The organism is Frisingicoccus caecimuris (assembly GCF_004340975.1).
Classification (GTDB): Bacteria; Bacillota; Clostridia; order Lachnospirales; family Lachnospiraceae; genus Frisingicoccus; species Frisingicoccus caecimuris.
The window spans coordinates 1-57,671 of record NZ_SLXA01000010.1; the positions used below are offsets into that span (position 1 = coordinate 1).

Genomic DNA, 57,671 nt, shown 5'->3' on the forward strand with positions numbered 1-57,671 from the left:
GATATACCGGACCAATCATGACAATTCTTTTTAACTTTTTCATACGCTTCCTTCTCCACTTTTGTAACTTTCCTTAAGGAAGTAACTTAAGGATTTATTAGAGGGTAAATCGACCTCTGTAAATACATCATTTATTATCAATCCGTGCACTTTCCGCTCTCAGCCTCTCTTTTTTGCGCTTCATGCCCTGGACCATAATCCATTTTTCTTAACTGATATTGAATCTCCTGAATCAATTTTCTATTTCCGGAAATAACATCCGCAAGGAGGCCAACAACTCCGGACAAGGTGCCTATGATGATCAGCATACTGGATAAAATCAACGACTGAACATGTCCGGACCCTTCACCTTTTTTCATATAGTATAAATAACGTGTCCCCAGAACAATGCCAGAGCCAAAGAAGGTACTTGCAATAGCCGCAAAAACCGCCAGCGGACGATACATCATATAGGTTCTCACAATCGTCAGCATAGATTTTTTCACATATCCAAACATGCTGTGAAACAATCTCGACTCCCTTAATTCCGGATTAGTGCGGATTGGCACAGATTTCACAGCCATCTTATTCCTTCCAGCCTGAACAATCGTCTCCAGAGTATATGTGTACTCATTGATCACATTTAATCGCATTGCTGTGCTACGGCTGTAAGCCCGGAAACCACTCGGCGCATCCGGCACGTCTGTCTTTGAAGCCTTACGAACAACCCAGCTTCCAAAATGTTGTAATTTCTTTTTTAATGGCGAAAAATGCTCGGTTTCGTCAATTGGTCGTTCACCGATCACCATTCCGGCTTCTTTTCTCAGAATTGGCTGAATCAGTTTTTCAATATCATCTGCATTGTACTGATTGTCTGCATCTGTATTCACGATAATATCGGCCCCATTTCGAAGACAGGCATCAATTCCTGCCATGAATCCGCGAGCCAATCCTTTGTTGTTTCTGAAATTTACAATGTAATTTACGCCCCAATTCCGGGCAACTTCTACCGTATTATCTTTACTTCCATCATTAATAATCAAATATTCGATAACATCAATTCCATCAATATGTTTTGGCAAAGCGTTTAACGCAATCTCCAGTGTTTCCGCTTCATTGTAACATGGTATTTGAATAATTAATTTCATAAAACTTATCTCCCCTGTTAAAAATAAATCTTTATTTATAACAAATAAAGACACGTTTAGTATACCTCTTTATGTCAAGTGCTGTCAACTTTTTCAGATCTTTTAAATATTGTAAACAAAGTTAGTAAATTCCATTTAATAATCTCTTTCACACTACCAACCGATTGTTTCCCTGCCTATAGAATCATAAATAATACCCGAATTAGCAAAAGCATCCAATTTGTAGCAATTCCTTCCATCCAGAATAATAGGATGTCGCATCAGTGCTTTGTAAACCATCACATCTAACTGTTTTACCTCTGGCCACTCTGTAAAAATAAAACAGATATCTGCATTTTCCAGCGTCTCTTGAATTGAATCACAATATTCAATCTCCTCTGGATAAATCTTTTTATAATTTTGAACTCCAACTGGATCCCATGCTTTTACTCTGGCGCCATCTTCGAGCATAATTGGAATATTTACAAGCGACGGCGCTTCACGAAGATCATCCGTACCTGGCTTAAATGTAAGTCCTAAAACCGCTACTGTTAATCCCGAAAAATCTTCATAATATTTTCTGGCTTTTTTAATCAATTTAAACTTCTGATTTTCATTTACTTCAATAGCTGCCTTAATTGTCTTAATTTCGTTATCATTAAAACTCGCAAGCCAACTTAACGCCTTTGTGTCTTTCGGAAAACAGGAACCTCCATAACCGATACCAGAATTTAAAAACTTATCTCCAATTCGAGCGTCAAATCCCATTCCCCTTGTTACATCTTCAATGTCTGCTCCAACAATTTCACATAAATTAGCAATCTCATTCACATAGGAAATCTTCAATGCCAAAAAGTCATTTGATGCATATTTGATCATTTCAGCGCTCCGTCGGTTTGTAATAACCTTTGGCGCTTCAAAATTTTCATATACTTTTTCTAACACAGTTTTTGCATAATCACTTTCTGCACCAATGACGATTCGTGATGCATGTAATGTATCGTGAACTGCTGTTCCCTGCGCCAAAAATTCCGGATTAGATGCAATATGTACCCGAACATTATTCTTCAAATGTTCTATCATATATGTTTCAATTTTATCATTTGTTCCAATCGGAACCGTAGACTTAACAACTACAACACATTCGCGCTCTACAGACTCTGCAATCTGTTCAACCACTTTATAAACATAGCTCAGGTTTGCTGATCCATCTTTTTTCTCTGGTGTACCGACGCCGATAAAAATAACCTGTGCATCTTTATATGCCGACTCATAATCAACGGTAAATGTAAGCCGTAACATATTTTGTTGCATAAGTTCATCTAAACCTGGTTCATAAATTGGAGAAATTCCTTGTCGCATTATTTCAACTTTTTTTTCATCTACATCCACACAGGTTACCTGATGCCCTTTACTTGCTAAGCATACTCCTGTGACCAGTCCCACATATCCTGTTCCTGCAACTGCAATTTTCACTTCAATTCCCTCCCATAATACAAATTCTACATATTTTTTATCAATTTTATATTTTTAAATTGAGCATTGCATCCCGCATATCCGTATATACGAAATTCTATATTATTAGTATCTTCATCAAGGTTAAACGCTAAAGAAATTTTTTCACCATTACGTGTCAATTCAATTTCTTTCTGTACTAAAATCTCTCCAGCATAAACATCCATAACAATATTTGATGGCACGCTTGAATCCAGCAGTATCGCTTCAACTTCTACTTCATATTCTCCTTTTCTTAATGGAATATACGGCCCATAAAGAATATATCCTTCTTGTCCCGTACTCTCCCATGAATATTCACTTGTACTTACAGTCGACTGTCCTTTGACCATTTGCTTTTCAGAAAGCAATATCTCTTTTTCATCCTTTAGCACATATTCTTCTAAAATATCAGAAGATTCCAAAAGAATCATTCCATTTTGCCAATACAATATCTGATATGTTGGTACTAATTCAAACAAATCAAAACAATTTTCATCAATTACAATAATTCCATCTTTAAAATCATCTATATCTCTGATTTCCTCTTTATCTATATACCGAATGGGTGTTTCTGGAATAAAATACTGTAAAACTTCTACATATCTTGATTCAAAATCCTTTCGATCCGTTAAATAGTATACTTCGCTATTTTTATTTCCGATATGATTTCTTATGTTCTCTGCAACTAACGCAATCGACGCATTGTTTTGGTTTGCACCAGATACTATGGTCAATGCATTATTATTCACATAGGTCCAATAGCATATCGGAATTACAAGCATTATTATCAATCGACTTATATGTTTCTTAATATACCTTCCAGTCAAATACATAATAATCCCCACAGAAATCGCCGCCACCATAGCATATAATGGAGCCATCCCTGCAGCTTGACCATCTTTAAATATCTTGCTTAAACCTACGGCACATACAAGATTATATACTGTAAAACCCGTATTGCGTAATTTAATATATACCAAAACCGACGCTACAACGAATCCTATATTTGTTAAAGCAAATACTTTTTTTGAAACTTTATGCTCCCACAAAAAAAGAAGCCCAATAAGCAAAACAGGTCCAATAACATATTCTGTATAACGTCCATAAATCAATGTATCTTGTCGATTTCCATGTAGCATAAAAATTGCACTAATTCCAATGGCTCCGCAAAGACATAAAATAATATAAATATAAATACCTAAATCTTTAGACTTCTTTTCTTTAATTAATTGTCCAAGTCCCGACAAATGACCATTGACTATCATCAGGCTGGCTGCGAATATATAATATACTTTCCCAGAAAAGCTCAGCAGAAAAGCCTTCATTCCTTCCCAGGATGTTATAATCTCAATTACCTTTGATAATTGTCCCCCATAGTCATTTACATCTTTGCTTAATATCTCCATCCCCCATAGATTGTTTTGTACATCACTCTTCAATAGATATGAAATAGACAAACATACAAGCAAAATACCATTAAAAAATATTATGCTTTTAAATTCTTTTTTTATAATCCCCCATCCTACTACTATCATAAAAGATGCAATAATAATCGCCAACGTCCTCTGATGTACCATATACATATACACATTGCAAACTGCAAGCCCTATAAAATACTTTAACTTGGATGATTCAAAAGCTTTCAAAAGTAACCAACAGCTCACCCAAAAAAGAAAATATAATAAAGTTTCGGTCCATAAAATATTTGTCTGAACCAATGTATTCGAATAAAAACTTATTCCGAACGCCGCCAGTATAACAATATACTCCGGTACACTGTCAAATAACTTTTTTCCAATTTCACAAGCAATAATAAAGCTGATTACCAGCAGTAAGATATTCATACCAATACAAAGTCTATAATACAATATCATATTGCCATTTGAAATTCGCATAATAACTGCTAAGAGCAATCCCAAGCCATATGAATAATAAGCACTGTGTTCTGCCACAGACGACCAATCATAACCGTTATAATATGCTGCTGTTGCCGTATAGCCAAATTCATCATAAAGCACATGTATCGTAGATAAATCAAATATTTTATATCCTGCAGCAATCATCAGAATCACACAGCACACTATTTTTAATACTCTATTTAATTGTTTGCTGCTATCACTGATGTTCGCCATATATTTGTCCTTAATATACCTTTTGAATTCTTCCCCGATAAAAAATTATCAATGTATCCCTAAAAACCGTAATAATATCTTTAATCCCGATTCTTCCCATACCTTTTCCACGCCTGAAAACCAGTTCTACCGGCATTTCCATAATCCGGTACCCTCTGCAGTTCAACGCCACCAATATCTCGATATCATATGCAAATCCTTGTGTTTTAATCAAAGGTATGATTGATTTTAAAGCTTCTGCTTTAAAAACTTTCAATCCAGTCTGCGTATCTTTAACTTTTAAGTGAAAAAGCACACGCAACATACAGTAATATCCAAAACTAATCACTTTCCGTACTACCGGATATTCGATTTTTGAATCTTTATGCATCTTGGAGGCAATCACCACATCTGCCTTATCCTGAATCAGTGCAATCACATATTCCTTCAATTGCTCTGCCGGCAAATCCAAATCTGAATCTAAAAACGCGATATAATCTCCGGAAGTCTTTTCCACTCCACATTTAATGGCATTCCCTTTTCCTCGGTTTTTCTTATAACTCACCAAACGAATATGTGCATCCGATTTAGCACAGCGAAAAATCTCAGCTCTCGTATTATCCGTGCTGCCATCATTAACTGCCACTATTTCATAATCCTTTATAAAACCAGATAAAATCTCAGAAACTATATGCAAGTTTTCATATATATGTTCACCTTCGTTGTATGCCGGCATAACAACCGACAACTTCTTTTCTGTTTCTAACATAGCACTCCCTCTTTAGTTTTCTGCAATTCCGATATAATAACCATCCACATAATATACATCTAAGCCAAGATTTCTGCCTTTTTCTTCTGTATCCAAAATATACATTGTTTCATCTCTGGATACCCCATCAACAGCACCGGCCATATATTCAGCATCATTCAATGCAATTTGCTCCAAATCTGTTCTTGCCAATGGAAAATAGTTAATGGTCATTCCATGATCCACCGCAAAATCCCCCATTTCGTAAGCTGCCGATATGCCCTGATTCTGCCAAACAGTACTAAATGGCAAAATCACCAAATGATCTTTTCCTTTCGCTAATTTTTCCCACTCCGCCGATTGGATTGTCTGTAAGCTCTTTTCCTGACAAACATTATTCTTTTTAATCAATATCATATTTTGCATATCAGCGATTTGTACAAGTAAAGCGCCAAACATGCATATCATAGCAACCGCTCTTTTCCCATAATAGCACACCGCCATCATGCAAAAAGTCATTATCAAATATCCCACGCACCAGATAAATCTTCCAGAAGCACGAAATGTCGACAGGATTTTTAAAATGAACTCCGGATAATGAATCCTCATTACTGTTTTAGTGCCAAATACAATTTCCGGACTCCATGCTAAAATAAGAAAAATAAAAAGTACTACGACCATACTGCATCCAAATGCCATCTGCGTTCTTCTAATTTCTTTTGCGAAGTTTTGTTCAATACCCTTTCTGCACCGAACTTTATATACAATGTAAATCCCCAAAGCACATCCTAAAAGAAATATTATTCCCAAACCCAGATATCCAAAGCCTTCATCCTGACCAGGTCTGATGGGAAGTGTTTTTAAATACTTGGCATAGTTGTTTGGATTAAATAAACTATTCAAGTTGGCGCTATACACTCCCAATCCGCTATCGCTATAGCCACCCGATTTTGAAAATGCTCCCACAGCATACAATACAATCAGATCTACAGCTACTGTCACCGGGGCAAAAACCAGGTCTTCCTTCCATCCTCTTTTCTCAAACAAATCCTGAAGGCAAAAACCGAACATAAAAACCATAATCATGGGAATAAAATAAATATGTACAAGCGAGCCAAGAATAAGCAATCCGGTCCACGCAGCTAGTTTCCTTCGAAAAGTTGAGAAAAACGGCTTATATATCCATATTCCTATGGCTAATAAAATAACCCAGTGACCAGCCAGTGCAGTATGTCCATACATTCTCTGAAACACATATGGAGAAAGACAGAAAAACCCCGAACCAATCCAACACAGCCAACAGCTTTCCGTACTTTTCCGAACAATAACTGCTGAAATTCCCCCAACTAAAAGATAGGTTGCTATCCCCCAAATTCCAAAATACTGAAAAGTTTCCGGTAATATAGGCGATAAAATTTTGAAAAAAATAGCAAATAATGGTATTGAATCCGAAAAAATAATACATGACGTCTCCGGATAAATAATTCCATCAATTTGTCCAATTGGAAAATGCCATGCTGATGCTCGGTAAAACTTCCAGCCAATATAATGCTGAGATATATCCTGTCCAGTAAGCAACCATGAATCATTTGTCACATCAAGAATTTTCCATCCGTAACATGCCAAAAATACAATACTTCCAATCAAACTCCCCACACAAAATATTTTAATTAATTCTTTTTTTGTTATACTTTTATAAATGCTGTCTTCTAGATTATTCATCATAAAGTCCTTCAAAAAAATCAATATATTTTTTTGTTACAATATCCCAGTCAAAATTCTCCAAAACAAATTTGCGTCCATTATTGCCCATCTGATCCGCTGTTTCTGGATGATCGATCAAATAATTGACTTGGTCCTGAAACTCAAAATAATTGTCAAAATAGAATCCGCCCTGAGATGCTACAGCAAAATGTTTTGTCACATCACAGCCAGCATGTACCAATACCGGCCGCCGGCACAGCCAACTCTCCATAATAACGAAAGAAAAACTTTCGTGCTTTGACGGCTGGCACAATGTCAATGCAGCGCCATAAGCATCATATTTATCCTGAATAGATATGAACCCAAGATCGTACACCTCTCCTTTAAGAGCTCTCGGAATATTCACTTTTCCGCCGCCAATAAGAACCAGTTTAAGATTGTTTTTATTTCGCTTCTTGTATTCTTGAAAATACCGGATCAATGTGTAAATATTTTTTCCCACATCTTTTCGCCCGGCATAAAGAATAAACGGATCTTGTATATCGAACTTTGCTCGAAATCTTTCAACATCATATCTCAAAGAAATATCCAGCCCCAACCCCGGCGCACTTAATTTTTGTGTAGAAATATCATATACTCTTTCAGCCAACTTTTTCTCAGGCTCCGCATTAAAAAGCATACCCCGGATATTAGAAAATGCTTTCTTAAACACATCCATATAAATATAGGCTTCCTCATGAAAACATGGAATCATGACGGATTTTTCCGGAAAATATTTACACATATGATAGACCGGTCCAAACATATACGGAATGCCGACAAAGCAATGATATTCATCCTGATGCCGCTTCATATACTTATACATATCCGGGCTATTGATCATCTCTTTACAGAAAATCTCTTCTTCTTCCGGTGTCAGACGTTCATCATTCATTAACTTAATATTCACCTGATTAAATGCATCTACATTGCGCTTGCGCACTTTAAACCGTCGGACAGGAATGTAATTCTCAATCGTCAATCCGGATTTATGAAAATTTGTATTCCAATCCGACATGAAATCTTTTACACAAGTCGTCAATATCTCAACGTCAACACCAGCTTTATTCAGATGTTCTGTCACTCCGCGAAGGGCCATTTCCGCACCACCAGGGATATTCTGTCCATGCCATGGTACAACAAATCCTATCTTTTTCATTTCTTATCCCCTGCTAAAAATTTCTTCATAATCTCTAAAAAATCCTTTTTAATTTTATCATGGTCAAAATCTTTCAGCCGTTCTTTTTCTCCCTTAACTAATTGATTTCTCAACTCTTTACTTTCTGTCACAAGATGAATCGCTTCACCAACAACCGCCGGTGATTTATCTTGAAGCAGTAGCCCGCTGCCACCCAACGTATCCCCGATTGCCGTACTGTCATAGGCAATAATTGGAACACCAAAATACATCGCCTCAACTAATGGCACACAAAACCCTTCATGCTCGCTCAAACAAACAAATACATCCGCAATATGATAGTAAGCAAGAATTTCATCAAATTTCACATGACCGGTAAAATAAACATCTTCCAGTGCTAACTGTTTGACATAAGCATCCAGTTGAGCTTTATAAGCCGGCACCCCATCATATCTTCCCACCAAAAACAGTCGTGATTTCGGTTGTATATTTTTTTTATAATAGTAGAATGCCGCTATAATATCTTCCGGACATTTATTTGGAACTACCCGGCCGGTAAAAACAATATTTACCCAGTCATCATCGTATGCTTTAATAACTTTTTTGTCCGGTTCCTTCTTGTAATCATCAAATGCAATTAATATCGGCAGCACTTCCATCGGACAGTCATAACCCATCGCCAGCAAATCCGTCTTATTAAAAGCTGAATCTACAATACATAAATCCGTCTTTTTGGCCAGATACCTGACTGCTCTCAGTCCATCTGCACAGGCCTTTTCCGCCTCCGGATTAAACCCCTTAAAAAATTGAGGCGGCGTCACATTATGATACATAATAATTCTTCGAGCAGGATACTCCGTAATTTTATAATTCAAATCTGATCCGGTTGAGAGATGATAAAAAATAACGTCCCCTTCTTTATATCTATAATCTTCCACCTGCTTTGCAGCATCTTTTCCAAGTTTTGCGTCAATAACATCCGCATAAATTTCTGTCTCATACCCGGCATCCCGCAGCGTATCCTGTAATGCCAGGGTGTCATTGCCAATGGCGTCTCCATAAGCGAATGTTGGCAACATCTGTATAATCCTCATATTTATTTCCCCTCAATCCGGTTGCTCTTCACCACATCTTCAATCAGGCCCCGCAATTTGCGGATTACTACATCCCACTGATAGTATCGATTCACATATTTCTGACCGTTTTTCCCCATAGCGATGCATACGTCCTGGTGATGAATCATATAATCGACTGTCGCACAAAACTCTTTTGTATCCTTATAATATAAACCGCCGTTACTGCGCTGACAGTGGCTTTTCAGCACTTCACAGGCGCCGTTGACCACTACCGGCACGCCCAGGGAAAAAGCCTCCAGCACGACAATTGACAAACTTTCAAATATTGATGGCAATATCAAAAATTTTGCACCGGAAATGCCATCGAACTTATCCTGATCATCCACAAATCCAAGTGAAATGATATCCGGATGTTTCGGAATCTCAATAATATTCTTTCCCATCAAAACCAATTTTAAACTGCCCGGATACGCTTCTTTATAAGCAATAAAATCCCTGAACATCTGGTCACAGTTCTTTCCTGTATCAATCCGTCCTACATAGATGATATAGTTTTCTAATCCATATTTATCTCTAAAGCGCTGGCTTGAAATATCCTCTGGCAAGTCAACGCCGGCCCCTCCGATTCGACATCGAACTTTCCAGTTTTGAAATTTCTTTCGCACTAATATCCGTTCATCATTCGTGTTGAAAAACATTGCCTTCGGCTGTTTAAACAGCTTTTTAAATATTTCCATCCGAAGAAAGGGTTCGTCGTGAGCATCCGGCACAAGAATCGCTTTTTCTTTAACTCCCGGAACACCATTAACCGTTTGATAATACAGATAGGTGAAAAAGATAAAAACCTCATAATCTCTTTTATGGGCTGTTATATATTCGATTAATTGCGGCACATAAGGTCCCTGTGCATCCATCCAGTCTTTTTCCTCTACAGCAGGCAGTTGTCCCAACATAAATCGGTTATTTATCTCATTAAATTTATCCATGTCTCGTTCAGCTGCCACAGAAAAGCGCCGCACTTTTACACTGTTCAGGATTTCTTCATCCTTAGAGTATTCATCCTTCCAAGTCACATAATCAATAGCTTTTGTTGTTAATACTTCTACATCATAAAAATGAGTCAGCCTTTCTGATATCTGGCGACAATGCAGTTCCGCACCACCATTAACTTCCAATCCATAACGTTGAACGATACAACAGATCTTCTTACTCATAAATAGTCCTCTTACTTATTCTCTAAAACTTCAATTCTTGTCTGAAGTTCTTCGATAATCTCTTCTTTTTGAATCAGCGCATCTTCCAGTTCTGCCATATGTACCGCTATCTGGCGTATGCACTGTATCGAATTATAATTAAAATGATTTTGACGATCTCTAAGCGGCTGCATTTGGAATGCCATCAGTTTCCGCATGACCCGCTTAACAAACACCTTTAGTTTACCTCCCTGTATCGGTTCATAATAAGGAATATTGTGTGCAGCTCTGGCATATTGAATATATTGATTTAAGTCGTTTTCATCATAAATCATCTCGTCCACTGGAATTCCATTGCGAATCTCTGTACTCGAATCCACTTCATTAAATCCCAGAACTTCTTCTGATACACCACGCGCTTCTATATTCTTCCGAATCTCTTCCATGATTTTTTCAACATCTACTGTTTGAATTTTATCACTCATTCTTCGTAATCCTTTCTGCTATCTTCTTCCAATAATCGCATAATCCTGACTTCCAAATAGGGTTTCGCTGACCTCTTTCATGCTTTTGTTAAAAGCATCCAGATTTTCTACTCCACCCACTTTAAGTTCAGGTATCTCCACTGGATATCTGCTGGATTCTGTAAATAAAATTTTAACATCCTTAAATCCAACTTTATGCATAAAATATTCCATCGTCAACGGGTGTACTGGCTTGTTGTGCGACGGGTCCATGTAAAATGCATGGGTATAAATCGCTAATGACATCGGATTCGGAGTCTCCATAATAATATATGCGCCCTCCTCCAGTTTCTGATATGCCAGTTCGCACAGTTCTACAATCTGATTAAATTTCAAATGCTCAATTAGCTGTCCGGCAAAAATACCGCCGACTTTGTCCTGATTTCTCAAATAGACCAGCGCGTCATCCTCTGCCACGTTCAGTCCTTTCATTTTACAATATTCCGCAAATTCTGTATAGCATTCAACACCAATTGCATTTATCTGGCATTCTTTAAGAAGTTCCAAGAATTCTCCGCGGCCGCATCCCAGGTCAAGCACATTCGTTCTTCCTTTAAAATATGGAATATATTGTTTCTGAACTGATTTAATAGCTTCTCTGGAACCCCGAAAATGATTTTCAAAATCAAAATAATCCACACAGTCATATTCATTGTCGACAGGCATCATCTGCGGCGTCATAGCTTTTTCTCTTGTCAACGGCGCCTCCTCTTCCGTCGCTCTGCTCAGTTTTTTGAATTTCACTTCCTGCATATCCAAACGGCCAGCCAGGTTCTCAAACATTTCATCAAAACGATTAATGCGAATATTATTGTTCCGAATATTCTCCTCCAGAGACGGATTGGTTTCTTTTCGTACTTTCATGTACTCATATGCTTCTGCCAAAGCAATCTGTGCGCCACGGAGCGCTGCTTTTTCCTGATTCAACTCCGACGTCAATTGCTCAATCGTTCTCTTCAAACCTTCTGTTTCATTTTTCAGCTCATCATATCGAGCGTTCTGTCCCAATATATATTTGCGCCCGGCTTTTTCAAATATACGCTCAATACAGCTCAGCTTTTCCCCCATCACTATACCTCCCATTGGTGTTCCATTCGAAAAACACCGACATCTGTCAATGATGAATAAACTTCAAAACTATATGCCTGCCGGAAATAATCCACCGGTGTCGCCATATCTGATTCAATAGCCACATCTAATGTATATTTTCCAGGAAGCAGCGACAACTTTTCAATATTAACAACAACTTCTCCGTCTTTATCCAGATCGAATCGCTTAAACTGCTCAATCCGTGTATTTGTGCCATAGCATTGTACGCCGTCATCTCGAAAAATCCCAATTCCAAAGACAGCGTCTTGAACCTTCTGTTTCACTTTGTAATTCATGCGAATTTTCACAGATTCTTCTGTCGCAAAAACCCTTTGCCTGTCACTTTGTTTTCCGCTCATACACACTTCGCGGAATCTGGCTCTGCCATTTCCCCAACGCTTTTTCTCTTCTGCCTCTGCCCTGGTCTCTATTTCTTCCGCCACCATTGTTTTCGCTTCATCCTTTTTCTGAGACTGTTCGGCAATCTCCTGCCGTTTCTGCCCCATAAAGTCCAAATAATCCTTATCAATTTCTCTTGGATTGCCCTCGGCCTTTATTTTCCCCTCATGAATCCAAATGCTGCGGTCACAAATCTGTTCAATCTGCCCCATAGAGTGAGACACAATGACAATTGTCGTTCCCTGCGCTTTTATCTCACGAAGTTTATTGAAACACTTTGCCTGAAAATTGACATCCCCAACTGCAAGGATTTCATCAATCAGGAGAATATCCGCATTCACATTGATTGCAACAGAAAAGGCCAGACGCATATACATTCCAGACGAATAAGTGCGCACCGGATTATCCAAAAATGGCTCCATTTCAGAAAATTCAATAATATCATCCAGTCGTTCGTCAATTTCTTTTTTGGTCAGTCCAAAAATAGACGCATTTGTATAAATATTTTCTCTTCCGCTCATATCCGGATGGAAGCCCGCCCCCAATTCAATCAGGCTGGAAACTCTGCCTTTAAGTTCAATACTCCCTGAATCCGGATACATAATTCTCGTAAGCAATTTTAAAGTCGTACTTTTACCGCATCCATTATGTCCAATGAGTCCAATGGCTTCCCCCTGCTTTACCTCAAAACTGACGTCATCCAAAACCCATCGTTCTTCATAACGATTTCTGTTTCGGAATAATATCCGCTCTTTGAGCTGACTTCCTTTATCAAAATATACCTTAAATTTCTTTTTTACATTTTTAACTTCTATTGCATTTCCCGGCTTCATTTATAATTCCTCCGCGAATCCTCTCTGTAATTTCTGGAACACAACACACCCGACAATAAGTACAATACATCCTAAAACAAATCCACTGGTCAACGTACGGATATGCGGCACCTGTTTACTATAGAGAACATCCCTGTATGCCACAATGACAGGGGTCATTGGATTCAAATTCATAAAAGGTCTTAAATTTTCCGGCACCATATCAATTGAATAAACAACCGGCGTAAAATACATCCATGCCATCGTCACGATTCCCAGAATATACTCCAAATCTCTGAAATATACTGTCAATGCCGAAGTCAGCATCGCTCCGCCAAGACACATGATATACTCCACAACCATGATGACAGGCAGATAACATATCGCTATCGGATTTATACCACCCCCGGTCACAATAACCACCGCAAAAATAACGATAAAGCAGAGAAGCATATTCACAAAATTACTTGTCACATAAGCAATGGGCATAACTTCCCTCGGGAAATATATTTTCTTTACCATATCTTTCTGATTAATGATGCTTGCCGCCCCACCCGTCAAAGAGCCGCTGAAGAACAGCCATGGAATTAATCCAACAAACAGGTACAAGTAGAACTTGTCTATATTATTCGGCATAACGATAGAAAACACAAATGTATAAACACATAACTGCAATAAGGGATTAATAAAAGTCCACAAAAATCCCAATGCTGAGCCCTTATACCTTCCCCGCAGTTCTTTCCGCACTAAACTGAAAATCATCTGGCGATAATCATATATTTCTCTCAAATGCTTCATAAATCTCTCCTACCCGTTTCTCTAATGCGCTAACTGCATTTTCCATACTTAGCTTTTTTATTATATATTCATGGGCTTTTTTCTTTAAATATTCATAATATGCTGGTTCCTTATACAATTTCCGCATATAACGCGCTGCCTGTTCCACATTCGGATCTGCCCAAACGCTTCCCTTTTTATATGGCGGACTGTCCTTCTCCAGGGTTATAAATTTACAATCAACCATGCATGCCACATCTGAATTCATAAATTCAGTATTTGAAGACCAATTAGTCGCAATGACAGGGGTTCCGACAATCATTGCTTCCGCCATAACCAAACCAAACCCTTCTGCCCGATGAAGCGACACAAAAACATTCACCAGTTTAATTAGAGAATTCACTTCAACTTTCGATAATGTTTCTGTGATAAAATAAACATTGGTACATCCCTTAAGCATATGATTCAGCCGCTCTATATCCCGTGTTTTTGCATTGTTAATCTTAATAACTATTCCCACATCCGCATTGTTTTTAAAGGCTTTTCTAAACGCACGAATAGCTCCCGTCGGATTTTTTCTCTCTATAGTGCTATTCGAATCATACATTACCAAAAAAAGAAATTTATCCTCCGGAAGCTCAAAATATTTCCGGCTCAGCGCCTCGTCTACCGGCGCCTCCACGCAATAAGGCATCGTATAAACCGGTAAATCGGTAATTCTTCTTAAATTATTACTGATAAATTCAGACGGCGTCCAAATCTCATCAAGCATAGGAAAAAATTTCTTCCAATGCTCCGGAATCTCTTCCAGCTCCCATAACCAGAACGCAATATTATAACGACCATTCCAACGTTCTGCCTCCATCCGGGTATACATAAGCATCATCTCATCCGGATTAATATGAATTAAATTAATATTATACGGAAACGCTTCAGAAATCATATCATCCATCGAATGATCTTCTGCCTTCAAAAGCTTACTGCCAAGTTGAAAATCATAAAGAGAATAGGGTATATTTCCCGCCTTCAGTTCATTAGCCAAAAGACGGCAACTCTGCCCCAAACCCATTTCCGCGCGCACTAACCCAATTAAATTAATACCGTCAGAAAACTTATGTCTGTCAAACGGTTCTCGTCCGCTGTTTACCATCTGATTATAATTTCTTTCCACAAAAATTTGTTTTATCTTCTGCAATAATTTCTTCGGAAATATCTTCTTCAATATGGGTTTCAATGTTTCTGACACCCTTAATATTCCTTGATTAACATTCATCTACATCATCCCCAGATTACCTGCATTATTTTTCGGCTCACACCTTTTTTCCAGAGACCATGTCGAAAAAAGCAAAGAATCCGAATTATTTTATTTTCTTCATATAAATGCGCATACTTATTTAATAATTTTATCACTTTCTTATTCTTTATACAAGATACATATAGTTGGACAAAATAACCAGCCTGATTACATGAATCTCTCATATCCTGACGAAATTTGTTTTTACCTCGTAAAAGCCGATGCCACATATAGGAAATGCTACGTGCATTCTGGGCCCCTACAGAATTATTGCCATGCTGTCGGTAATCAATCGTTGCTTTATTTAAATAACTCATTTTCCCAAAAACAAGAGCGATTAATGCCAGCCAATGATCATGCATAACAATCAATTCCACATCCGTAACTTGAGCCACATACTCCTTTAATGCCTTATTAATCATAACTGTGCATCCTGTTACCTGATTTTGTATAAGTTCTCTATTCAATTTGCCGCCTGTCTCTAAATTCATATATTTATGAAATCCCGGATTCAGCTCGGATAGCTGTTCGTCAACAACACGTAAATCCGTATGCACCAACAAAGGAATTTCATTTCCATATCTTTTCTCCATCTGTCGCATGCGATAAAATGTTCTGGCCACTTTATCCTGATGCCATACATCATCCTGATCACAACACATCATATAATCTCCTGTGCTTGCTTGTATAAGACCAATAAAATTTGCCTTTGCGCTGCCGCTCGCCGGATTATTCTTTTTAATAATCACCTTTTCTTTTCCAAGTCTCTTCTGAAAATTCTCTAAAATTTCCCGGCTCCCGTCCGAAGAAGCATCGTCATGAACGATCAAACGCCAATCCGTCCACGTCTGACTTTCAATAGATGCCAGCTGTTCCTTCAGATAATGTTCTCCATTATAAGTTGCCATCAATATATCTATCATCAATTTACACTCATTTCCATTTCCAAAAGTATTTAAGCATAGATATCAAAAATATCTTTATTCCTCTAAAACTACGGGTATTATCTCGTTTCCATGCGTGATATACAAATGCGTTTGGATAGAAAACGATAGCACTCTTTTTCCGCACTCTCCGTGATAAATCCGCGTCTTCAAAATACATAAAAAATTGCTCGTCAAATCCATTTACTTTTCTGAACATATCTGTCCGTATCATAAAAAAACAACCAGTGCTGGACAGGATGCGAGTCGGTTTGTTAAAAACTTCATCCGCCCGGGTATATTCATCTCTGAAAAAATAAAATGGACGAAATTTGCTTAAAATAACATAAGAAAATTTAGGATCTCTCTTGGGAAGAAATTGTTCACTTCCGTCGGCATTCCTTATTTTCGGAGTAACAATTCCAACTTCCGGATAGCGACACATAAATGCTGTTAATTTAGAGACAACTTCCGGAGTGAACTGAATATCCGGGTTGACCACCATATGAAACTCAGAAGATATTCTTTTTAATATTTCATTATGCCCACGCCCAAACCCCAGATTTTCCGAGCTTTCAATCAGATGAACTCGCGGAAAATATTTTCGAATAACAGACACCGTATTATCACTAGAATGATTATCCAGCACATATATTTCTACATTCATCCCTTTTGTCGTTTCAATAAGAGAATTCAGGCAGGAAATAATTTCCGACACATTATTGTAGGTCACAATGCCTGCACTCACTTGCCCTTTTATCATATCCTATTCCTCTCTTTGCCCCCAGTTTGCCTCCAGGAAATCAGAAAACTTTTCCAAATGCTCATAACGTTCGCTATCAAATGCCTCTGTGCTATCCGGTTTAAAAAATACAATCAACGTTTGTAAAATTAATTTTATGTCCTTCAAAATACTATAATTTTCAATGTACATTAAATCCAAAATTAGTTTGTATTTTGGCGTCGTATTGTACTTTCCTGCGATTTGTGCATATCCTGTAAGCCCCGCCTTTACACGAAGTCTGTAAGCGAACTCTGGATACTCTTCCGTATATAAATATACATTTTCCAACATTTCCGGCCTTGGTCCAACAAGACTCATGTCCCCAAAAAGAATGTTAAGAAACTGAGGAAATTCATCTAAACGATATCTTCTTAATATTTTCCCAACCGCCGTCACTCGATCATCGTCAGCAATTGCTGAATAATTCGTAACATTTTCTTTCATCGTGCGGAATTTATATACCTCAAAGACTTTACCGTTTTTTGTAGCACGTTTTTGTTTAAAAAAAACTTTACCTCCATCATTTAACTTAATGGCTATCCCACAAATCAGCCATACAGGTGATGTAATAACGATAGCTGTCAAAGAAAAAACAATATCCACACACCGCTTCATAAAACGCTGTTCTATAGATAATTCCTTTACCGGAAGATTAATTAATGAAATATCATCCAAAATAGTGTGTTTTGAATTTATCTCCACAATATCTGCAATCTCAGGACTGAAATAGATATTCCTCATATTTCGGTAACAATATTCAACTAATTCCGTACGTTCTTTTACCGGAACATCATATAGAAATATGGTTTCACACCGCAGCACAGCATCATATAAATCATTTGCCCGGTAATCCTTCACCTCGCATATTTTATACTGTTTTCGGAAGACGTCAATGGCATGGCTAATCTGCATAAAAGATTCGGCAGATGATGTCACAACACAACACTTTTCAGGTTCATAAATGGAAAAATACAACCCGTTTCCACCATAAGTAAAAACCACTATGGATACCATCTGAACTAAAACGACAATGCAAAACAGCCCTATGCTCTCAAATTCAAATTTTGTGTTATTGGCAACATTCGTATTCATAATCGACAATTCCACATAGGTGACGATATCTGTAATGATAGTAGCCAAACCAATAGATGAAACAATCGGTTTGCTCTTCCTCTTTCCAATGTCATAACGCCCATACGCCGCCGTCATTCCCAAACCAGAAACAACAAACGTCAGCATAGTAATTGCGGCAGTTCGCGACGGACGAAGTAATTGAGGATTGTCAATACCTAAAATTCCAAAAAAGCTTAAAAAAAGTGTAACATACAGACAAGTTTTCAATGCAAACACCATTGTCCGCTCCAATTTTCGAATAAGCTTTTTCATCACTTCATCCCCCGTTAGTTTTTATAATCCGAAACTATTCACCAATTTGTGGAATTCGTCTGAATTTGTAAAGCCCCAAAAAACCTCCTGTCTACTCTTTCCTGAATTCAGCCAATTTATCCAGTCATGCAAACCTACATCATCAGCTTCTCTGTCAAAAAGTCCCTTGTATAATATTTTTACAAATTCTTCATCGTCTAAATTTTTATCGTTCAACTCTTTAGAGAATACAAAACCTTTTGTTATCTCATCCGGTTTTTCACCTCTCGCAATAAAAGCATCAATCCATTGCCGTAATCCCTGAGTATCTGGTTCACGATTCAAAAAAACACGATAGCACCGATACAAATACTGTGTGATTTCTGGATATAAATCTTCTTTTTCCACCAAAGTTATATTTCCCCGAATAATATCATACTCACTGCAAATGTCCGTAAATTCTTCTGACTCTGCAAAACCTTTTAACACGTATGTTCTGCTCAAGCCCTTTTCCAAACACGAAATCCATGCCCCTTTCCCCTCTTTATCAGAATTCCTTCCAAGACATACATTATACAGCAGCTCCACAAATGCATCATTTGTAAGATTTTTTGCTTTAAGCTCATCGCTGTTTATGAATCCTTGAAGCACATCAGCCCCAGTCTCTACTTGATTCAACAACTGACTTTTCCAGCCTTCTAATCCCGCCTTATCCGGTTTACGCCCCAAAACCAGTTCGTAAAGACGTGTGACAAAATTCTCCACCATTTTTTCCGGTGTATTTATTTCTTCTTCCTCCGGTGTAATATCCATTGTAAAATTCAAGTCTACAAATCCATCAATTCCATCAACAGTCCCCATAGATGTACATTGCCACATCGTATATGCTTTTTTATAAGTACACTCTGTATTATACTGAGCTACCCACCGCGTCCACTGTCCAAATCGTCCGTCGGTAAGTCTGTTTCTAAACCAGTCTAAATTTGCATAAATTCCTACTTCATACCCCGCAGACTGTATCGTTTCACAAAAGACCTCTGCAATATCTGCAATTTCTTTATTCGATAAACTTCCTGTATACCGTTCATCTTCCAAATCCAGATAAATGGGATAAGACAAATCATATCCCTCTATTAACCGAAGAACATGTTCTGCCTCGCTGAGAGCTTCATCTGTATTTAAGGCGTATGAATAAATATATACTCCAAAAGGAATTTCCAGCCGTGTACACTCATCCGCATTATATTTCCACCACTTGTCATCCTGGCTGACTTCATCGTTTCCATAGCCGCATCGAATGATTGCATAACTGATATCCGTAGCCGCCACCTTTTTCCAATCAATCTTGCCTTGGGCAAAGGAAACATCAATTCCTTTCTCTATAGCCCCTTTAATCGGCTCCCCTAAAGAATTGATCCAATTTCCATTTTCAAAACTCCAGGGTGTAAATCCTGATGCAAACATAGCTATTTCATTATGAATCCATTCACCATTTTCATACCGGAAACTGTTTTCTACCAGTTCTGTTTTCTCTATCTCAAGTTCTGTTTCCGTTTCCAATTCTGACTCCGATTCTATCCCTGCCTGAATTTTTGTCTCTGTTTCTACTATAGTTTTAGTCTCTGCTGTATGTTCCGTCTCTGATTCGTCTATTGTTTCATCAGTCATTTCAACTGTTATGTCTGTACTTATTTCTTCAGCATATCCATAAGTTGTTCCAGCTATTCCCATGCCTAGCAGGATTGTTGATAAAACCGCTGCTTTTGCACGGACCCAAAATGATTTCTTCATATTTCGTCCTTTCTTTACTGCTTTATCATTTCTACATATTTTTCCATATTTTCATATTATACAACATTTCCCGCGCTTCTGTCTATCCCTTATACCTCATTCAACCACACGGCCAGCCCGCTATACCGCTTCTGTTCTCTCTGGTTATGTATCATCTGGGCAACAGTCTGTTCGCTGCCCACGATCGCCACGCACTTTTTTGCCCGGGTGACGGCCGTGTAAAGAATGTTGCGGTTAAAAAGCATCCGTGGTCCGGTAAGTAAGGGCATGACCACTGCCGGGTATTCGCTTCCCTGGGATTTATGTACGGTAATGGCATAGGCAAGTTCTAATTCGTCCAGTTGGGCAAAGGGATAAACGATTTTCCGGCCTTCGTCAAACTCTACTGTCATCTGTTCGGCAAAAAAATTGATTTCCTGTACCCGCCCCATGTCTCCGTTAAAAACGCCCACACCCTTTTCCACCGGAATACCATAGCGGTCCGTGATCTCCCATTCGAGTTGATAATTGTTTTTAATCTGCATGACCTTATCGCCCTCCCGGAAAAGGCGGTCTCCCTGTTCTTTTTCCCGTTTCGTTTCATCTTTTGGATTCAAGTATTCCTGAAGCAGTTTATTCAGCCGCTCCACACCAAGCTCGCCTTTCCGCATCGGGGTGAGAACCTGAATATCATTGACCGACGCTCCCACATTGTTCGGAAGCTTATCCCGGACAAGGGCGATAATGACGCCCTGGATATCCGCGGCCTGATAGCGTTTCAGGCAAAAGAAATCCGGCGTCTTTACCTCCAGATCTATATCTTCCCCATCATTGATTTTATGAGCGTTTTTGATAATAGCGCTCTCCATCGCCTGACGGAAAATCTTTGTCAGCATGACCACATTGAAGCAATGGGACTGGATAATATCTTTCAATACGTTTCCTGGTCCGACAGATGGGAGCTGATTCACATCCCCCACCATGATCAGGCGTGTCCCCGGCATAACAGCCTTTAAAAGGGCATTCATCAGATGGATATCCACCATGGACATTTCATCAATGATGATCACATCACTTTCCAGAGGATTCTGTTCGTTCCGCTCAAAATGGCTGCCCGCTTGCTCTTCCGGGCCTCCGGACAGCTCCAGCATCCGATGAATGGTCTGGGCCTCGTAACCGGTGGCCTCTGTCATCCGTTTGGCCGCCCGGCCTGTCGGCGCCGCCAGCCGTATTTCCAGTCCTTCATTTTCAAAAAATCGAATCATAGCGTTAATCGTCGTTGTCTTTCCCGTACCCGGGCCGCCGGTGATGACCAGCACGCCGTTTCTGGCCGCTTCCACGACGGCCGTCTTCTGCATTTCGTCAAGGCTGATTTTTTCTTCCGCCTCAATACGGCGAATCTGCTGTTCTGCTTCTCGAAGACTTACTTCATACTTAACATTTAAGTTTTTCAGCATACGGGCCGTACTGAGTTCCAGATAATAATAGGTTGAAGCGTACACCACCGACTGTTCTTCTATCTTTTTTATAATAATCTTTTTATCAATGGAAAGGTTCATGAGCTGCCGTTCCACCGCTTCTTCCGATATTTCGAGAATTTCCGCCGACTGCCGCTTTAATTCCTCCACCGGAAGATAGACATGGCCGTTCATACTTGCCTGCAGAAGCACATAAATCACGCCGCTTCGAATGCGATAGTCAGAATCCATACCGATTCCGGCCCGCCGCGCAATATCATCCGCCAGCCGGAAACCGATTCCCGATACATCCTCCGCCAGTTGGTAAGGATTCTCCCGGATAATATCATAAAGCCGACTGCCATATTCATTATAGATTTTCACCGCATAGGCCGTGCTGATACCATATTTTGATAAAAACATCATGGCCTGACGCATATCCTGTTTATCATGGAACTGCTGATAGATTTCCTGGGCCTTCCGCTCGCTGATGCCTTTCACTTCCGCCAGCCGCTCCGGTTCGTTTTCAATAATCCGAAAACTGTCCTCTTTAAATTTTTTTACAATTCGTCCGGCCAGAGACGGCCCTACGCCTTTGATTGCCCCGGAGCCAAGATAGCGCTCAATAGAAAATAAATCTTCCGGAGCTTCAATGGAAAAAGAGGCAATGCGGAACTGACGTCCGTAAGTCGCATGTTCCACATAATCCCCTTCAGCCTTAATATATTCGCCTTCATTGACCATCGCCATCGTCCCGGTACACATGACTTCGTCGCCCTGACACATCAGGGCCAGCACCGTATAGCCATTATTCTCATTATGATAAACGATATGTTCAACCAGACCGTGAAGTGTCTCCATACCCACCCTCCCAAAACAGATGTTGTGTTTTTACCATGTAAAAAGGCTGAAAACATTTTGCATTTTCAGCCTTCTCGATTTAGCGTGCATTTTTTTTAGCTTCTATAAACTCCGTATATCTACCGGTACCAATGGCCACAACAGAAATCGGATCATCCGCCAGAGTCGTACGAATACCCGTTATCTGCTCGATTAGCCGATCCATACCGTACAGCAGGCTTCCTCCGCCTGTAAGCAAGATGCCACGAGTAGCAATATCTGCCGATAATTCCGGCGGTGTTTCTTCTAAGACCTTGTGAATCCCGGTAATGATCTGAGTCAGACAGCTCTCCAACGCTTCCTGGGTTTCCACCGAACTCATCACAATCGTCTTTGGCAGTCCGGTCAGAACATTCCGTCCGCAGACTTCCATCGTCTCTTCCTCATCTCTCGGATACGCCGTACCAATCTGCTTTTTTATATCTTCAGCAGTCCGCTCTCCCACAAGGATTTCATATTTTTTGCGCAGATAACGGACAATGGCATCGTCAAAATCATTGCCTGCCACCTTCAGTGACTGGCTGACCACCGTATCCCCATAGGAAATGACGGCTACATCCGTGGTTCCGCCGCCGATATCTACAACAATATTTCCAAAGGGTTTTGAAATATCAATTCCGGCGCCCAAAGCTGCCGCGATCGGTTCCTGGACGATAATGACGTCTCTGGCTCCGGCTTCCATCGTGGCATCGATGACCGCCCGTTTCTCGACCTCCGTCACACCGCTTGGCACGCACACCGTAATTCTCGGGCGCCAAAAGGTTTTTCGTCCAACCGCTTTATGGATAAAGTATTTCAGCATTTTTTCCGTAATCGTATAATCCGAAATCACCCCCTGCCGCAGCGGGCGGACGGCGGCAATATTCCCCGGTGTACGTCCGATCATCTCCCGGGCCTCTTCGCCAATGCTTTTGATTTCATTTGTATCCCGGTCATAAGCGACCACTGAAGGCTCATGCAGTACAATGCCTGTCCCTCTTATATACACAAGAACACTATCTGTTCCCAAATCGATTCCAATATCAGATGCTGACATATGTGTCCCCTTTCGTCCATTTTTCTTCATTCATTCTTTTATTATAACTGATTTCGCAAAAATTACCACTAGAAAAATAAAATACAAAATTAATAGTTTAAAAACAGACAAAATAATGTTAAACTAAAGGCATACAAAAAAATAAGAAAGGCTTAATTTCGATGAAAACGCACATTTTTTTTCTTATTATCTCATTGCTTTGCGGCAGCTATTTTGTTGAATACATGCGCATACCTCATAACGGTTTTATCTGGTTCGCCGTATGTATCGTCATTTATCTCTTGTTTATCAGACAAAAGAAATCTCAAACTCTATTGGAAAAGTACGGATTTTTTGCTTTTTCCTTCATATTCAGCGTATTCCTTGTTTTAGGATATCATATTAAAACGAATTTTGAATTATATGAAGGTCTCATGGATTCGAATTACCGGACACCCTATTCTATTAACGATCTTTTTGCACTGTTTTTTTTAACAATTTTATGGGTTTTAATATTTAAATCTGTATTTTACTATATTAAAAAAATTTCAGCAAATATTTCGTTAACAAAAAATACCGGTATATCCAATTACAAACACTGGTTAATCGGCGCTCTTTGCCTGTCTGCCGCATGGATTCCCTATTTCCTTATTTATTATCCCGGATTCATATTCGGAGATTCTCTGGCGTCCATTTTTCAGGCATTGGAATTCTGGGGATTATCCAATCATCATCCCATTTTATATACCTTTTTCATCAAAGGCTGTCTAACAATCGGTATGGGCCTCAAGGACATTAATTTAGGATGCGCCATATATACAATTTTGCAGATGCTGTATATTTCTTTTATTCTAAGTTACCTTGTCTGCTGGATACGAAACAAGGGCATCTCCCCCAGAATATGCGTCGGTTTAATGGTATTTTTCGCATTTGTACCTTTTATTCCATTAAACAGTATCGCCATGTGGAAAGACCCGATATTTTCTGCTTCGCTGACCCTGTGGACACTACTGCTTTTCGATTTTGTTTTATCAAATGGATCTATTATTAAAGAAAAGCCTCGATTTATTCCAATATACATCATCACATTGCTGATACTTTGCTTTTCAAGAAATAATGGTTTTTATATTGTACTTTTCAGTATTGTTGCCTTTATTTTTATCATAGCCATAAACCGCAGAAAAAAAATATTATATCATACAAAAAAGTTATTACTGAGTACGATTTCCGTTGCTGTTTTTGTCGGTTTTATCACCGGTCCCGTATATACCCATTTTGATCTCCAGGGTGAACCTGTAGAGAGTCTTGGTATTTTTTTAAACCAGATGGCGCGCGTCGCCGCCCTGGACGGAAATATGAGCGCCTCTGACGCGGCGTACATGGACGCTTTACTTCCGCTGGAAGAGTATCCTTCAACTTACCGGCCATGTGTTGTCGATCTTTTAAAATGGGACGAGAATTTTGATCAGGATTATTTAAATAATCACCTCAGTGATTTTATTAAAACTTATTTTTCCCTGTTTATCAAAAACCCGGTCTGCTACATTGACGCGTGGGAATTAAATACTTTCGGATATTGGGCGGTAAATATCTGGGAATTGAATTTTGATACCGGCAACATCCGCAAAGGGAACCTGAATGAACTTGATAAGTATAAAGAATGGGGGATTACCCAAACCAATTTACTGGACAATGGGTATATCGATCTTACTCAGATATTTAGTATTGACAGTTCCATTTTAAGTTTGGCAATCATTAACTGGTTTATATTTTTTATCATTCTTTTAATGATAATAATGAAAAAAACAAAATGGGGAATTGCCATTGCCCCCTCTTTCGGGCTCATTATCACACTGTTTATTGCCACCCCTTACGCTTATTGGCAACGATATGGTCTGGCCGAATACTATCTTCTTCCATTCTATATCCTTCTGACACTGTTTGTTCTTAAATATAATTATCCAGAATCATAGGAGGTCTTAATTATGGATAAGATTGCTGTTTTGATTCCATGCTACAATGAAAGCAAAACTGTCAAAAAAGTCATCAACGACTATCAAGCCATATTACCGGAAGCAACGATTTATGTCTATGATAATAATTCTACGGATGATACGGCTGCTATCGCCGAAGCAGAAGGCGCCATTGTGCGCCATGAATATCATCAGGGTAAGGGAAATGTTATCCGCAGAATGTTTCGCGAGATTGACGCTGAAGCCTATATCATGGTGGATGGTGACGATACCTATCCGGCAGAATTCGCCCGGGAAATGGTGGATAAAGTTTTAGAGTGCCATGTGGACATGGTCGTTGGAGACCGCCTGTCATCCACATATTTTACCGAAAACAAACGTCCTTTCCACAATTTTGGAAATTCTCTGGTACGTCAGAGCATCAACACTCTGTTTAAAAGCGATATTAAAGACATTATGACTGGATACAGAGCATTTTCCTATCAATTTGTTAAATCCTTTCCCGTATTGTCCAAGGGATTTGAAATCGAGACAGAAATGAGCATTCATGCTGTCCATAAAAATTTACTTGTTGAAAATGTAATTGTAACTTACCGCGATCGTCCGGAAGGCAGTGAATCTAAATTAAATACTTACAGCGATGGATTCAAAGTTATCAAGACCATCATTAAGCTTTACAAAAACTACAAACCTTTTGGTTTTTTCAGCATCCTCGCTGCTATCTTAATGCTTTTGAGCCTTGGTTTTTTCATCCCTGTATTCGGAGAATATCTGGCAACGGGCCTTGTACTGAAATTTCCAACATTGATCGTCTGCGGTTTTGTTGCGCTGGCTGCTTTGATTTCATTCTTTTCAGGAGTCATTCTATCAACAATCAATCAGAAGAATCGCCAGGACTTCGAAATGGAGCTTCATGCTATCCAAAGAGAATATAATCGAATTCATACAGAAGAATAAGAAAAAAAGCTCTTTATCAAATCCCATACGTTTGGCAAAGAGCTTTTTCAATTCATTTCAACTCTGAAATTATTCAATTCCAACCACATCAAAACCAGCTTCATCAATAGCTGCTTTAAGCGCTGCTTCATCGTAAGCACCATTAAAAGTTGCACATTTATCTTCCAGGCTGACGTTAATGTCTTTTACGCCCAGTCCTTCAAGTGCTTCTGTCACATGCATAACACATTTCTGGCATCCCATACCGTCAATCATTACTTTTGTCATTTTAAAATCGCTCCTTCTACTATTTGTTTTATAATAATACTATTTTCATGCTTATTCAAGAGATTTTGCTCCGATATATTCATAACCTGCTTTTTCAATCGCCTGCTTAATCTCCTCTTCCGGCACTTCTCCGCTCATAGAAACGACTGCCGTTCCGGCTTCATGGCTCACGACCGCCTCTGAAATCTGCGGGAACTTTTCGAGGCACCGTTTGACCATCTTTTCGCAGTGGCCGCACATCATGCCTTCAATCTCCAACGTTTTTGTTATGGAGCCTTCGGCTGGTGATTTCACAGCTGTTTCCCCAATCTCACAAGTCTGCGCCTGAACTTCCGGTTCGTTTTGAATGACTGCTGCGGCCACATCCGACACGTCCACGCTTTGAATTTTTTTGTCCTTCGAAGCGTTATGCATGTTAAAGAAATTCAAACGCAGAGCATTCGTCACAACACAAAAACTGGATAAGCTCATGGCAGCCGCACCAAACATCGGGTTCAGCTTCAGGCCAAAGATTGGAATCCAGATACCTGCGGCCAGCGGAATGCCGATAACATTATAGAAAAATGCCCAAAACAGGTTTTCATGAATATTCTTTAATGTAGCCCGGCTCAGTCGGATAGCCGCCGGTACGTCGCTCAGCCGGCTCTTCATCAGCACCACGTCGGCCGCATCAATGGCAATATCGGTTCCGGCGCCAATGGCAATACCTATATCTGCCCGTGTGAGGGCCGGTGCATCATTGATGCCGTCGCCAACCATAGCCACCTTGCCTTTTTCCTTTAAGGCTCGAATCACACTTTCTTTACCCTCCGGAAGCACTCCGGCAATAACTTCGTCCACGCCGGCCTGCTGACCAATGGCCTTAGCTGTCCGCTCATTATCTCCGGTCAGCATAACAACCCGAATACCCATATTTTGTAATTCCCGGACCGCCTGCGGGCTGTCCTCTTTAATCACATCGGCAACCGCGATCATACCGATAAACTTTCCGTTCCGCCCGAAAAAGAGCGGTGTTTTTCCGGCTTCCGCCAGTGTTTCTGCCTTTTGTTTCATCTCATCCGAAATATTCATCAGCCCGCTGACAAACTTTAAGTTTCCGCCAACCAGCGCGTCTCCATCCATCCTGGCTTTTAATCCGTTGCCCGGCAATACCTGAAAGTCCGTCACGTCGACTGCCGTCATCTGTTTTTCTTCCGCCTTCTGCAAAATCGCTTTTGCCAGCGGATGCTCGCTTTTACTTTCCAGAGCGTAGACGAGATGTAAAAGTTCATCTTCCAGAATATCGTCTGCCGGAATTATATCCGTTACCCTGGGTTCACCGCTGGTGATTGTTCCTGTCTTATCCAAAGCTACGATCTGTACCTTTCCGGCTTCCTCCAGGGATACGGCCGTTTTGAAAAGGATTCCATGCCTGGCACCCATACCATTGCCCACCATGATCGCCACTGGTGTTGCCAATCCCAATGCACACGGACAACTGATTACAAGCACGGAGATAGCTCTTGCCAACGCAAATCCAAAGGTCTGACCCGCGATCAACCAGACGATGATCGTAACGGCAGCAATCGCAATGACCGCCGGAACAAATATACCGGACACCTTATCTGCCACCTTGGCAATCGGCGCTTTTGTGGCCGCTGCATCACTGACCATACGGATGATCTGTGATAACGTCGTATCCTCGCCAACACGGGTTGCCTCACAACGAATAAATCCCGATTGGTTTACCGTAGCCGCAGATACAACATCTCCTTCGGCCTTATCTACCGGGATGCTCTCACCAGTCAATGCGGATTCATTAATCGCACTGCTGCCTTCCAGAATCCTGCCGTCCACTGGTATATTTTCCCCCGGACGGACAACAAAAACATCCCCTTTTCTTACCTGCTCAACCGGCACCACCGCTTCTGCGCCATCTTTCAAAATCGTTGCTGTCTTCGGAGCCATCCTCATCAGACTCTTAAGTGCATCGGTTGTCTTTCCCTTCGAACGAGCTTCCAGCATCTTTCCTACGGTAATTAATGTCAGAATCATCGCCGCCGACTCGAAATAAAACTCATGCATATAAGCCATGACCCCGCTCATGTCTCCCTGAACCTGAGCGTCGGTCATCGCAAAAAGTGCATAGGTACTGTAAACAAAAGACGCGCCCGAACCAAGAGCTACCAGTGTATCCATATTCGGAGCCCGGTGGAACAGGCTCTTAAATCCACTGATAAAAAACTTCTGATTAATGACCATAACGATCCCTGTCAGCAAAAGCTGAAGCAAGCCCATAGCCACATGATTATTTTCAAAAAATGCCGGAACCGGCCATCCCCACATCATATGTCCCATCGAAAAATACATAAGGACGATAAGAAATCCCAGAGACGCCCAAAGCCGCCTTTTCAAAACCGGCGTTTCTCTGTCCTTTAGCATATCTTCCGCCTCTTCAGCAGATACGGTCCGGTCCTGGTTCGCTGTGCCTTTTTTTGACGCTCCGTACCCGGCTGCTTGAACCGCCGAAATAATATCCTGGGCGGATGCGCTGCCTTCCACGCCCATCGAGTTCGTCAGCAGACTGACCGAACAGGATGTAACTCCAGGCACCTTTGACACTGCCTTTTCAACCCGGCTGCTGCACGCCGCACAGGACATCCCGGTTACTGTATATTGCTCCATAATTACGCCTCCCTTTCAAACCTTATTTCATAAGCTTCGGTAAAAGAGCTACCAGTTCATCAATCGTTTCATCTTTCCCCTGCCGGATATCCTCGGCTACACAGGTCCGGATATGGTTGGCCAGCAGTTCTCTTGAAAACCCATTCAATGCCGCGTTGGCCGCTGCTACCTGAACTAAAATATCGGTACAATAGACATCCTTTTCCACCATTCCCTTAATTCCCCGAATCTGGCCCTCAATCCGGTTCAAGCGATGAATAAGGCTCTTATATTCTTCCTCCGAACGCTGTTTTGTCTTATAACAACAACATTCTTTCCCTTTTTCCATTAGTAAATACCTCCTTACCTCCGAAAGAAACAGTATTTCTTTAATATACCCCCTAAGGGTATAATTATTATATACCCCATAAGGGTATAATGTCAACCCTTTCAAATACCCACTTTCCACAAAAAAAGGAAGCGAACCTTCTCGGATTCGCTCCCAAACCAGCTAATTAAATTTATATATTTTCTGAGCCAGATGATAACCCTTTCGCATAATCGAACTGGAAATCATTCCCGGAGGATTGCTGACAATGCCGCGTAATCCTACGCGCAGACGATAATACATCCCTGGATCGTTCTCCTTAAAATAACGCCACATTTCCTTCCGTTTCTGCCTATGCTCCTCTGTTCCGGAAATCGTCAGCATAATAGATGTTACCAGACAGATCATCGCCAGATAACTCATCATATACCGTGCCAAACGCTTATTGAAAACATCATCCGGAAGGCTATAGGCATCAAACATCATTTTATTTACACGGATCTGCTGATCGATACGGCTGATCATCACCGTTTCATTCACGGACTGATCGCTCCGGCCAATATAATAACGATATAAATCCACATTCATGTAATACAGACTCCGTACGTATGGCAGCGGGACATAGGCAAACAGGTTATCCACATAAAATGTATGTTTTGGCAATTCCAGCCCCGCATCCTTTAAAACCCGTGTCCGGTAAATCATGGAATGCATCAGCAGGTTCTGGTCCACCCTGAAACGTCTCACCTTATTCCATCCGAATACTTCACCCTCAGGCAGTACATTTGCATAACGAATTGCCTTAGAGGTCTGATCCTCCACATGTTCATACACATAATTGCAGATCATTAAATCTACACGTTTTTTATTCTGTGCAAATCTTTTCAGCACCTCAATAACTTTTTTCAGGCTTTCTTCATCCAGCCAGTCATCTGAGTCCACGACCTTATAATATAAACCAGAGGCATTTTTAAGTCCTGTATTTACAGCTTCTCCATGACCGCCATTTTCCTGATGAACCGCTTTAACAATATCCGGATAGGCTGCTGCATATTCATCAGCAATGGCTGCCGTACCATCCTTTGAACCATCATCTACGATAATAATTTCAATATCATCGCCTCCCACAAGCAGGGAATCGATACATTTTTTCATATATGTTTCCGAATTGTAGCAAGGCACGCCAAATGAAAGTATCTTCATTCTTCCTAATTCCATCCTTTCTGAGCATTACCACCTTCTGACAGACAGATGTCCTGCCCGGCCCTCAGCATTTAGTATACATGAATTTTTTACATTTAACAAGACGCTGAAATCTGTCAATTCTTACAACTCTCTTTCATCCGGTACAAAGCGAAAAATAATAAATGCGCATCCTACGCTTTTTTGTATTCATAAAACACCTTATTGTCTGCTATGACATCAAATTGACTGTCCCGACAGTCTACGATCGTCACACCACAATTTCTCTGCAAAGAGCCTTCCCATAAATCTTTAATTTCATTTTTCCGGATATAATGCATCATGGCCTTATTGACTGCCCCATGGGCCACGATCATGATCCGCTCATCGTTTTTATGCTTTTCGATGATTTCCTTCAGAAAATCTTCCGCCCGGTCGCATACTTCCTGAATACTTTCTCCGCCCTCCGGCGCCTCGTAAACCTCCGGCGCATCAAAAAAAGCGGTGAATTTGCTTGTTTTATCTCCCCGGATTTTTGTAAAGTCCGCGCCTTCCAGCACGCCAAAACCAATCTCTTTAATACGCTCATCCACAACAACCGGAAGTTCCCGGGCACCTTTTAAAATACATGCTGTCTCATAGGCCCGTTTCAATGGGCTGGAATAAATTCCATCAAAATGAATATCTTTCATGCCCTCTGCCGAATCAAAGGCCACCTGACGTCCCGACTCAGTCAGCTCAATATCTGCCCATCCCTGAATTCTTTTTTCATCATTCCAATAAGTTTTTCCATGTCGTACAATATATAATTCCATTTCTCTTTATCCTTCCTGCTTTAAATTCTTCAGCCATTGTTTCATTTTTGCCTCGTATCCCAGATTACCACTGTGATAAAACTGATGCCCTTCCACTGCATCCGGAAGATACTGCTGCTTTACCCAATGATTTTCATAATCATGGGCATATTGATAACCGATGCCATGGCCGAAATTTTTCGCGCCGCGGTAACTGGCATCCTGTAAATAGGGCGGTATAGGTTCGCTCTTATGACCGGCCACCCAGTCCATCGCCTCATTGATCGCCATATAGGCCGCATTGCTTTTTGGCGCACAGGCCACATAAATAGCTGCCTGAGCCAGGGGAATCCGTGCTTCCGGCATGCCAAGCCGCTCCACAGCCTGGGCAGCGCTCACCGCAACCGTCAGGGCCTGTGGATCCGCATTACCCACATCCTCCGCTGCACATATCATAATTCGCCGGGCAACAAAGGCCACATCTTCCCCCGCATAGAGCATCCGGGCCAGATAGTAAACAGCCGCATCCGGGTCTGAACCCCGCATGCTCTTTATAAACGCCGAAATCGTGTCATAATGATTATCTCCATTTTTATCATATAAAGTCACCCGTCTTTGAATACATTCGGCGGCTACTTCCAATGTAATATAAATCTTTCCATCTTCTGATGGCTCCGTTGTGAGAATTCCCAATTCCACTGCATTTAAAGCGGTCCGGGCATCACCATTGCTCATCTCGGCCAGAAAGGCCAGCGCATCCTCGCTGATTTCCGCATGATAGGCTCCCATACCTTTTTCCACATCATAAACTGCCCGTCGGAGCAGCTTCATAATATCCTCATTATCCAATGGCTCCAATCGGAAAATGACCGACCTTGAAATCAATGCACTATTCACCTCAAAATAAGGATTCTCCGTCGTCGCTCCGATCAAGACCAGGGTTCCGTCTTCCACAAATGGAAGCAGATAATCCTGCTGGCTCTTATTAAAACGGTGAATTTCATCGACAAACAAAATTGTCTTCTGACCGTACATTCCGCGTCGGTCCTTTGCCTCTGCCACAACCTGCTCCATATCCTTCTTCCCGGCTACAGTCGCATTCATTTGAGTAAAAACCGCCTTTGTCGTATTGGCAATCACCCTGGCAATGGTCGTTTTTCCCGTCCCCGGCGGCCCATACAAAATGATTGAACTCAGCTTGTCCGCCTTAATTGCCCGATAGAGCATCTTATCTTTTCCGAGAATATGCTGCTGGCCGACAATCTCCTCCAACGATGACGGACGCAGCCTTGATGCCAGCGGCGACTCTTTCTCCATTGTGTTATTTCTCATATAATCAAATAAATCCATTCGCTTCACCCGCCTCTTACTGAACCATTATGCCTCCGATTTCGCTGATCATAACAGATTTGCCATTGGCATCAAACAGATAAACCTGAACTTTATAATTTCCTGTCTGATACCCATAATCCCAGGCATAGATCTCCGCCATATAGGAGCCGTCTCCAAGGGAATAGACGTCATACCACTGCTGATTGTCCTCGTCCTCCTCCGGGAACGCAAGGCAGCGCACAGCCTGATAATCCATATCTGTTTTAATGTCCGAAATGGTCACTTCAAACTGACCGGTCGTATTATCATAAGATGTGGCTGTTACTGCCGCCGAACCGGCTCCTTCTTTCAGTTTCAGACTTTCATCCACAATATCTGCTGTCAGTTCTTCCATCAACCTGGATTTCTTTGACAATTCCGCAGATATCATCTCATTGCCAAAACGTTCCGTCAATGTCGGAATATGAGAGAACAAATTTGTTCCAAGCCCAAGACGGTTTCCTTCAATCTGAACACCAAGACCGGCCAACGTGGTCGGAAACTGATCAAAGGTGGAGAATTCACGCCAGAACGGTTCTTCCGGACTTGTTGGCGCGTTAATATAGGCTGTATAAACTTTTCTCTCATATTCTTCATCCACATCTTCACAAAAATCACCGTCCATCGTCGGATGATCGCCGGAAATGACAATGGTTGTATTCTCATAAAAATCCTGCTGCTGAATCCACTCGATAAACTCACTGACCTTCTGACTGGAACACGCCATAACATTTGCGTATCTGTCTTCTCCATAAGTATCCGGGCAATCCTCACAGATATAACCATCTTCAAAATGGGTATCTACCGTCAGCATAGTCAGATTAAATGGTTCATCTTCCTGACTCATCTCCATCAATTTATCTTTTGCGAAATCAAAAAGATAATCATCCTCATAGCCCCACCATACGCGATAGCCCTCCGGAAGACTTCCATTCTGAGAATAATAATTATAATCCCACATACGATAATTTCCATGGGTCGTAAAATACAACTCTCTTCCGCCGAAAACAGCCTCTGAACCAATCAAAAGTCCCTGATTATATCCGGCTGCCTCAAGAATATCCCCCAGGGAGGTGATTCCCGGGAAAAAGCTTTCCTGAGTATTCATCTCATTATCTCCAATAGATATTTTAAGTGGGAGGCCGGATGTCTGAGCAAACATAGCGGCAATCGTCCAGCCTGTCCCCGGCAGGGATGTTCCGCCATTTAATACGTTTCTGTCACCAGAAAAATTCTCATTCTCCAAAGATAACTCCGTCAGTTCGGGAATAACATTTTCTTTAAATGCGCCACCGCTCTGCTCATCAGCATAGGTTATTTCCATAGACTCAAGAAAAATATAAATAAGGTTCCTCTTTTTCTCGGGGAAAGTCAGAGCCACATCTGTCGGAGCCACATAATTATCATCAATAAATGTCGAAAAGGTTCCTCGATTATCATTATAGGAAGAGACATCCAGCGTCTTCCATGCATAGGATAACGTATAACCTATCGTCACAGCTGAAACCACCCATACAATCCCTCCTGCTGCATAAAAAACCCATCTTCGTTTACAAAAATACAATACTATCATCAATACACACAAAACAATCGCCGTAACAATTGTAATGATTCCGCAAGAGTAGACAAAATCGTTGATCATTCCCTGATTCGTCCCCTCTAATGGAGAATTCAGATGAAAAACAAGTTCATCCATGGTCAGATGATTCCAGGTTTTAAACATCCAGAAAATCCCTTTAAAAACAAGCATCGCGAATGTACCCAATAAAACCGTAAAAATACTTAATATAACTTTGATAATCTTTTGTAGCACGTTTATAACCCCTTTTTACAATAATCGTTATGATTATAACACATCCCATAAAAAATTAATAATAGTTTTATAATTGTTCATTGGAATTTCATTGCTAATCCGTTATAATTTGTTAAAATAGATGTATACTGTAACAAAGGAGATTTTGTATATGCCGGGACTAATTACAAATTATCTGTTCGGTGAACGGTCCTACCAGTTGCTTTCTCCGAACTATTTAAAAGAAATCATCCGAAAAAATCCAAATGCATATCACATGGGACTCCAGGGTCCCGATATCTTCTTCTATTATCTGAACCCTTATATGAGGAAACGAAAGAATAATATATGTAATATTCTTCACGAAAAAAGTACCGGTACTTTTTTGGACAATTTACTGGAATACACCATCGTTCTTGAGACAGAAGACCGGGAGATCTGTCTGGCTTATATTGCCGGCTTTTTCTGCCATTATGCATTGGATACCCATACACACCCTTATCTTTATGCCCGCATGCAGCAGGATTTAAACGACTACCCGGAGCGCAGATATGAGGCTTTTTATTATCGGCGTATTGAAACGCTTATGGATACCCTTTTATTAAAACGTTTGAATCATATGGAACCGTCCCAGTTGAATCTGGAAGCTCTGGTTTCCTTAACAAAAAAAGAACGCCGGATTATCTCTGACTGTCTTTTATATGCCATTCGAACGACCTATCATTACCGGCTGTCCCGCAAAACATTGCTCAAGGTCATTACAACTGTGCGCAGGACCTGCATTTTCCTGCAGACAAATCCGCAGATACGCCAGCGTCTCGTCCGGTTCATGGAGAACCATTTAAAGCTTTCTTCGTCAAAGACCTGCTTTATCTATCCGGAATATCAGGGTGATCCGGAAGATTATCTGAACGAAGGCCGACGCACCTGGTATACCGGTGAACAACGGATTCCCCACAATGAAACCTTTTTTGAATTGCTCAATGAAGCCAATATTTTCAGTAACCAGATTTTGGAAAGTTTTGACGACTATCTGGCATGGCACGGAAGCCGTGAGCATTTGATCCAGACAATCGGCTCTTTGTCCTATTATACTGGTGAATCCTGTTAACTACTATAACTATTCAATGTGGTTTTAAAACGAAATGCTGCTGTAAGATTCAAAATCCTACTGCAGCATTATGATTAATACACAGACATCAAACGACTGATCAGGAACTGGTATTCATCAATGGTCTTCTCCATAGCCAATCCTTCGTCAATATCAAAATCCACATATTTTCCATCTTTATAGCAAATGACCCGATTTGTTTCACCCCGGTGAAGCAGATCAATGGCATAGCCGCCCATGGTCGCCGCCATCACCCGGTCTCGGGCTGTCGGTGAACCACCGCGCTGAATATGGCCGAGAACTGTCGCACGGGTTTCGATTCCCGTTGCCGCCTCAATGCGCCGTGCCAGCCGATTCGTATGACCTACACCTTCTGCATTGATGATCACATGATGGGTCTTGCCTTTTGAACGGTTATGCATGATCGCATCAATTAAGTCCTGCTCGTTAAAGGCATCCCGTTCCGGTATGAGGATACCATCCGCACCATTCGCCATCTGACACCAGAGAGCAATATAACCGGCATTCCGGCCCATAACTTCGATGATACTACACCGCTCATGGGATGTAGAAGTATCTTTAATCTTGTCAATGGCGCTCATCGCCGTATTCACCGCCGTATCGAATCCAATCGTATAATCCGTACAGTTAATATCCAGGTCAATGGTTCCAGGAATACCAATGGTATTAATTCCTAACTCGGAAAGTTTCTGAGCTCCCCGGAACGAACCATCTCCACCGATGACAATAAGACCGTCGATTCCATTATCCTTTAGAATCTGCGCACCTTTTTGCTGACCTTCTCTGGTTTCGAATTCTTTACATCTGGCCGTAAATAAAATCGTACCGCCCAGACGCGCTATCTCAGATACCATCCGGGAATCCATATCTATAATTTCATTATTCAATAAACCGGCATAGCCTCTTTTAATTCCTTTAACTTTCATACCGCTGGCCCGGGCCGTCCGTACAACCGCCCGAATAGCCGCATTCATTCCAGGCGCATCACCGCCGCTGGTCAGGATACCTACGGTCTCTACTTCTCGCATCAATGTACCTCCTGTCTTTATTTATACGCTAACTGTTCACAGTACACCGTGTCAACTAAGTTCACCGTTCACCTTCAGCTCCGATTCACTAAGTTTCCAGGTATGCGTTCTCAGTAAGCTCGAAAACACCTCGCTAACTGTTCACAGTATATCATGTTTTTGCATTATTTTAAAGGGATGTATGTCTCTATTTTGCCTTCCTGAAAACTCGGAAGTTTCTCATAGAGATAAAAAGCCTGGTCAAGCATCGGAAATAAGAGCACGGCGCCGCTGCCTTCCCCCAGGTGAAAGTTTCCGTAAATCACCGGCTTTAATCCAAGCATTTCCAGAGCAAGCACTGCCCCCGGTTCCTTTGAACAATGAGAAGCAATCATACCGTCGGACGCCGCCGGGACAAGCTGCTTCGCCAATAAAGCCGCCACGGATGCAATAAATCCATCAATGACTACAGGAACCCCTGCCGCTGCCGCTCCCAGGAACACACCGGTCAACCCCGCAATATCCAATCCGCCGACCTTTGCCAATATATCAATCCCATCTTTCGGATTCGGCCGGTGAAGTCCGATCGCTTTCTCGATCGTCTGTATCTTTCGTTCAAGTCCCTCGCTGGAAAGTCCTGCGCCCCGGCCGGTCACACAGGCAGCCGGTCTGCCGGATAGAACCGCCAGCACCGCACTACTGCTTGTTGTATTACCGATTCCCATTTCACCCGTGGATAAGAGACCGTATCCTTCTGCCGCCTTTTTTATCGCCAGATCAGCCCCGGCTTCAATAGCCGCTATGGCCGTTTTCCGACTCATAGCCGGACCTTTGGCCATATTATACGTGCCCCGCATCTGTGATATATCCACAACACCTTCAACTTTTTCTTTCATCCCGATATCCGCCACAAGGAAATCGCTTCCCGCCCTTTCCGACATAAGCGCGATTGTCGCTCTCTGATGCAGCATATTTTCCACGACCTGAGTCGTCACATGATAGTCCGACTGACTGACCCCCTCGGCAATGACTCCATTATCCGCCGCCATGACAATGGTAAGTTTCCTGTCAATACGCGGAGTCGCCGTCCGCTGCACCCCGGCAATGCGTACAAATGTTTCCTGAAGCCAGTCCAGACTTCGAAGTGGAATACATTTATTATCCCATATTTTCCAAACCTGATGCATCATCTCCGCATCGGCGGGCTGAATTCTTTCGCAGATTTCTTCTAAACTTAACATGTCACATTTAATCCTTTCAATACCGGAAAATTATCGACAATTTCAAATTCCGTATAGACATCCTGACGAATTTCCAGATGCCATATATTCGATACATCCATTCCAAGAAAATGGCACATCAGGCACTGCATCGGACCGCTGTGACCAACAAAAAGGACATTTTCCGCCTTTTTAAATGTCTCTTTGGAAGAAAGCGCTTTCCATCCCGCCCATACACGTCGGCTAAAATCCGTAAAGCGCTCTCCCTCACTTGGTCCGCAATGCTGCCAATCCCCGGCCATAGCTCTATAATCCTCCGGGTAACGCTCACGGACCTCCGTATAATGAAGCCCCTCCCAGGCGCCAAAATTCATCTCATTGAAGGCCGGAATGGAACATATTTTCCCCGGTTCCGTCTCCAGCCGTGAAAGAATGGCTTCCGCTGTCTGCCTTGTCCGGCAAAGCCCGGAGACAATGACTTGATCAAAAGCCACGTTTCTCAACATATCGCCCACGGCTTCTGCCTGTTGTCGGCCCTTTTCGGTAATCGGCACATCCAGACTGCCATAATAAACCCGTTGAACATTACACTCGGTTTCGCCGTGCCGGACCATATATAATTTCATATCACAACACTCCTTCCAGCGCCACCATAAGCAGCATAGAAAAAATCTCTATAATTTCCGAAGCCGCTCCCAAAGTATCTCCTGTCATTCCGCCAATGACTTTTTCCATATGCCGACGGAACAACCAGGCCAACAGAAAACATACAATCACAAAAAGCAAAAGCACAGGAAAACCTATCGCTGTCCTACAGCCTATACCTGTCCAGACAATGCCGGCTATCAGACTGCCAATAACCCAGACGGCGCCAAAAACCGATGAGACAACGGCAATACTTAATGGTATCCGTCCAATATAGCTTTTTCCCAAGCCACTTTCCCTTGGATAATTGGCTTTATACATACACAGTCCCTGAACCATCTTCCCCGCCGTCGGCGCTGCAAGCAGTATAAATATTGGCATGCCGGAGGCAGTGAGCAACAGATATTTAAATGCCAGATCGGCAATTGCCGCAACAACACCAAAGGTTCCGATATGGCTGTCCTTCATAATTTCCAGCATTCGTTCCCGGGATCTTGAAGAAAAAAGTGCATCCGCTGTATCACACAGACCGTCTAGATGAAATCCCCTCGTCATCCACAGTTCACCGAGAAGCGCCAGCGCCGCCGCTATAGAAACCGGCAAAATATGCACCGCCGCCCAGAAAATCAGCGCATCGAAAACACCAATGATGATTCCCGCTGCAGGCCAGAGGGCCACCCCCCGAATCAGACGTTCGTCGCTCACTTCCACTCTTTTATTAATTGGAAGACTTGTAAATAATTGTAAAATCAAAATCAATGTATCCATAAATCACTCCGCCTTAATCCGCATCGGAATTCCACTGACCACAAAATAGACCTCCGCCGCCTCAGAGGCCAGGTATTGATTCACCCGTCCAAGAATGTCCCGGAAGCCCCTCCCAAGCGGCGTCTCAGGAACAACTCCCAGACCGATTTCATCTGTCACCATTACATAAGGTAAATTTTTCTTCCGCACATCCGCTCCCAGGCTCTGAAACTTATCCATAATATAGGCTTCAGCCGCACTGTAATCCACTTTCGAGAAATCTTCACCATCCTTCTGTTCTGCCATAAAGTCAAACAGCAGATTGGTCACCATCGATGTCACACTATCCAGCAAAATGCCATCAAAACCCGTATAATCTAACGTCTCTAAATCCGTATAGCCTTCATGAGTTATCCACAATTCTCCCCGGCGTTCCTTATGTTTGTCCACACGCCGGGCCATTTCTTCATCGAAAATCCTGGCCGTTGCCACATACAGGCGCCGACGGCCCATAGCTTCGACCAGCTTTTCACCAAATTCACTTTTTCCGCTGCGGCATCCGCCTGTCACTAAAATCATATGCTCTCTCGTCCTACTCATTATTTAACGAAAATCGGCTGTCAAGGATATCTCTATCCCCTGACAGCCAGTTTTAATATCCTTTTATTTTTCAGCAAAACGTTTTGCCTGTTCTGCAATCAACTGGGCATCTTCAAAATAATTGATTTTCATTGCCCGTTTCACTTCTTCCAATGTTTGAGCTGCAACCTTAGCTGCTTCCATACTGCCCTTACGCAGAATCTCATAAATTTCCGGAATATGTTGTTCCAGTTCCTTTCTGCGGCCGCGAATCGGTTCCAGTTCTTCCTGCATAATATTATTCAGGAAACGTTTTACTTTCACATCACCAAGACCGCCCCGGCGATAATGGTCCTTTAACGCATCCAAATTGGCATATTCCGGCCAGAACTTTTCAAAATGGTCGTCCCGACAGAATGCATCGAGATACGTGAATACCGCATTACCTTCCACACATCCCGGATCAGAAACCTTCAAATGATTCGGGTCAGTAAACATTCCCATAATCTTTTTCTGAACCTCTTCCGCAGTATCTGAAAGATAAATACAATTATTTAAGGACTTACTCATCTTTGCCTTTCCGTCTGTTCCCGGAAGACGGCAGCAGACTTCACTCTCCGGAATAAGGGCTTCCGGCTCCACCAGGACCTCATCGTAAACCGAATTAAATTTGCGGACGATTTCCCGGGTCTGTTCAATCATCGGGAGCTGATCTTCACCAACCGGCACAGTGGTCGCCTTAAACGCAGTAATATCCGAGGCCTGACTGATCGGATAAGTAAAAAAGCCTACCGGAATACTGGTTTCAAAATTACGCATCTGGATTTCCGCCTTTACTGTTGGATTTCTCTGCAGACGTGAAACGGTTACCAGATTCATATAATAGAAGCTCAGCTCTGTCAGGGCCGGAACCTGGGATTGGATAAAGAGTACGGATTTCTCCGGATCCAGGCCACAAGAGAGATAATCCAACGCCACTTCGATAATGTTCTGACGCACTTTTTCCGGATTATCCGCATTATCCGTTAATGCCTGCGCATCTGCGATCATAATATAGATTTTGTCATATTCGCCTGAATTCTGAAGTTCTACCCGCCGCTTCAGGGAACCGACATAATGTCCTACATGAAGCCGTCCTGTCGGACGGTCTCCGGTTAAAATAATCTTTTCCATTGTAAATTCTCCTTGATTCTTTATTCTTCCATTACATGGTCAAACGCCACTTTAAACATTTCCTGTATATGCTCATCCGCCAGGGAATAGTAACGCACCTTGCCGTCCCGGCGTGTTTTTACCAGTCTGGCCTGCTTTAACAGCCGAAGCTGATGCGATACAGCCGACTGATTCATCTCGAGAAGCAGCGCCAGATCTCCCACACACAGCTCGGACTGACTCAATGCGCATATGATCTTTGCCCGGGTCGCATCCCCAAAAGCTTTAAATAATTCTGCCACCTCAAATAGATCATCCTCTGGCGGCATAGCATTTCTCACCTGTTCAACCAGACTGTCTCCCATGTTCTCTACTTCCCTTCAACCGCATGGCCCTTGGCCTTTAATACATCAACTACCTGATAAACATACTTATGGCAGATTTCATCTGTTTCTGCTTCCACCATGACACGCAGCAATGGTTCTGTTCCGCTTTCCCGCACAAGAATACGTCCCGTATTACCAAGAGCTTCCTCCACAGCCTTTACAGCCGCCTGAACATCTTCATCCTGTTCTGCTGCTGTTTTATCCTGAACTTTAACGTTGACAAGAAGCTGCGGATAAATGGTCACTGGCTTGATCAGCTCGGAAAGACTGGTCTTTTTCTCCAGCATCACTTCCATAATTTTAAGAGACGTAAGGATACCGTCGCCGGTTGTCGCCAACTGGCTGAAAATAATATGCCCGGACTGTTCACCACCGATAGAGTGGCCATTCTTCATCATATTTTCATAGACATATTTATCCCCGACAGCCGTCTTTTCATAGCGAATACCGGCTTTATCAAGGGCCAGATACAGACCAAAGTTCGACATAACTGTCGTAACAACCGTATCATTATTTAATTTACCATTTTCATGCATATATTTTCCGCAGACATACATAATCAGATCGCCGTCCACAATATGCCCTTCATCATCTATCGCAATACACCGATCCGCATCGCCATCATAGGCAAACCCCACGTCAAGACCCTTTTCTATAACGAATTTCTGAAGCACTTCGATATGCGTAGAACCACAGTTCATATTAATATTTGTGCCGTCCGGTTCCGCATTGATCACATAAGTTTTCGCTCCCAACGCATCAAAAACACTTTTTGCAATGGAAGATGCCGAACCATTAGAGCAATCCAGGCCAACCTTTTTATCTTTAAAGGAACGGGTAGCTGTGGAAATCAAATGACCGATATAACGGTTTCTTCCCATCGCATAATCCACCGTACGCCCGATATTCTCCCGGGTAGCCAGCGGAAGTTCCTCTGTTTTTCCATCAATATACGCTTCAATGAGCTGCTCTACATCGGCGCTCATCTTATGTCCCATGGCATTGATGATTTTAATTCCATTATCATAAAATGGATTGTGGCTGGCCGAAATCATAATTCCGCAGTCAAACTCTTCCGTCCGCACCACATAAGAAACACTTGGCGTCGTCGTCACATGCAGCAGGTAAGCATCGGCTCCGCTGGCCGTAAGTCCGGCCGCCAGCGCATATTCAAACATATAACTGGAACGCCGTGTGTCTTTTCCAATAACAATCCTTGCTTTGTGTTCTTTCCCAAAATAATATCCTAAAAATCGACCGACTTTAAATGCATGTTCCACTGTGAGCTTTACATTAGCCTCGCCGCGGAAGCCATCCGTCCCAAAATATTTTCCCATAATACTTATTCACTCCCAAGAAAATTTTATTCATGATTACTATATCATAGTTTTATAGATTTTTCACTGTTTTTATTTTTTTACGCTTGACATGTATTTTATTTGTGATAGTATCATATTATAGATTATATAGTTTTAATTACTATGTGTTGTCGTTTGATACTTCATAGTTCGTATAAATTTCAGACAGGAAGGTGATATTATGAAATTTAAACCAAAAGATCCAGGCAGTGCAATCACCCATTTTATCGGCTGGCTCATGGCTTTGCTCGCCGCCGTCCCATTAATCCTCCGTGCTTGTACGGCTCCGGATGCCATTCATGTGATTTCTTTAAGCATATTTATCGTCAGCATGCTTTTACTATATGCAGCAAGTACCCTGTATCATTCATTAGATATTAATGAAAAGGTAAACAAACGATTAAAAAAATTTGACCATATGATGATATCCATACTCATTGCCGGAACCTATACACCGGTTTGCCTCATTGCAATCCGAGGCGCTCTGGGTTATACCCTTCTGGCCATTGTGTGGGGCATCGCTATATTTGGAATCATTCTGAAAGCTTTTTGGGTAAACTGCCCGAAATGGATTTCCTCCGTGCTCTATATCGGAATGGGATGGACCTGCATTCTGGCATTTACCCAGATTTTGAACAGTCTGTCCAGAGAAGCTTTTATGTGGCTCCTTACCGGCGGCATCATCTATACCATCGGCGGTGTGATCTACGCATTGAAACTTCCGATTTTTAACAGCAGGCATGAGAACTTCGGTTCCCACGAAATCTTCCATCTTTTCGTGATGGGCGGCAGCTTCTGCCACTTTGTATTAATGTATAAATTCCTGGCGGTTATGCCGATCTACTAAAATAGGATCTATACCAAAACGGGGCGCCAAGGTGATTCGCAATTCCTCTTTGGAAAACTACGAATCCCTCTGGCGCCCTGCTCCTGTTTCATTTATATTCTATTTCCCCGTTATCCGATAGGCGTGATTCAAAGGCCCGCTGCCCTTGCCCAAATCCAGTCCGTCTTTAAGGGCTCCGGTAATATATTCTTTGGCGTTCTTCACGCTTGTTTTCATGTCATAACCCAGAGCCAGATTGCTGGCGATCGCCGATGAAAGGGTACAGCCGGTGCCATGGGTATTCGGATTATCCACCCGTTCGCCCCGGTACCAGATACATTCACCATTGACATAAAGCAGATCGTCGGCCGTTTCCGTAAGATGACCGCCTTTAATAAGTACGCCCCCTTTAAGGTTTTCGCCGATCATACGGGCAGCCCGTACCATATCTTCTGTAGATTTGATCTCAAAGCCGCAGAGACACTCGGCCTCCGGGATATTTGGCGTAATAATATCTGCCAGAGGAAGAAGTTTTGTCACCAGAGTCTCCTGGGCATCCGGACTCATCAGGGCACAGCCGCTGGTAGAAACCATGACCGGATCCACAACAATATTTTCTGCCTGATGTTCTTTTAATTTCTCTGCAATCTTTTCGATAATTCCGATATTGGACACCATACCGATCTTCACCGCATCCGGACGAATATCGTTAAATATACAGTCAATCTGTTCACCGACAAATTCCGGCGTAGCCTCCAGCACGTCATAAACACCCGTCGTATTCTGGGCTGTCAATGCGGTGATCGCGCTCATGGCAAAAACTCCATGAGCCATCATCGTTTTAATATCTGCCTGGATTCCTGCCCCGCCGCTGGAATCAGAGCCTGCGATCGTCACTACTTTTTTCATGTTGTATTCAACTCCTATATTATAATAATGGTGAGAAAACTCTCAATACTCCCTGCACACATTTCTGCCATATCGGCCGCTGCTTCCAGGCATCCAGACTGACCCGCTCACTTCTTCGCATCGTTTCCAGAAAGTCTTCCTTCATCTCCATGACTGCCGGAACTTCCGTCATCAGCACGCCGCACTCATAATGCAGATAAAAACTCCGGTAATCCATATTAATGGTCCCGCAGACACCGCATTCGTCATCCGAAATCACGTTTTTAGCATGAATAAATCCCGGAACATACTCGTAGATTTTAATGCCATTTTCCATAAGCCGCCCGTAATTTGATATATTTACCATATAAACATACCATTTATCATAGTGACGCGGCGTAATGATACGTACATCTACACCGCTCCGGGCCGCCCGGCACAGATCGTCTATCATCCGATTATCCAACACCAGATAAGGTGTTGTGAAATAAATATAATCTCTGGCCTTATTGATCAGATGGGTATACATCTCTTCAATCGGATTATCCGGATTATTGGCCGGACCATCGGCCACCGGCTGAACATATCCCGGCGCGTCTACCGAAATGGTCGGACGATATTTATTATAGTCCAACTGCTCTTTTTCCTTGGAGAGCTCCCACATCTCCATAAAAATCTCTGTCAGTCCCCAGACGCCGTCCCCCTCCAGACGAATGGCCGTATCCTTCCAGTGACCGAACCGATTGATCATATTTGCATATTCATCGGCCAGATTGACACCGCCGGTATAACCAATATTTCCATCAATAATGGCTATTTTCTGATGATTCCGATAATTGAAAGTCAGACGGGAAACATCCTTTACGATCGGTGCAAATATGCTGACCCGGATACCCAGCTTGGACAATTCATGACGAATCTCGTCTCCATCCATAAAAAGACACCCGAAATCATCCAGAAGCAGACGAATTTCAACTTTTTGCGCCGCTTTGCGCGCCAGAACCTCTTTCAATCGGTTCCATATCTCGCCGTTGGAAACAATAAAATATTCCAGGAAAATAAACTTTTCTGCCTTTTCCAAATCTTCAAAAAGCGCATCGAATTTTTTCTCGCCAACTTCAAAATACCGGACCGAAGTATGTTTGTAGAGGGCAAACCCTTCATGCACCAAATAGCGGCCCACTTGAGCCTTATTGGGATGCATTTCAGACAATTCGGCCAATATGGCCGGATCCTGCTGCTTATAGTCCCTGCCCTTCTCGGATATCTTTTTATATTTCTTATAAAAGGCGCTATTTGTATGTTTGCGTCCCCACATAAAGTAAAGACAATAGCCGAACACCGGCAGTGCCAGAATGATCACAATCCAGAAGGAATTAAAGGAGGATGAATTATCCACCAGCACAAATACGACGGCAATACTGGCAATTTCAATCAGCAGATAGGCCCAGGAGGCATACTCCTGAAGCAGCCGGACCAGTAAAAACATGGTCAAGACCTGCAAAATGACTGAAATTAATACAATGGCGGCCCGTACAAGAACCGAGGTCCGTTTTTTTAAAATGTTGTTCATAGGTTGTCTCTCCTCCGCTGTGCGATCAACTGCAGCTTCTGCTGACGGTTTAATTGCTTAATCGCATATTCCCGACGCATCGCTTCTTCCTTTGTTTCTATACATTCATAATAAACCAGTTTGACAGGCCGGCGACTGCGTGTATATTTTGCACCCCGCCCCGCATTATGCGCCTGAATCCGAGCTTCCAGATCATTCGTCCAACCAGTATATAATGAACCGTCACTGCACTGTAAAATGTATGTATAATTCATAATACCCTTTCCAGTAAATGTAAAAATGGTTTACAGAACTTATTATATCTGATTGACACTTTAATTTCAACAGAAAAAGGGCATTGCCGTGATGACAATGCCCCGCTATATAAAGCAGCCGATGAAAATACAGTATTTATTCAAAGGTCTGGCCCGGGCCGGTAATACCAGAAGAATTGTAATATAATCGGCAGCATATTTTCCAATATGTATGGCCGATTCATCATCGCCTGCTTTATATCTTATGTGATTTTTTCAATTTGGTGACTGGAAAACCGGCGCCTTATTTTTCCAGGTAATCCTGAGGATTCACCGGCGTCTCATCTTTTGTGAGTCCAAAATAAAGATGACTTCCCTCTTCCGTATAATATTTTGTCGGCTGAGCCACATTTCCAATGGCCTGACCTTTCACAACAGCTTCACCCTCTTTTACATTGATATCTTTCATCTGACCATAAATGGCTTTATAACCATTGCCCATGTCCACAGTAAGCACCATACCGTTCACACTATCTTCTGTAATTGACTCAACAGTGCCTCCAAAGGCTGCAACAACTTCCTGATTCACATCGGCTTTAATAAGAATCACCGGATTACATTTATACTGATCCAATGTTTCAAAATAAATGGTTTTATCCGATGAGAATTCTTTCAGGATTTCTCCCTCTACCGGCCATACCATCTTAGCATCATCCCCGAAGGTTTCCGCAACCGTGGCATTAGCTGCTTCTGCTGCCGCAATGGATTCGGCTACCGCATTCTCAATGTCTGAAGTGTTTCCTGCTGCTACTGCTGGTGTTTCATCCAAAACCTCCGGTGCATTTTCCGCCTGACTGAATTCGGCGGCATTTTCTGCAGCCGCTTTATCTTTCATCCCGGAACGATATCCGGCCACGCCGGAAATTCCGAGAACAACGACCAATGCCCCTGTCAGTACCATGTAAAATCCATTCTTTTTCCAATAATTTTTGAAATTCTCTTTCACCTGTTATCACCTCGTAGCTATAGTTTGACCAGTAAATCAAACTTTATACACTTGTTCCCGGAAAATACCACGAAATAATTTCCTCCCAACTTTTTCCTTCCTCAGCCATGGCATTGGCGCCAAAAAGGCTTAGCCCCACACCGTGACCGCGGCCATAACAGGTAAATTCAATACCATCATTTTTAACAGTATAATCAAAGCAGGCCGACGGCAAGCCCAAACGACGGCGCAGATCTTCCCCCGAGTACGTCTGACCGCCAATTTCTATCTGAAGTATATAACCGGAATCATCCTTATCCACAATCTGCACCATACTTTCTGATAGTTGTCCCCAGGCGTTTTTCGTCCCGTCCGTCTCTGCCAGCATCCGGATGATTTTTTTCCGGCTCAGCCAGATTTTTTCCATATAATCGGGGGAACTTTTATCCCAAAGACTGTCCACAGTGGTCAAATAAGCATACTCTCCACCCCATACATCGGAAAAGCAGCGGGTTTTCCCGTTAGACAGAGCGCAATATAAAGGCAGTATCGGTTCCCCGTTGTAGAGTATTTTTCTGCCTTCCGTTTCCGATACCGCCTTCTTTAGTTTCTCTTCATCCATGCCTTTGGCAATCCGCTCCCGGGCCGACAACCAGGGCTGGCCCAGCCACTGGCTATCCGGCTGCCTGCCGTCGGCCGAAGTGTAAGCTATGTAAGTTCGCAGGATGACTGCCATTGCTTTCATTGTTTCCTCATTGGTATCTGGTTCCAGTACGGCAGCCAGTACGCCGATCGCATACTCGTCAAAACTCACAACCCTGTCCATTCCGAATTCCTTCATATGAACAGTAAGGCCCTCAGCGGACTGTTCCCAATCTGCTGAAGGCCTGTAATTCTGATAAATCTGCGTTCCCATGCAGGGAATCACCAATAAACATCCTATAAAGAGCCAGCTAAGCCGTCTCCGCATTTTGGGCCTCCGACCTTTCTATGGTCTCCCTATAGAATATTCATCTCCATGTCAAATGTGCATGGACTTATTTTGTTAAAGCAACGGTATCTCTTGCAATCATCAATTCTTCGTTTGTAGGAACAACGAATACCTTTACTTTAGAGTCTGCTGTAGTGATTTCGATTTCTTCCCCGCGTTTTCCGTTTGCTTCCGCATCAATCGTAATTCCGAGATATCCGAGATAATCACAAACACCCTGACGTGTTGTTGCACTGTTCTCACCAACACCGGCTGTAAATACGATCACATCAACGCCATTCATAGCTGCTGCATATCCGCCGATGAATTTAGCCACCTGATATTTGAAAGCATCCAATGCATATTTGCAGCGTTCGTTACCCGCATCTGCTGCTTCTTCAACATCACGGAAATCGCTGCTTACGCCGCTGATGCCGAGAACACCGGATTTTTTATTCAAGATATCTGTTACCTGATAAACATCAAGATTATGTTTCTGAGCATAGAACTCAAGGATGGATGGATCAATATCGCCGCAGCGTGTTCCCATAAGCAGACCGGCCAGCGGTGTAAGCCCCATCGTTGTGTCTACACATTTGCCCTGATTTACAGCACAGATACTGGAGCCGTTACCCAGATGGCAAACGATCGTTTTCAGATCTTCCGGTTTCTTTCCAAGCATTTCGGCCACACGTTTGGAAACGTAGCTGTGGGATGTTCCGTGGAAACCGTAACGACGAATCTTGTCCTCTGTATATGCTTCATATGGCAGGCCATAGAGATATGCCTTTGGCGGCATTGTCTGATGGAAAGCCGTATCAAATACAGCTACCTGTGGTACCCCTGGCATTAATTCTTTGCATACGCTGATTCCCAAAAGGTTTGCCGGATTGTGAAGCGGTGCAAGGTTACTGCACTCTTCAATGGCTTTCATAACTTCATCATTGACAACAACAGAAGAAGCAAACTTCTCGCCGCCGTGTACAACACGGTGACCTACGGCATGAATCTCGGAAAGAGATTTTACAACACCGTTTGTCTCGTCTGTCAGACAGTTGAGTACAAGTTTGATTGCATTGGTGTGATCCGGCATCGGAGATTCGATAGTAATTTTGTCTTTTCCTGCTGGTGTATATACGATTCTGCTGCCTTCAATACCGATACGTTCGCAAAGTCCCTTTGCAAGTACGTCCTCTGTATCGGACTGAATTAACTGGAATTTTAATGAAGAACTTCCACAATTGATTACTAATACATTCATTATTCTTTTCCTCCCATAAAATTATATCCTTATTTTAACATATTTTTTTTAACTGACCAGCCCATTTATGGTATAATTTTAAAAAAAGGAGGTTATGTCTTGAAAAAAATGCAAATATTCATCTTCATTGTGGCTCTCATATGCTTTCTCGGCAGCGCCGGATACCTCGGCAAATACTTCTGGGAACGGCATATCTCAGCAGAAAATATGAATGATGTGAAATCTCTGCTTGTCGAAGAAGCAGGCAATTCCAATACAAATGAAACGACCGACAGCGACAACGGCGAAGTTTTACGGCGATACGCCCGTCTTCATGAAAAGAATCCGGATTTTGCCGGATGGATTCAGATTCCGGATACGACCATCGATTATCCGGTCATGTATGTCGAAGGGGACAATGAAATGTACCTTCATTCCAATTTCAACAGGGAATATGACGCGGGCGGTGTTCCATTTATCGACGGTTACTGTTCTCTGGATCCGGTCAGTGACAATCTGATCATTTACGGGCATCATATGAACGACAACAGTATGTTCCAGCCGCTGATGAATTACAAAGATATGGATTTTTTTGAATCTCATAAAACCATTTACTTTGATACGCTCCATGAAAAAGGTACCTACACCGTCGTTGCAGTTATCCTTTCCAGAGCTTTGGCCGAAGACGAAGAAGGATTCCGTTATTACGGTCATCTCTCCTTTGCGGACGAGACTGAATTCAATGACTACATGAACAACATCAACCAGATGGCGCTTTATGACACAGGCGAGACGGCAATTTACGGAGATCGGCTCATCACTCTTTCTACCTGTGAATATAGTCAGGAGGACGGACGTCTGGCTGTTATCGCCAAAAAAACAAATTAAAAAAAGGCCCCCAAAGCGCTTGTCTTTGGGGGCCGTGCCATATCCATACCGCAGGATTTATTTTCCGGTTGTGAAGATTTCTGTTTCGGCCCTTCGCTGGCAGAGTTCCTCCAGCATGGCCACATGAGACAACAAGGCTTCATCATCAAAAAAGCGAGCGGATTTCGGACACTTCCGAATACACGCATGACATTTTATACAGATTCCGGGAACCTCCGACACATTCTCCGGATTAATGGAGCCCAGCGGACAGACTGCGGCGCACAAACCGCATGCGTCACATTTTTCCATGTCAACCTTTGGTTTGGCCTTTAAAAACTTTGCCGGCTTACCATCTTTTCCGAGCGGCGTATAATACGGCCCTACCGGTTCATCATTTTTAATGATCACCCGACTCAAAGATGTTGGAGAGTCAATGGTGGTCAGCGCCGACACAGCTGCGTCCGCAAGCTGGCTCAGCTTCTCCAGATCCTCCGCATCCGGCCGTCCCGGTGCCATGCGATCGGACATCACATGACCACACACAAAAGCTCCCGCCGCAAACGGAACAAATTGATTGGCCTTCAGTTCATTACAGAGTTCTGTCAACGCACTATCATAGCTCCGATTTCCAAACGTCACAATGGGAACCGTCGGCGTGTTATTCCCTTTAAAAAGATTCTGTACAAATGGAAGCACTTTATTCGGTACGCGGCCTGCATAAGTCGGTGTGCCAAATACGACCAGCGTCTCAGAATCAAATTCCGTCAATATTGTCCGTGATGACGGTAATGTAAAATCAATACTTTCCGTCCCCACACTTAATTTTTCTGCAATTTCTTTCGCTAATTTTTCCACAATAAATCTTGTGCTTTTTACGGCGCTGAAATAAACGGCGCACACTCGATTAATTTTCATTTATTATTCCCCTTTCAAGTCCCTGATGCCTGCCTCTCTGGTATATTACCTCCCTGTTTTTCATTATAAACGCTAATCCCCTTTATTTCAAACATTTTTCATCAGAACTGCTTGACTTTTAAAAAGACTGATGTATATTAATAATGCAAAGGAGAAAACTTTTATGGGATTATTTGAATTAATCTTAATTGCCGTCGGCCTGTCCATGGACGCATTTGCCGTCTCCATATGTAAAGGCTTAAACATGCGCCGCATGAACTATCGACATGCGGGAATTATAGCTTTATTTTTTGGCGTTTTTCAGGCTTTAATGCCAGCCATCGGCTGGTTTCTTGGCAAACAATTCGAAAGTTACATCATCAGCGTCGACCATTGGATTGCTTTTGTCCTTCTCGGTTTTATCGGCGTTAATATGGTCCGTGAAGCCCTCGGCGAAGATGAAGATCTGGAAGAAATTCCGCAGGAACACCTGGATTTAAAAGAACTTTTTATGCTGGCCATTGCCACCAGCATAGATGCCTTGGCCGTTGGTATAACCTTCGCCTTTCTTCAGGTTAAAATCATTCCCGCTGTCTGTCTGATCGGCAGCATTACATTTATCATTTCCTTTGCCGGAGTTGGTATCGGTCATCAGTTTGGCCGCCGTTATGAAAAAAAAGCAGAAATTGCCGGAGGTATTATTTTAATCCTTATCGGCTTGAAAATCCTTTTAGAACACCTGGAGATATTCTAAAAAACCCCCGGAAGCCGAGACATTCTCCAGAAGTTTGAATTTTGGAGAACGTCTCGGCTTCCGGGGACATATTTTATTCCTTCGGCTTAAATCCCGCCCCTTCGACAATCTCTTCCGTCTCGAACAAGGCGTTTACGATCTCATGATAACTTTTCAGGCTTTGAGCCTTCCTTATCTTTTTCCCGTATTTTTTCGCATCGGTAAACAGGCCGATGGCGTAATTCCAGAATTCTTTCATCTTATAAAGCAGTGGGACCTCACCCGACATCATCTCACTGTAGTCGGCATAAATCCTGTCATGAAATTTCCGGAGGCATGGTTTGTCTATGTTCTCCCTCTCTCCGAGAATCACATCGATCAATGCCGGATTGGCAACGAGTCCCCGACCGAGCATGACCGCAGTCACCTCCGGAAACTGGCTGCAAAAGCTATCATAATCCGGTTTTGTAAAAATATTTCCATTATAACACACCGGACACCGGCTTTTTGTCAATCCCAACTGAAACATGGCAAGATTCGGCTTTCCCCGATAAAACGCTTCCCGCGTCCGCGGATGAATGATCAATTCCTCTAAAGGGTACTGGTTATATATATCCAATAATGCCTCAAATTCCTCCGGAACATCCTTTCCCAGACGTGTTTTAATAGAAATTTTCAATTTCGCCTTCCCGTAAATTTCTTCCAGAAAACGATTCAGTTCATCTTGAAATGCAAGAAAGCCAGAACCGCGGCGCTTTCCTACCACTGTCCCCGACGGACATCCCAGATTCAGATTTATCTCATCATAGCCCATTTCTGCCAACTGTTTTTCCGTATAAATAAATTCGTCGGACCGGTTTGTCAAAATCTGAGGTATGATTCTCGGCCCCCGATTATTTTCGGGAAGCACGTCCTTCAAAGCTTTTGATGTCCGGCGGCTATTCAGGCCCGGCGTAATGAAAGGTGTAAAATATTTATCCGCAGGATGAAAATAATCATAATGTGCATTACGAAAAACATATCCCGTAATGCCTTCCAAAGGCGCCATATAAAATTTCATGTTCTTTCCTCATTCATCAATCTCAATCTGGAGGGATTTCATAGCTTCCAGCGCGCATCGATGGGCCTCCGGTGTCGAACCGGCGCAGCAGGATGCATCTACCCGGACCGGCGTGTTTGGCATCGCCGTTCGAATCAACGTCGCATTGGCCATAACACAGATATCCGTGCAGAGTCCTACGACAATGACCTCGTCAATCGGAGCCATCCGGTCGATTCCCTGAAGACAGCCGGCCATCTGGATGGAACCAAAGGTCTCCTTATCAAATACAAGGCTTCGGTTTGCCGTTACCAATTGCTGAATATCGTCCTGGAACTTCCAGCCCTCGGTATCCCGAACACAATGGACTACCGGCAATTTCTTTCCCTCCAGTGTTTCCAGATAGTTATCTTCATGGGTATCCCTTGTATAAACAACCGTTCCAGGGAAATTTTTAATCTTTTCAATGACCTTTGGCAATACCGCCTGAGCCTCCGCCGAACCAAGGCTTCCGTCAATAAAATCCTTCTGCATATCCACAACAACCAGATACTTACTCATGTTTCTTCCTCCATTATTCCACACTCTTCAGTGATTCTACCATATTAATCTTTTTAAGTTTAAAGTACATGACCAGATTGACCAGCAATGAGAACAGGAATGTAAACCCAATGGCATAGAGATAGCTTGGCATATTGATGTTCCGTCCAAACATCGTCATCTCCACTTCTACCGTCTGAATGACAAACTGGTGCAGTACTTTACCGAGAAATACACCGGCGACCGCACCGATAATTGTCAAAAGTATATTCTCCCGATAGACATAATTGCCCACTTCCATATCATAAAAGCCAAGAACTTTCAGAGTCGCCAACTCCCGCTTACGTTCATTAATGTTAATATTGTTCAGATTATAAAGAACGACAAAGGCCAGCATGCCCGCCGATATGATCAAAACGACAATAACACTGTCAAGAACCGAAAGCATATCTTCCAACTGGCTCTCCATATTATTTGTATAAGATACTGTCAGTATACCGTCATTTTTCAGGAGTTCTTCGCCCACCTGGGTCAATTCTTCTTCATATTCTTCCTTCAAATCCGCGAAGATACAATTATACGGCGGTACATCACCCGTCAATGTTTCATAAAGCTGCGGCGCCAGATAAATGTAATGGGATAAATAATTTTCACAGATATCCGTTACGGTTACCGTAATTGTTTCATTATCCTCCAGTTCGATCTGAATCTCATCACCTACGGAAACGACCATATCTTTCGCGGCCTTTTCCGTCAATATGGCGCTATCCTCCGTCATCTGCCATGTATCGCCGGAAGTCCTGTCATTAAAGGTCACAAACTTATCCAGGCCTTCTAATTCGGACGGTATGTAAAGATAAATGTCTTTCTTCTCATCCCCGAGGGTCACCTCGGACAGACGCATATACCCATCCATGTAAGAACAAATCCGCTCATCCGATTCAAGCCCCATATCAATGGACTTTTTCTCTTCTGTATCGATGTCCTCGTCAATGACAGCCATCAGATCATATATTTGAATCTTACGGTACTGAAGTCTGGCAATATCCATGATCGAATCTTTCAAACCGTATCCGACAATCATCAGAGCCATACAGCCTCCGATGCCAAATACCGTCATAAAGAAACGTTTCTTATACCGTAAAAGATTGCGCACAGTCGACTTCCAGGTAAAATTCAGATTTCCCCATATCCATGGAATCCTTTCCAGGAACACACGCTTACCGATCTTTGGCGCCTCCGGCCGCATGAGTTCTGCGGGCTGTGCCTGTAATGCCCGGTAACATGCGCTGATCGTCGCTGCCATTGTACATAAAACAGCCGTTCCCGATGCTGCCAACGCATAGCCCATGTCATACGGAATAACTACATCCGGAATATGTATATACATAATCTTATAGGCTATAACAATAATATATGGAAATACTTTCTGGCCAAACAATACGCCGGCAACCGAGCCTCCCAAAGTCGCAGCCAGAGCATAGCCCACATATTTAGCGGCGATCCAGAATTTACTGTAGCCGAGAGCTTTTAATGTACCGATCTGAATCCGCTGTTCTTCAACCATACGTGTCATTGTCGTCAGGCTGACAAGGGCGGCTACAAGGAAAAACAGTACAGGGAACACGGAACCGATGGCCCGCATACGGTCCGCATTGTCCGAATAGCCACTGTAATCCGAATTACTGTCTCTGTCATTCACATACCAGGACGGTTTATCAATGCCATCGATTTCATTTTTCGCATCCTGTATTTTTATTTCCGCATCGGAAATCTTTTCTTCAGCCTCTTTCTTGCCTTTTTCGTATTCTTCCCAGCCATCGGCTAATTTCTGTTCATTTTCGGCGATGGTCGCATAGGCCTCCCTAATCTGGACTTCACCGTCATTCACCTGACCCCAGCCGGTAATATAAGCGCTCTCCCCGCTGGCCAGCTGGTTATAAGAATCCGCCAGGGCCTTTTCTGCCTCTGCCAGTGAAGTTTTCCGCTCCTCCAGCTCTTCTTTCCCGGCCTCAAGCTGCTTCCGTCCTTCAGCAAGCTCCGACTTCTTAGCTTCCAGCTCCGACTTCCCGGCCTCAAGTTCTGCCCGTCCGGCTATAATCTCCGCTTCATGGGCCAACGCCTCTTCTGCCGCCGGCCGCATGGCTTCCATCGCATCAAGATTTGCCTTGATTTCCGCCATCTGAGCTTCTGTCTGGGCGATCACCGCCCGAAGCTGTTCCGCCTGAGCTATCTGCTCCGGCGTCGCCATACCCGCACTGATCAACTGCTCCAACTGGGCCAATTGATTTTTCAAGGTTTCCAGCCCGGACATACCGGCCTGATACTGCTGCCAACCTGTCGACAGACCATCGATCAGGGCTTTGGCGTCAGACAGCCCCTGTTCGGCAGTTGTCAGTTCACTTTCCTTTTCCACAAGGTTTTTTTCCGCCTCTGCGATCTGACTCTCACCATCAGCCAGCGCAGCCTCATTTTCCCCGAGAGTTTTTTCGGCTTCTTCTAACGCCGCCTTTCCCGACTCCATCTGAGTCTTTCCGTTGTTATACTGATTCCATCCGTCGTCTAACGTTGTCCGGCTGTCATAAAGCTTATTTTTTGCCTCCCGGATATCATTTTCCGATGATGCCAGCTCCGCTTTACCATCAGCCAGTTTCGCCTCGCCGTCCTTCAACTCCTGCTCAGCTTCATCCAGCTCAGTTTTTGCTTCTTCTTTTGCTTCTTCTAATTCAGATTCGGCCTCCGCAACCTTTTCATTGGCCTCGTCCATAATCTCTGCATAACGAATATCACAACGGACATCCGAAATACCTTCCACATTCTCTTTAACTTTATCAACAATTTCCCTATAACTGTCCGTAAAAGCCGTCGCACCCTTCGCGCCCTTCACCGTCACATAGGCCTGGGAATAGACCTCCTGATCGAAACTTTCATCGGTCACATAGGCAAACATATCGATTTCGCCGCTGCCAATATTCGTACTTCCCCGGTTAAAAGATATGTACATCGGACTGGAACAGGTTCCGACCACAGTATACTCTTCCGTTGCTAAATTCTCAGACAGTTCCGTATCTGTTCCGGATAAAAACGTCAGAGTATCGCCGATTTTTATATCATAGGATGCGGCCGTATCCATGTCGATGATACATTCGCCTTTCTTTTCCGGCAGCCGCCCTTCAGCCACATCAACCTGATTCATCGTCTCTGGAAGGGACTCCACATGAATGACACGTTCACTCTCACCCATTAAGGCAAGGACATCAATCATATATCCCGGCTCAACCTTTTCCACGCCCTCGACGGCCTGAATCGCCTCAATATCCGCTTCCGTTAATCCCAGGGTAGATAAAATCTTCATGTCCATCATATTGTGGGCATCAAAATAGGCATCTCCTGAATACCGCATATCCGGCTCCGAAGCCCGAATACCCGCAAAAAAGGCAACGCCAAGCGCAACAATAAAAAATATTGATAAAAACCGATTCAGGCTATTCCGAATCTCCATACGAAAATCCTTCGCCAATGCCTTCTTTCTCATAAGCACTCTCCATTACCATTCTATTGTTTCCACAGATACCGGATTCTCGTTGACCGTCACCTCCGACACTTTTCCGTTTTTAATCTTGATG

51 protein-coding genes (1 of these 51 running past the window's edge) are annotated in these 57,671 nt (G+C 42.6%); 6 read left to right on the plus strand and 45 right to left on the minus strand.

The window, feature by feature from the left end:
• Positions 1–137: 137 nt before the first annotated feature.
• The 19 genes from EV212_RS09695 to mreB all read right to left on the minus strand — a co-directional run bounded on the left by EV212_RS09695 (position 138) and on the right by mreB (position 23,742).
• Entirely contained in the window at positions 138–1,127 is a 990-nt protein-coding gene (locus tag EV212_RS09695; protein WP_132092478.1) for a glycosyltransferase family 2 protein, read from the minus strand.
• 153 nt (positions 1,128–1,280) lie between these two features.
• Positions 1,281–2,582, minus strand: coding sequence for a UDP-glucose dehydrogenase family protein (locus EV212_RS09700; RefSeq protein ID WP_132092481.1), 1,302 nt, complete (start codon positions 2,580–2,582; stop codon positions 1,281–1,283).
• 26 nt (positions 2,583–2,608) lie between these two features.
• The gene (locus tag EV212_RS09705) at positions 2,609–4,735 is read right to left on the minus strand and encodes a glycosyltransferase family protein (protein WP_132092484.1); all 2,127 of its coding nucleotides are present in this window, start codon (positions 4,733–4,735) and stop codon (positions 2,609–2,611) included.
• A gap of 10 nt (positions 4,736–4,745) precedes the next feature.
• Positions 4,746–5,483: a glycosyltransferase family 2 protein gene (locus tag EV212_RS09710; protein WP_132092487.1), complete on the minus strand. Its 738-nt coding sequence runs from the start codon at positions 5,481–5,483 to the stop codon at positions 4,746–4,748.
• 12 nt (positions 5,484–5,495) lie between these two features.
• The gene (locus EV212_RS09715) at positions 5,496–7,184 is read right to left on the minus strand and encodes a DUF6311 domain-containing protein (protein ID WP_207669098.1); all 1,689 of its coding nucleotides are present in this window, start codon (positions 7,182–7,184) and stop codon (positions 5,496–5,498) included.
• Complete coding sequence (locus EV212_RS09720) at positions 7,177–8,364, minus strand: glycosyltransferase family 4 protein (RefSeq protein WP_132092493.1); 1,188 nt, start codon at positions 8,362–8,364, stop codon at positions 7,177–7,179. The genes EV212_RS09715 and EV212_RS09720 overlap by 8 nt, the downstream gene beginning before the upstream one ends.
• Positions 8,361–9,437: a glycosyltransferase family 4 protein gene (locus EV212_RS09725; protein ID WP_132092496.1), complete on the minus strand. Its 1,077-nt coding sequence runs from the start codon at positions 9,435–9,437 to the stop codon at positions 8,361–8,363. Before EV212_RS09725 ends, EV212_RS09720 begins: the two co-directional genes overlap by 4 nt.
• A gap of 2 nt (positions 9,438–9,439) precedes the next feature.
• Positions 9,440–10,633 carry a glycosyltransferase family 4 protein gene (locus tag EV212_RS09730; RefSeq protein WP_132092499.1) on the minus strand — a complete coding sequence of 398 codons (1,194 nt, stop codon included), beginning with the start codon at positions 10,631–10,633 and terminating at the stop codon, positions 9,440–9,442.
• Between the two features lie 11 nt (positions 10,634–10,644).
• Complete coding sequence (locus tag EV212_RS09735) at positions 10,645–11,097, minus strand: hypothetical protein (RefSeq protein ID WP_132092502.1); 453 nt, start codon at positions 11,095–11,097, stop codon at positions 10,645–10,647.
• Positions 11,098–11,115: 18 nt separating this feature from the next.
• Positions 11,116–12,204 (minus strand): methyltransferase domain-containing protein, encoded by a 1,089-nt coding sequence (locus EV212_RS09740; protein ID WP_165873352.1) that lies wholly within the window; start codon positions 12,202–12,204, stop codon positions 11,116–11,118.
• Between the two features lie 2 nt (positions 12,205–12,206).
• Complete coding sequence (locus EV212_RS09745; RefSeq protein ID WP_132092508.1) at positions 12,207–13,457, minus strand: ABC transporter ATP-binding protein; 1,251 nt, start codon at positions 13,455–13,457, stop codon at positions 12,207–12,209.
• A complete protein-coding gene (locus tag EV212_RS09750; protein ID WP_132092511.1) occupies positions 13,458–14,234 on the minus strand; it encodes an ABC transporter permease in 777 nt (258 codons plus the stop codon). It abuts the gene before it with no gap.
• Positions 14,209–15,435, minus strand: a complete 1,227-nt coding sequence (locus tag EV212_RS09755; protein WP_207669099.1) for a glycosyltransferase family 4 protein — start codon at positions 15,433–15,435, stop codon at positions 14,209–14,211. The genes EV212_RS09750 and EV212_RS09755 overlap by 26 nt, the downstream gene beginning before the upstream one ends.
• Positions 15,436–15,491: 56 nt before the next feature.
• Entirely contained in the window at positions 15,492–16,430 is a 939-nt protein-coding gene (locus EV212_RS09760; protein ID WP_132092517.1) for a glycosyltransferase family 2 protein, read from the minus strand.
• 10 nt (positions 16,431–16,440) lie between these two features.
• A complete protein-coding gene (locus EV212_RS09765; RefSeq protein ID WP_132092520.1) occupies positions 16,441–17,193 on the minus strand; it encodes a glycosyltransferase family 2 protein in 753 nt (250 codons plus the stop codon).
• A gap of 3 nt (positions 17,194–17,196) precedes the next feature.
• Positions 17,197–18,600, minus strand: coding sequence for a sugar transferase (locus EV212_RS09770; protein WP_132092523.1), 1,404 nt, complete (start codon positions 18,598–18,600; stop codon positions 17,197–17,199).
• Between the two features lie 21 nt (positions 18,601–18,621).
• Positions 18,622–20,370, minus strand: a complete 1,749-nt coding sequence (locus EV212_RS09775) for a DUF4214 domain-containing protein (RefSeq protein WP_132092526.1) — start codon at positions 20,368–20,370, stop codon at positions 18,622–18,624.
• 89 nt (positions 20,371–20,459) lie between these two features.
• On the minus strand, positions 20,460–22,667 hold the full coding sequence (recD2, locus tag EV212_RS09780) for an SF1B family DNA helicase RecD2 (RefSeq protein WP_132092529.1): 2,208 nt from the start codon (positions 22,665–22,667) through the stop codon (positions 20,460–20,462).
• A 79-nt stretch (positions 22,668–22,746) separates the two neighbouring features.
• Positions 22,747–23,742, minus strand: a complete 996-nt coding sequence (gene mreB / locus EV212_RS09785) for a rod shape-determining protein (RefSeq protein ID WP_132092532.1) — start codon at positions 23,740–23,742, stop codon at positions 22,747–22,749.
• A gap of 413 nt (positions 23,743–24,155) precedes the next feature.
• Between mreB and EV212_RS09790 the strand changes: the two genes are divergently transcribed.
• Positions 24,156–25,694: a DUF6020 family protein gene (locus EV212_RS09790; protein WP_257591958.1), complete on the plus strand. Its 1,539-nt coding sequence runs from the start codon at positions 24,156–24,158 to the stop codon at positions 25,692–25,694.
• A 12-nt stretch (positions 25,695–25,706) separates the two neighbouring features.
• Positions 25,707–26,651 carry a glycosyltransferase gene (locus EV212_RS09795; protein ID WP_132092538.1) on the plus strand — a complete coding sequence of 315 codons (945 nt, stop codon included), beginning with the start codon at positions 25,707–25,709 and terminating at the stop codon, positions 26,649–26,651.
• A gap of 69 nt (positions 26,652–26,720) precedes the next feature.
• Here EV212_RS09795 and EV212_RS09800 read toward each other — a convergent pair whose 3' ends face one another.
• From EV212_RS09800 to EV212_RS09830, 7 genes are all read right to left on the minus strand, one after another.
• Complete coding sequence (locus tag EV212_RS09800; RefSeq protein WP_132092541.1) at positions 26,721–26,918, minus strand: heavy-metal-associated domain-containing protein; 198 nt, start codon at positions 26,916–26,918, stop codon at positions 26,721–26,723.
• Positions 26,919–26,969: 51 nt separating this feature from the next.
• The gene (locus tag EV212_RS09805; RefSeq protein ID WP_132092544.1) at positions 26,970–29,582 is read right to left on the minus strand and encodes a heavy metal translocating P-type ATPase; all 2,613 of its coding nucleotides are present in this window, start codon (positions 29,580–29,582) and stop codon (positions 26,970–26,972) included.
• A gap of 22 nt (positions 29,583–29,604) precedes the next feature.
• Positions 29,605–29,910: a metal-sensing transcriptional repressor gene (locus EV212_RS09810; protein ID WP_132092547.1), complete on the minus strand. Its 306-nt coding sequence runs from the start codon at positions 29,908–29,910 to the stop codon at positions 29,605–29,607.
• A 162-nt stretch (positions 29,911–30,072) separates the two neighbouring features.
• Positions 30,073–31,092, minus strand: coding sequence for a glycosyltransferase family 2 protein (locus EV212_RS09815; RefSeq protein WP_132092736.1), 1,020 nt, complete (start codon positions 31,090–31,092; stop codon positions 30,073–30,075).
• A 173-nt stretch (positions 31,093–31,265) separates the two neighbouring features.
• On the minus strand, positions 31,266–31,886 hold the full coding sequence (locus EV212_RS09820) for a histidine phosphatase family protein (RefSeq protein WP_132092550.1): 621 nt from the start codon (positions 31,884–31,886) through the stop codon (positions 31,266–31,268).
• Between the two features lie 6 nt (positions 31,887–31,892).
• On the minus strand, positions 31,893–33,215 hold the full coding sequence (locus EV212_RS09825; protein WP_132092553.1) for a replication-associated recombination protein A: 1,323 nt from the start codon (positions 33,213–33,215) through the stop codon (positions 31,893–31,895).
• A gap of 16 nt (positions 33,216–33,231) precedes the next feature.
• On the minus strand, positions 33,232–35,049 hold the full coding sequence (locus EV212_RS09830) for a sulfatase-like hydrolase/transferase (RefSeq protein ID WP_243115528.1): 1,818 nt from the start codon (positions 35,047–35,049) through the stop codon (positions 33,232–33,234).
• A 151-nt stretch (positions 35,050–35,200) separates the two neighbouring features.
• Between EV212_RS09830 and EV212_RS09835 the strand changes: the two genes are divergently transcribed.
• A complete protein-coding gene (locus EV212_RS09835) occupies positions 35,201–36,139 on the plus strand; it encodes a zinc dependent phospholipase C family protein (protein WP_165873353.1) in 939 nt (312 codons plus the stop codon).
• A 74-nt stretch (positions 36,140–36,213) separates the two neighbouring features.
• Here the strand turns inward: EV212_RS09835 and pfkA are convergent, their stop codons facing one another.
• The 8 genes from pfkA to glmM form a co-directional block, all read right to left on the minus strand.
• On the minus strand, positions 36,214–37,188 hold the full coding sequence (pfkA, locus tag EV212_RS09840) for a 6-phosphofructokinase (protein ID WP_132092559.1): 975 nt from the start codon (positions 37,186–37,188) through the stop codon (positions 36,214–36,216).
• Positions 37,189–37,352: 164 nt separating this feature from the next.
• The gene (gene cobT / locus EV212_RS09845; protein ID WP_132092562.1) at positions 37,353–38,408 is read right to left on the minus strand and encodes a nicotinate-nucleotide--dimethylbenzimidazole phosphoribosyltransferase; all 1,056 of its coding nucleotides are present in this window, start codon (positions 38,406–38,408) and stop codon (positions 37,353–37,355) included.
• A complete protein-coding gene (locus tag EV212_RS09850; RefSeq protein ID WP_132092565.1) occupies positions 38,402–39,013 on the minus strand; it encodes a histidine phosphatase family protein in 612 nt (203 codons plus the stop codon). The genes cobT and EV212_RS09850 overlap by 7 nt, the downstream gene beginning before the upstream one ends.
• A gap of 1 nt (position 39,014) precedes the next feature.
• On the minus strand, positions 39,015–39,800 hold the full coding sequence (gene cobS, locus EV212_RS09855; protein ID WP_132092568.1) for an adenosylcobinamide-GDP ribazoletransferase: 786 nt from the start codon (positions 39,798–39,800) through the stop codon (positions 39,015–39,017).
• Positions 39,801–39,803: 3 nt separating this feature from the next.
• Positions 39,804–40,358 (minus strand): bifunctional adenosylcobinamide kinase/adenosylcobinamide-phosphate guanylyltransferase, encoded by a 555-nt coding sequence (gene cobU / locus EV212_RS09860; protein ID WP_165873354.1) that lies wholly within the window; start codon positions 40,356–40,358, stop codon positions 39,804–39,806.
• Between the two features lie 84 nt (positions 40,359–40,442).
• Positions 40,443–41,531: a tryptophan--tRNA ligase gene (gene trpS / locus EV212_RS09865; RefSeq protein ID WP_132092574.1), complete on the minus strand. Its 1,089-nt coding sequence runs from the start codon at positions 41,529–41,531 to the stop codon at positions 40,443–40,445.
• Positions 41,532–41,551: 20 nt separating this feature from the next.
• Positions 41,552–41,875: an ArsR/SmtB family transcription factor gene (locus tag EV212_RS09870; protein WP_132092577.1), complete on the minus strand. Its 324-nt coding sequence runs from the start codon at positions 41,873–41,875 to the stop codon at positions 41,552–41,554.
• A 5-nt stretch (positions 41,876–41,880) separates the two neighbouring features.
• The gene (glmM, locus tag EV212_RS09875; RefSeq protein ID WP_132092580.1) at positions 41,881–43,233 is read right to left on the minus strand and encodes a phosphoglucosamine mutase; all 1,353 of its coding nucleotides are present in this window, start codon (positions 43,231–43,233) and stop codon (positions 41,881–41,883) included.
• 202 nt (positions 43,234–43,435) lie between these two features.
• Between glmM and trhA the strand changes: the two genes are divergently transcribed.
• Positions 43,436–44,101: a PAQR family membrane homeostasis protein TrhA gene (gene trhA / locus EV212_RS09880; protein WP_132092583.1), complete on the plus strand. Its 666-nt coding sequence runs from the start codon at positions 43,436–43,438 to the stop codon at positions 44,099–44,101.
• A 99-nt stretch (positions 44,102–44,200) separates the two neighbouring features.
• On the opposite strand, the gene thiD is transcribed toward trhA, so the two are convergent.
• From thiD to EV212_RS09910, 6 genes are all read right to left on the minus strand, one after another.
• Positions 44,201–44,989 (minus strand): bifunctional hydroxymethylpyrimidine kinase/phosphomethylpyrimidine kinase, encoded by a 789-nt coding sequence (thiD, locus tag EV212_RS09885; protein WP_132092586.1) that lies wholly within the window; start codon positions 44,987–44,989, stop codon positions 44,201–44,203.
• A gap of 19 nt (positions 44,990–45,008) precedes the next feature.
• Positions 45,009–46,541, minus strand: a complete 1,533-nt coding sequence (cls, locus tag EV212_RS09890) for a cardiolipin synthase (RefSeq protein WP_132092589.1) — start codon at positions 46,539–46,541, stop codon at positions 45,009–45,011.
• Entirely contained in the window at positions 46,538–46,795 is a 258-nt protein-coding gene (locus EV212_RS09895) for a GIY-YIG nuclease family protein (RefSeq protein WP_132092592.1), read from the minus strand. The genes cls and EV212_RS09895 overlap by 4 nt, the downstream gene beginning before the upstream one ends.
• 283 nt (positions 46,796–47,078) lie before the next feature.
• Positions 47,079–47,780 (minus strand): peptidoglycan DD-metalloendopeptidase family protein, encoded by a 702-nt coding sequence (locus EV212_RS09900; RefSeq protein ID WP_132092595.1) that lies wholly within the window; start codon positions 47,778–47,780, stop codon positions 47,079–47,081.
• A gap of 43 nt (positions 47,781–47,823) precedes the next feature.
• Complete coding sequence (locus EV212_RS09905) at positions 47,824–48,729, minus strand: SpoIID/LytB domain-containing protein (protein ID WP_132092598.1); 906 nt, start codon at positions 48,727–48,729, stop codon at positions 47,824–47,826.
• Between the two features lie 67 nt (positions 48,730–48,796).
• Entirely contained in the window at positions 48,797–49,990 is a 1,194-nt protein-coding gene (locus EV212_RS09910) for an acetate/propionate family kinase (RefSeq protein WP_132092601.1), read from the minus strand.
• 108 nt (positions 49,991–50,098) lie between these two features.
• Here EV212_RS09910 and srtB point away from each other — a divergent pair, with 108 nt between their 5' ends.
• Entirely contained in the window at positions 50,099–50,857 is a 759-nt protein-coding gene (srtB, locus tag EV212_RS09915; RefSeq protein WP_243115533.1) for a class B sortase, read from the plus strand.
• A 57-nt stretch (positions 50,858–50,914) separates the two neighbouring features.
• Here the strand turns inward: srtB and EV212_RS09920 are convergent, their stop codons facing one another.
• Entirely contained in the window at positions 50,915–51,754 is an 840-nt protein-coding gene (locus EV212_RS09920) for a 4Fe-4S binding protein (RefSeq protein WP_132092607.1), read from the minus strand.
• A 163-nt stretch (positions 51,755–51,917) separates the two neighbouring features.
• Here EV212_RS09920 and EV212_RS09925 point away from each other — a divergent pair, with 163 nt between their 5' ends.
• Positions 51,918–52,487 (plus strand): manganese efflux pump MntP, encoded by a 570-nt coding sequence (locus tag EV212_RS09925; RefSeq protein ID WP_132092610.1) that lies wholly within the window; start codon positions 51,918–51,920, stop codon positions 52,485–52,487.
• A gap of 73 nt (positions 52,488–52,560) precedes the next feature.
• On the opposite strand, the gene EV212_RS09930 is transcribed toward EV212_RS09925, so the two are convergent.
• The 4 genes in view from EV212_RS09930 to EV212_RS09945 are tightly spaced (at most 13 nt apart) and all read right to left on the minus strand, a layout consistent with a single transcriptional unit that may run on beyond the window.
• Positions 52,561–53,526 (minus strand): tRNA dihydrouridine synthase, encoded by a 966-nt coding sequence (locus EV212_RS09930; RefSeq protein ID WP_132092613.1) that lies wholly within the window; start codon positions 53,524–53,526, stop codon positions 52,561–52,563.
• Positions 53,527–53,535: 9 nt separating this feature from the next.
• On the minus strand, positions 53,536–54,066 hold the full coding sequence (locus tag EV212_RS09935; RefSeq protein WP_132092616.1) for a cysteine hydrolase family protein: 531 nt from the start codon (positions 54,064–54,066) through the stop codon (positions 53,536–53,538).
• A gap of 13 nt (positions 54,067–54,079) precedes the next feature.
• Positions 54,080–57,580 (minus strand): ABC transporter permease, encoded by a 3,501-nt coding sequence (locus EV212_RS09940; RefSeq protein ID WP_132092619.1) that lies wholly within the window; start codon positions 57,578–57,580, stop codon positions 54,080–54,082.
• Between the two features lie 12 nt (positions 57,581–57,592).
• Positions 57,593–57,671, minus strand: partial view of an ABC transporter ATP-binding protein gene (locus EV212_RS09945; protein ID WP_132092622.1) — the 3' portion only. The gene runs 626 nt beyond the window's last position; 79 of the gene's 705 nt are visible here — the last part of the coding sequence; the start codon falls outside the window, past its right edge; it ends in the stop codon at positions 57,593–57,595.

Coding starts and splice junctions, on each gene's coding strand:
- EV212_RS09695 (WP_132092478.1), bottom strand. CDS start 1,127: ATGAAATTAATTATTCAAATACCATGTTACAATGAAGCGGAAACACTG.
- EV212_RS09705 (WP_132092484.1), bottom strand. CDS start 4,735: ATGGCGAACATCAGTGATAGCAGCAAACAATTAAATAGAGTATTAAAA.
- EV212_RS09710 (WP_132092487.1), bottom strand. CDS start 5,483: ATGTTAGAAACAGAAAAGAAGTTGTCGGTTGTTATGCCGGCATACAAC.
- EV212_RS09715 (WP_207669098.1), bottom strand. CDS start 7,184: ATGAATAATCTAGAAGACAGCATTTATAAAAGTATAACAAAAAAAGAA.
- EV212_RS09720 (WP_132092493.1), bottom strand. CDS start 8,364: ATGAAAAAGATAGGATTTGTTGTACCATGGCATGGACAGAATATCCCT.
- EV212_RS09725 (WP_132092496.1), bottom strand. CDS start 9,437: ATGAGGATTATACAGATGTTGCCAACATTCGCTTATGGAGACGCCATT.
- EV212_RS09730 (WP_132092499.1), bottom strand. CDS start 10,633: ATGAGTAAGAAGATCTGTTGTATCGTTCAACGTTATGGATTGGAAGTT.
- EV212_RS09735 (WP_132092502.1), bottom strand. CDS start 11,097: ATGAGTGATAAAATTCAAACAGTAGATGTTGAAAAAATCATGGAAGAG.
- EV212_RS09740 (WP_165873352.1), bottom strand. CDS start 12,204: ATGGGGGAAAAGCTGAGCTGTATTGAGCGTATATTTGAAAAAGCCGGG.
- EV212_RS09745 (WP_132092508.1), bottom strand. CDS start 13,457: ATGAAGCCGGGAAATGCAATAGAAGTTAAAAATGTAAAAAAGAAATTT.
- EV212_RS09750 (WP_132092511.1), bottom strand. CDS start 14,234: ATGAAGCATTTGAGAGAAATATATGATTATCGCCAGATGATTTTCAGT.
- EV212_RS09760 (WP_132092517.1), bottom strand. CDS start 16,430: ATGATAGATATATTGATGGCAACTTATAATGGAGAACATTATCTGAAG.
- EV212_RS09765 (WP_132092520.1), bottom strand. CDS start 17,193: ATGATAAAAGGGCAAGTGAGTGCAGGCATTGTGACCTACAATAATGTG.
- EV212_RS09770 (WP_132092523.1), bottom strand. CDS start 18,600: ATGAAAAAGCTTATTCGAAAATTGGAGCGGACAATGGTGTTTGCATTG.
- EV212_RS09775 (WP_132092526.1), bottom strand. CDS start 20,370: ATGAAGAAATCATTTTGGGTCCGTGCAAAAGCAGCGGTTTTATCAACA.
- recD2 (WP_132092529.1), bottom strand. CDS start 22,667: ATGGAGACACTTCACGGTCTGGTTGAACATATCGTTTATCATAATGAG.
- mreB (WP_132092532.1), bottom strand. CDS start 23,742: ATGTCAGCATCTGATATTGGAATCGATTTGGGAACAGATAGTGTTCTT.
- EV212_RS09790 (WP_257591958.1), top strand. CDS start 24,156: ATGGATTCGAATTACCGGACACCCTATTCTATTAACGATCTTTTTGCA.
- EV212_RS09795 (WP_132092538.1), top strand. CDS start 25,707: ATGGATAAGATTGCTGTTTTGATTCCATGCTACAATGAAAGCAAAACT.
- EV212_RS09800 (WP_132092541.1), bottom strand. CDS start 26,918: ATGACAAAAGTAATGATTGACGGTATGGGATGCCAGAAATGTGTTATG.
- EV212_RS09805 (WP_132092544.1), bottom strand. CDS start 29,582: ATGGAGCAATATACAGTAACCGGGATGTCCTGTGCGGCGTGCAGCAGC.
- EV212_RS09810 (WP_132092547.1), bottom strand. CDS start 29,910: ATGGAAAAAGGGAAAGAATGTTGTTGTTATAAGACAAAACAGCGTTCG.
- EV212_RS09815 (WP_132092736.1), bottom strand. CDS start 31,092: ATGAAGATACTTTCATTTGGCGTGCCTTGCTACAATTCGGAAACATAT.
- EV212_RS09820 (WP_132092550.1), bottom strand. CDS start 31,886: ATGGAATTATATATTGTACGACATGGAAAAACTTATTGGAATGATGAA.
- EV212_RS09825 (WP_132092553.1), bottom strand. CDS start 33,215: ATGGATTTATTTGATTATATGAGAAATAACACAATGGAGAAAGAGTCG.
- EV212_RS09835 (WP_165873353.1), top strand. CDS start 35,201: ATGCCGGGACTAATTACAAATTATCTGTTCGGTGAACGGTCCTACCAG.
- pfkA (WP_132092559.1), bottom strand. CDS start 37,188: ATGCGAGAAGTAGAGACCGTAGGTATCCTGACCAGCGGCGGTGATGCG.
- cobT (WP_132092562.1), bottom strand. CDS start 38,408: ATGTTAAGTTTAGAAGAAATCTGCGAAAGAATTCAGCCCGCCGATGCG.
- EV212_RS09850 (WP_132092565.1), bottom strand. CDS start 39,013: ATGAAATTATATATGGTCCGGCACGGCGAAACCGAGTGTAATGTTCAA.
- cobS (WP_132092568.1), bottom strand. CDS start 39,800: ATGGATACATTGATTTTGATTTTACAATTATTTACAAGTCTTCCAATT.
- cobU (WP_165873354.1), bottom strand. CDS start 40,358: ATGATTTTAGTGACAGGCGGATGCCGCAGCGGAAAAAGTGAATTTGGT.
- trpS (WP_132092574.1), bottom strand. CDS start 41,531: ATGGAAAAGATTATTTTAACCGGAGACCGTCCGACAGGACGGCTTCAT.
- EV212_RS09870 (WP_132092577.1), bottom strand. CDS start 41,875: ATGGGAGACAGTCTGGTTGAACAGGTGAGAAATGCTATGCCGCCAGAG.
- glmM (WP_132092580.1), bottom strand. CDS start 43,233: ATGGGAAAATATTTTGGGACGGATGGCTTCCGCGGCGAGGCTAATGTA.
- trhA (WP_132092583.1), top strand. CDS start 43,436: ATGAAATTTAAACCAAAAGATCCAGGCAGTGCAATCACCCATTTTATC.
- thiD (WP_132092586.1), bottom strand. CDS start 44,989: ATGAAAAAAGTAGTGACGATCGCAGGCTCTGATTCCAGCGGCGGGGCA.
- cls (WP_132092589.1), bottom strand. CDS start 46,541: ATGAACAACATTTTAAAAAAACGGACCTCGGTTCTTGTACGGGCCGCC.
- EV212_RS09895 (WP_132092592.1), bottom strand. CDS start 46,795: ATGAATTATACATACATTTTACAGTGCAGTGACGGTTCATTATATACT.
- EV212_RS09905 (WP_132092598.1), bottom strand. CDS start 48,729: ATGCGGAGACGGCTTAGCTGGCTCTTTATAGGATGTTTATTGGTGATT.
- EV212_RS09910 (WP_132092601.1), bottom strand. CDS start 49,990: ATGAATGTATTAGTAATCAATTGTGGAAGTTCTTCATTAAAATTCCAG.
- srtB (WP_243115533.1), top strand. CDS start 50,099: ATGCAAATATTCATCTTCATTGTGGCTCTCATATGCTTTCTCGGCAGC.
- EV212_RS09920 (WP_132092607.1), bottom strand. CDS start 51,754: ATGAAAATTAATCGAGTGTGCGCCGTTTATTTCAGCGCCGTAAAAAGC.
- EV212_RS09925 (WP_132092610.1), top strand. CDS start 51,918: ATGGGATTATTTGAATTAATCTTAATTGCCGTCGGCCTGTCCATGGAC.
- EV212_RS09930 (WP_132092613.1), bottom strand. CDS start 53,526: ATGAAATTTTATATGGCGCCTTTGGAAGGCATTACGGGATATGTTTTT.
- EV212_RS09935 (WP_132092616.1), bottom strand. CDS start 54,066: ATGAGTAAGTATCTGGTTGTTGTGGATATGCAGAAGGATTTTATTGAC.
- EV212_RS09940 (WP_132092619.1), bottom strand. CDS start 57,580: ATGAGAAAGAAGGCATTGGCGAAGGATTTTCGTATGGAGATTCGGAAT.